Source organism: Streptomyces spororaveus (assembly GCF_016755875.1).
Lineage (GTDB): Bacteria > Actinomycetota > Actinomycetes > Streptomycetales > Streptomycetaceae > Streptomyces > Streptomyces spororaveus.
In genome coordinates, this window is sequence record NZ_BNED01000005.1 from 5,557,031 (window position 1) to 5,614,701 (window position 57,671).

The window sequence follows — 57,671 nt, forward strand, 5'->3', positions numbered from 1 at the left end:
GCTCGGGGCCACCTCGCCCGCCTACTTCGCGGCGAGTGCCACCCATCCGCTGCTGGCGGGGCGGCGTTCGCTGCTGGTCGACCTGCTCGGCCACGGGCACAGCGACCGGCCCGAGGGATTCGGCTACACCCTCGAAGCGCATGCCGACGCGCTGGCGGCCGCCCTCACCGAGGCCGGTGCGGAGGGGGCCGAGCTGATCGCCCACAGCATGGGCGGGGCCGTGGCCATCGTGCTCGCGGACCGGCACCCCCACCTGGTGTCCCGGCTGGTGCTCGTCGACGCCAACCTGGATCCGCAGCGGCCGGTGCCCGTCGCGCCGGGGAGCAGCGGGATCGCCTCCTACACGGAGGAGGAGTTCCTGGCCGGGGGCTGGGCCGAGGTGCGGGACCGGGTCGGCGCGCACTGGTGGTCCACGATGCGGCTGGCCGGCCGGACCGCCCTGTACCGCACGGCCGTCCACCTGGCCGCCGGTACCACGCCCACCATGCGTGAGCTGCTGCTGGAGTCGAAGATCCCGCGCACCTACCTGCTGCCCGAGGCGGACGGTCCGCTCCCGGGCGCCGATGCCCTGGAGGCCTCGGGCGTGGCCGTGGTGCCGGTCCCCGACTGCGGGCACAACATCATGCTCGACAACCCGGACGGCTTCGCCCGGGCCACGGCGGAGGCGCTGGCGCGCGACTGAGCCCCCCGCGCCCGGGCAGCACGTGCCATCCGCGCCGCCCGGGCGCGCACAGTAACCGCGGGGTGCCCGGGGGAGTTGCCGGAAGTGATCCGTCCGCCCCCGGCCCGAGGAATTCCATGCGCTTTCGCCTCCTTCGCCGCTTTTGCCTCCTTCGCCGCCGTCTCGTCCCCGCTCTCGCCACCGCCACCGCCGGTGCGGTGCTCGCCCTCGCCCCGGCGGCCTGGGCCGTCGCACCGCAGGTCCCGGCCGACAAGCCGCAGGTGCTCAGCCGCTGGACGCAGACCAGCGCCGCCAGCTACCAGGCATGGGCCGAGGCGCGCGAACACCGCGCCGCCTGGGTCGCGTACGGCTTCGACTGGTCGACGGACCAGTGCACCTCGTCCCCCGACAACCCCTTCGGCTTCCCCTTCGCGGACGCCTGCGCGCGCCACGACTTCGGCTACCGCAACCACCGCGCGGCAGGGCTGTTCCCGGCCGCCAAGGCCAGGCTGGACCTGGCGTTCCACGCGGACCTGAAGCGGGTCTGCGCGCAGTACTCGGGCTCCCGCAGGAGCTCCTGCGACGGCACCGCGTGGACCTACTACCAGGCGGTCAGGCTTTTCGGCATCTCCTGAGGCCGACGGCCTCCGCTCAGCAGCACAGGACCGGGACGTGCTGGACCAGGTTGTTGCCGAAACCGCCCCGGTTCCAAGGCTGTTCGAGGGGCTGCGTGCCGCCCTCGGTGTCCGTCGCGCGGACGGTGAGCGTGTGGTGCCCCGGCGTCGCCGTCCAGACGCAGGACCAGGCCTGCCACGCCCACGGGTGCCGCCCCGGCGCCGTGACCTCGGCCCGGGCCCAGGAGCGGCCCCCGTCGGCGCTCACCTCCACCCGGTCGACGGCCCCGTGCCCGGACCAGGCCCGCCCCTCCAGCGGTACCGGGCCGGGCCGCACCACACGGGTGCGTGACATGAAGTCGGGGAATCCCGGCGGGACCATCAGGGCGCGCGGCGCGATGAGGGTGACCGGCTCGCCGGGGTCGTCCGGACCGTCGGCGGCCGACCGGTAGCGGTAGGCCACGACCTGCTGGAATCCGGTGAACGGCGCGTCGACGAGGGTGATCTCGCGCAGCCATTTGACGTGCGCCATGCCGTACCAGCCGGGCACGACCAGCCGCAGCGGACACCCGTGCTGCGGGGGCAGGGGCAGGCCGTTCATGGCGTAGGCGATCAGCACCTCGGGGTCGTCCCCGGTGGCGGTCGCCACGGGCAGGCTGCGCCGGTAGTCCTGCTCGACGCCGCGTTCGATCCCGTGGTCGGCGCCGGTGAACACGGCCTCGACGGCGTCCGCCCGCACCCCGGCCTCGGCGAGCACCAGACGCAGCGGTACGCCCGTCCACTCGGCGGTGCCGACCGCCTCGACCAGCCACGGCTGGCTGACCGGACGGGGTGTCAGGCGGGCCCGGCCGTTGCCCGCGCACTCCATGGTGACGCGGTGGGTGACCGCCGGGAAGGCGCGCAGGTCGGCGAGGCCCAGGGCCAGCGGGGTACGGACCCGGCCGCCGACGCCGAGGGACCATCCGGCCGGGTCTGCGGCAGGTATGTCGTAGTGGACCAGGACGTAGTGCAGCCCGGGCGGTGTGACCTCGTAGCGCAGCGCCTCCAGCGGGAGCCCGTGGTTGCGGGCCGCGAGCGCCAGCTCCTGCGGGTCGATGCCCTCGCCGGGTGACGCGATGCGGCCCGGAGCGCTGACATCCTGCGCCGACGGCTGCTCCATCCCCTCATGGTCGCGCGTGCCGTGGGCGCCGGCCACCGCTGCCGCCACCGCTGCAGCGACCGGTCCGGTCTACGAGGGCAGCAGGTGGCGGGTGAACCAGTCGCGGGCCAGGCCGGCCACCTCGTCCAGGGCTCCCGGCTCCTCGAAGAGGTGGGTGGCCCCCGGGACGACCTCCAGCCGGTTCTCGCAGCGCAGCTCGCGCTGGGCCCGGCGGTTGAGGTCGAGCACCGTCGAATCCCGGCCACCCACGATCAGCAGCGTGGGGGCCCGTACAGCGGCGAGCCGGGCGCCGGCCAGGTCCGGCCGGCCGCCGCGGGACACCACGGCGCCGATGTCGGCGCCCGCCTCACCGGCCGCCCACAGCGCGGCCGCGGCCCCGGTGCTCGCCCCGAACCAGCCCGTCGGGAGGGCCTCGCGGCGGCGCAGCCAGGCGGTGGCGTCCGCGAGCCGCCGAGCCAGGGGCCCGATGTCGAAGACGTTGGCCCGGTCGGCCTCCTCGTCGGGCGTGAGCAGGTCGAAGAGCAGGGTGGCGAGGCCGGCCCGGTTGAGGTCCGCCGCCACCGACCGGTTGCGCGGGCTGCGGCGGCTGCTGCCGGAGCCGTGCGCGAAGACCACGACCGCCCCGGCGCCCTCCGGGAGGGCGAGGTCGCCGGCCAGGACGAGGCGGCCGTCGTCGACCTCGACCTCGACCTCGACTGCGGCGGTCGGGCCGGGCGGGCGGGTGCCGGGCCCGGCCGCGGCCCGCGCGAGCAGGAGGACGACCTCCTCGTCGGGGGTCTGGGAGAAGTCCTGGTACCACTCGCCGACGGCGCGGAAGGCGTGCGGCGTGGCGAGGCACACCACCTCGTCGGCCGCGGCGCCCAGCCGGGCGACCGCGTCGGGCGGGGCGACCGGAACGGCCAGCACCACCCGCGCCGCGCCCTGCGCCCGTACGACCTCGCACGCGGCGGCGGCCGTGGCCCCGGTCGCGATCCCGTCGTCCACGACGATCACGGTCCGGCCGTCCAGGGGCACCCGGGGCCGCTCCCCGCGGAACCTCGTGGCCTGCCGGGCGAGCTCCGCCTCCTCGGCGTGCTCCACCGCCGCGATGTCCTGCGGTCCCAGGCGGCTGCCGAGGACGATGTCTTCGCTGATGACACGTACGCCGCCCTCGCCGATGGCGCCGAAGCCCAGTTCGCGGTGGTGGGGGACGCCGAGCTTGCGCACCACGATCACGTCGAGCGGGGCGCCGAGGGCGCGGGCCACCTGGAAGGCGACGGGGACTCCGCCGCGGGGCAGACCCAGTACGACCGGGTCCTTCCCCCGCAGGTGCCGGAGCGCTTCGGCGAGCCGCTCACCGGCGTCCGCGCGATGGGTGAACAGCACGATGGCTCACCCCCTAGCCAGGGGAGACGGAAACCACGTACCCATCTCCTTCGACGCAACCGCATCCCCGGCCTCCCCGCAAGTCGGTACGGGCCCCCGCGACCGCGTGGGCCGCGCCGCCCCCCGGCCCGCCCGCGCGAGGACGTCGCGAGGACTTCGGGCGGACTTCGGCCGGACTTCGGCTGGACTTCGGGCGGACGAACTCGCCGCGGAGCGGTGCGAGATGGACGGCTGTGGCGCCCAGCCCACCCCCGTGGGACTCGGCGCTTTTGAACTGTACAGGTCGGTTCATATGAACTCAACCGGCCAGTTCAGGGGCTGCTAGGCTGGCGTCCGAGACGAGCGGAGCGGTGATGAGAGAGACCCCACGGGTGCCGACGGGCGACCGGGCCGCCCGTAAGCGGCTGGCGATCGTCAGGGCCGCGCGCACCGCCTTCGTACGGGACGGCTTCAAGGTCGGCATGGACACCATCGCCGCGGAGGCCGGGGTCTCCAAGGTGACCGTCTACAACCACTTCGGCAACAAGGACGCGCTCTTCCTGGCCGTCGTCGGGGACGCGCTCGAAGAGGCCCTGGGCGCGGCCATCGAAGGAACCGCCGCCCGCCTGGAGGAGACCGACGACCTCCGCACCGCGCTGGTGTGGACCGCCGAGGCCTGGGTGAAGGGCATGATCCAGCCAGACGTGCTGGCGCTGCGCCACCTGGTGGTCAACGAGACCCACCGCTTCCCCGAACTGGGCCTGGCCTGGAAGCAGTCCGGCCCCGACCGGGCCCGTCCGGCCCTGCTCGACACCTTCGCCCGGCTCATCGCGGACGGCCGCCTCGACATGCCGGACGTCGAGGTCGCCATCATCCAGTTCTACTCGCTGGTGCTCTACCCGCACCTGATCCACAGCGCCTACGGGGTCGCTCTGCCCCGGGAGACCACCACGGCCCTGAGCGAGACCGGCGTGGACATGTTCCTGGCGTACTACAAGTACCGCGGCCCGTCCGCGTAGTCGGCCCGCGCGAAAGCCCTCCCCGAGGGCCGCAATCCGAATCAGCGCGCCCTGCGGAACAGGTACACGCCGACGATCTTCCCCTTGACGGTCACCCGCTCTCCCGACAAGAGCCCGCCGGGTCGGGACTCCTCGCTGAGGTGCACGTGGACGTACTGGGCGGTGTGCAGGGACCAGCCCTCATCCTCGATCCGCGACAGCAGGTCACTCCGCGGCGATGCCCTTCCCGGCCTTGACCGGGCGACCCCGCCCCTCGTGGGAGCCGGCCCACGGAGGTCCACCGCGGCGAGCCCGTAGACCGACCAGCCGCTGGTACCGCGCTGCTCGACCTCGGCTTCGAACCAGCCGTCGCCCCGTCCGAACGCATCTGCCGCCGCCACGATCGCACTCTCCGCGGCCTCGACCACGGCCTCGCGCCGCTGAACGTCTTCGGCATCCCGGGCCTCGTTCTTGGCGGTCAGTTCGCCCTGCCTGCTCTGCCACCGCTCTTGCATGCCCATGTGGTTCCCCCGGCCTCCGGCGTGTACGTGCACCGATGATGCAGGTCGGCTCCCCACCGGCACCGCGGAACGGCGAACGCCGAACAGGGGCCTGCCCTGTCGGGGTGTCAGGGTTTGAACCCACGACCTCTTCGTCCCGAAGCGGCTCGGGCAAGTGGTGGAGCCGCGCGGCCTTCCGGCCCTTATCGCGCGGCTACCGAGACCTCGGTAAGGTGCGCTGACCTGCACGAAAGCCCTCCGCGGAGGGAGGGCTTCGGGCGGTGCAAGCGTGGTGCCCCCGGCAGGACTCGAACCTGCGGCCAAGTGCTTAGAAGGCACCTGCTCTATCCACTGAGCTACGGGGGCCGGAAGGCGGCCTTGGTGGGCCTGGAGCCTCCGGTGGGGGTGGGGCTGAGGTCCGTGCCGGGTCAAGGATAGGGCTCCGGTTGCCTTGTCCCGGTTGCTTCACTCGCGGGCCACGATGTGGAGGTTCGGTGAAGCGGTCCCGATAATCGCAGGCAGGTGCGATTCTCGCATCGCTTTTGCGCCGCGTCGCCCCTGGTGTTGTGCACTCGTTATGCCTGCGCCCCACTCGTCCGTCGTGCCCAGAATGTCCCACTGGAGTCGCGGTCGGCGCGCAGGGGGCGTATAAGCTTCAAAAATGGTCCTAAATTGGGCATTCTTCGCATGTGGTGACCTTGGATGTTCGGCCTCAGCTGCTCGATGCCCTGTCCGCCCTGCGCGACCGGGTCGCGTCCGTGCGTCTGCCGCTGCCCCTGCCCGGCGCTCCGCGCGCCCGCCAGACCAGAGCCGAGCTGCTCGCGCAGCTCGACGACTACCTCGTACCCCGGCTGAAGGCGCCCGAGGCGCCGATGCTCGCCGTCGTCGGCGGGTCCACCGGGGCCGGTAAGTCCACCCTCGTCAACTCCCTCGTCGGCCGGCAGGTCAGCGAAGCCGGGGTGTTGCGCCCGACGACGCGTACACCGGTGCTCGTCTGCCATCCGGACGACCACCACTGGTTCGCCGGCATGCGCGTACTGCCCGACCTGATGCGGGTCTGGGTGCCGCACGAGGAGGAGGAGACGCCCCCTGCCGCCCGATCCCGGGCCCGCGACCGCGGACCGGGCAACACCCACGCGACCCGCGAGATGCGGATCGAGACCGTTTCCAGCCTGCCGCGCGGGCTGGCCATCCTCGACGCCCCCGACATCGACTCCCTGGTGGTCGAGAACCGGACCCTCGCCGCCGAACTCATCTGCGCCGCCGACGTCTGGGTGATGGTCACCACCGCCTCGCGGTACGCCGACGCCGTCCCCTGGCACCTGCTGCGCACCGCCAAGCAGTACAGGGCCACCCTCGTCACCGTCCTCGACCGGGTTCCGCACCAGGTGCTCGCCGAGGTCTCGCGGCAGTACGGGGCCCTGCTCACCAAGGCCGGGCTGGGCGACGTACCGCGGTTCACCGTCCCCGAGCTGCCCGAATCCGCAGGCGGGGGCGGGCTGCTGCCGGCCAGCGCCGTCGCCCCGCTGTACGCCTGGCTCGCCCACCACGCCCAGGACCCCGCCGCCCGGCAGTACGCCGTCGGGCGCACCGCGCTCGGCGCGCTCGACTCCCTGCGGCGCCGGATGCCGGAGCTCGCCTCCGCCGTCGCCGCCCAGCACGCCGCCGCCGTACGGCTGACCTCGGCCGTCGAGGACGCGTACAAACGGGAGGGCAAGCGGGTCCGCAACCGCCTCGACCACGGTGCCGTACTGGCCGGGGACGCGCTGACCCGGTGGCGCGGCTACCCGCTCGACACGAGCGCCGACGAACTGCTGGACTCGCTCGCCGAATCCCTCGCCGCACTCCTCCAGTGCGCCGTCGCCGCCGCCGACGAGCGGATCGCCGAGGCCTGGCGGCGCGAACCGGCCGCCGGCGCGGTCTCGCTGCCCGCGCCCGACCGGGAGGCGGGCGAGCGCATCGGGATGGCCGTACGCCGCTGGCGGCGGGTCCTGGAGGAACTCGCCGAGGAGGAGGTGGGCAAGAGCGACAGGCAGCCCGCACTCGACCCCGACGGCATCGCCGCCCTCCTCGTCGCCGCCCTCCTCGGCGGCAAACGGGCCCGGCCCGCGGGGGAGAAGCTCGCCGAACGGATCGGCGCGCAAGCCGCCCTGCGGCTGCGCGACCGGGGCGGGGAACTGGTCGGCGACCACCTCGACCAGGTGCTGCGCGCCGAACGCGACCGCCGGCTCGCCCCGCTGGAGGCGCTCGAAGTGACCCCGGAACCACAGGCCGAGCTGATCGCCGCGCTGTCCGTACTGCAGAAGGAGAGGTGACGCGGTGACTGCTCTGACCGACCGCACCGACGACCGTTGGGACGACGGACTCATCGCGCGCTCGCGGCCCCGGGCCGTCGACGGGGACCCGGACGACGAGGAGTACGAGGGCGACGCGGGCCAGGGGGGCGGCGGGAGCGACGAGGGCGACGAGGCCCTCGTACGGGCCGTCTCCGGCGCGGGCAGCGACGGCGGCAAGTCGACCGCACCCCCGCTCAGCCCCGAGGGCCAGGCCCTGCGGCTGCGCCTCGACGCGCTGCGCCAACTGGTCGGCCTGTCCAGGACCAGGCTCGACGGAAAGACCCTCGCCGAGGCCGGGCGGGTCCTGGACGAGGCCGCCGCGCGGCGGGGGCTGTCACCCCAGCACACGGTCGTCGCGATCGCCGGAGCCACCGGAAGCGGCAAGTCCACTCTCTTCAATTCACTCGCCGGTGTGCAGATCTCCGAGATGGGGCTGCGCCGTCCGACCACGGCCGCGCCCATCGCGTGCAGCTGGTCGGACGGAGCCGCCGGACTGCTGGACCGGCTGGAGATCCCGGGACGCCTGCGCCGCAGGCCCCGCGAGACCTCGGAGGCGGAGGCACTGCGCGGGATGGTCCTCGTCGACCTGCCCGACCTGGACTCGGCGGTCGGCGCGCACCGGGACCACGTGGACCGCGTACTGGCCCTGGTCGACGCCGTGGTGTGGGTCGTGGACCCGGAGAAGTACGCGGACGCCGTGCTGCACGAGCGGTACCTGAGGCCGCTCGCCGGGCACGCGGAGGTGACCTTCGTCGTCCTGAACCAGGTGGACCGGCTGCCCGGGGAGGCCGCCGACCTCGTACTGGACGACCTGCGCCGGCTCCTCGACGAGGACGGCATCGCCCTCGGCGAGCACGGCGAGCCCGGCGCCACCGTCCTCGGGCTGTCGGCACTCACCGGGGAGGGCGTCGGGGAACTGCGCGAGCTCCTCGGACAGTTCACCCAGGAGAAGGGCGCCGCCACCCGGCGGATCTCCGCCGACGTCGACCGCGCGGCCCTGCGCCTGCGCCCGCTGTACGTGGCCGACGGGCACCCCGGCCCGGAGATCGGGGAAGCGGCGCGCGCCGAGTTCGAGGACCGCCTCGCCGAGGCGGTCGGGGCGTACGCGGCCGGGCTCGCCGCCGAGCGCGCCTGGCGGCGCAACGCCGGAAAGGCGTGCGGGACGCCCTGGCTGCGGCTGTGGCGCTGGTACGAGGGCCGCCGCGCGCCCCGCACCCTGGCGGGTCTGGCCGCCCTCGCGGCGATCGGCGGGCGCGGCACGGCGGCCCCGGAGGCCCCGGTCGAAGAGGAGGTGACCGCGCGTCAGCGGGTGGAGCAGGCCGTACGGGTGGTCGCCGACGAGGCGGTCGCCGGGCTGCCCGACCCGTGGGCGCAGGCGGTCCGGGAGACCGCGGTGCGCGGCGCCGACCGGCTCCCGGAGGCGCTGGACGAGATCGCGGTGACCCTCGGGGCGGCGGTGGCCGTACCGAGTGCCAAACCGCCGCGGCCCACGTGGTGGCCGGCGGCGGTGCTCGGCCAGGCGGCCATGACCCTGCTGCAGATCTACGGCGGGCTGTGGCTGGTCGGGCAGATCGTCGGGGTTCTGGAACCGAGGCTGATGCCGCCGGTCCTGCTGATGGTGGCGGGCATCATCGGCGGGCCGCTCGTGGAATGGTCCTGCTCGATCGCTGCCCGGGGCCCGGCGCGCCGGTACGGGCAGGACGCGGAGCGCAGGCTGCGGCAGGCGGCGGCCGGGTGCGGGCGGGCGCGGGTGCTGGAACCGGTGGCGGCGGAGCTGCTGCGCTACCGGGAGGTGCGGGAGCAGTACGCCACGGTGGCCGCAGGGGGGAGCAAGTTGTCCACAACCCGGCAGTAATCCACAGGCCGGAGCGGGGACTCGGCGACCTGCCCCAGCATGGTTCGTACCTCGTACGGATGGTCCGTACGGCTGGTTCGTGCGCAACCGTACGGACCGCGACCATGGGGGAGGGCGACCGGGATGTACGACACCCAGGTGACGCTGGTGGGCTGTGTGGCGACGCAGATCGACTACAAGGAGACGGCGAACGGTCCGGCGGCGCGGTTCCGCTTCGCGGTGACGCCGAGGTACTTCGACCGCCGCAAGGACGCCTGGACGGACGGGACCACCAGCTTCTACACCGTGTGGGCGCGACGGGGGCTCGCCGTGAACCTCGCCGGTTCCGTGTCGGTCGGCGAGCCGCTGGTGGTGCACGGGCGGCTGAGGGTGCGGGAGGACCCGCCCGACGGCGAGGGCAACCGGTGGTTCTCCGCGGAGATCGACGCGACGGCCATCGGGCACGACCTGAACCGGGGGACCGCAGCCTTCCGGCGCGTGGTCCGGACGGACACTCCGCTGATGGTCACTCAGAAGGCGGCGGTGGTCTGAGTGTTCGAGGCGGATAGGATTCCCCGGTACTCACGGGCACTTGGGTCTTTGGCCCGAAGGGGAAGACTGTGTCGATTGCCGTTCCCGCATCCTCCGCTCCCGACTCCACGCCTGCGCCTGCGCCTGTTCCTGCGCTCGCTGCTGCTCCGGTGCCTGTTCCATCCCCAGCGCCAGCCCCAGCCCCTGCTCCATCCCCAGCCGCTGCTCCTGCTCCTGATGCGGGTTCGACCGAACCTCCGGCCTCGGTACGGGGCTCCGCGCGCCGGCCGCTGGCGGTGGCCCTGCTGGCCGCGGCCCTCGCCACCGCCCCCGCGGCGGTGGCGGCCGCCGACTCCGGCCCGGTGGCACCCAGGTCCCCCGAGGGCGCGAGCGCCGTGCTGGACGGGCTGAAGACGTTCGGGCACGCGGTCCTGCGGTCCGGGGACGGCTCGGTCCGGCAGATCCCGGCCGGGCTCTACGAGATGCGGGTCGACGGCGGTGGGACGCTCCAGACGTACGGGGTCGGCGTGACCGGCAACGCCCAGCCCCAGGCCCGGTACACCGAGAGCGGCTGGAGCGGCAGCCCGCTCGCCGGGAACAGCGAGGCGGGCCGGATCCGCTGGGTCCTGGAGCACTCCTACCCGCAGCTCAACGACCTGGCCGGCCTCGCCAAGGCGGCCGGGGCCGGGGCCCTCACCGCGCAGAGCGCGGCCGCCGGGACCCAGGTGGCGATCTGGCGGCTGGCGGACGGGGCACAGGTCGAGGCCGCGGACCCGGCGGCCGAGAAGCTGGCCGACTACCTGCAGCGGGCCGCCGGGCAGCTCCCGGAGCCGCCGGCCTCGCTCGGGCTGGACCCGGGCAACGTGTCGGGGGCGGTGGGCACCCGGCTCGGCCCGGTGACCGTGCGGACCGGGGCGCGGAGCGTGTCGGTCGTCCCGGACGCGGCGGCCGTCGCGATGGGGGTGCGGGTGGTGGACGCCGAGGGACAGCCGCTGACCACCGCCGTCAACGGGAGCCGGCTGTACTTCGAGGTGCCCGCGGGCACCCCCGACGGGACGGCCTCGGTCACCGTCCAGGGCGCGACCAGGGTGCCGGTCGGCCGGGTCTTCACCGGCGAGCTGCCGGCCCACGCCCAGATCGTGGCCGGCTCCAGCGAGTCCACCGCCGCCGCGACGGCCACGGCGGTCTGGCCGGAGCCCCCGGTGACGGCGGTGGGCGCCGCCCCGGGCGACGACACGGGGACCGGTTCCGGCTCGGCGGCCGAGGTGCTGGGCGCGCAGTCCGGGGCCGCCCTGACGACCTCCCCGGACGACGAGCGGCTGGCGACCAGCGGCAGCTCGGCGGCCACCCCCGTCATCGCCTCCCTGGCGGTGGGCCTGGTGGTGCTGGGCGGCCTGGTGGTGCTGCTGCTCCGCAAGCGCCCGCTGGACGAGGAGGACGGGGCGTAGGACGCCCTGCCCGACCAGGTCACCCGCCCCCAGGGATGGGCCCGATGGGCCGGGTGGCCGCGCGGGCCGATTCGGATCCGCCGGCCGGGGTAAGGGCAGAAGATGGCTGATCAAGAACTGACGTGGTCCGGCACCTTCGGCCGCTGGGACCGTCGGCTGTTCGACGCGGTGGCCCGGCGGCACTGGCCCGGGGCCGACCGGGTGCTGCCGCGGCTCGGCCGGGCCGCGAACCACGGGGTGCTGTGGGGCGGGGCCGCCGCGGCCATCGCGGTCTTCGGATCGGCCGGTGCCCGCAAGGCCGCCGTACGCGGGGTCGCCTCGCTGGCGCTGGCCTCCGCGACCATCAACACCGTCGGCAAGTGGTCCGTACGCCGGCCGCGGCCGCTGCTGGAAGGCGTGCCCCTGGCACGGCAGCTGGCCACGCAGCCGCAGACCACCTCCTTCCCGTCCGGGCACTCGGCATCGGCCTTCGCCTTCGCCACCGGGGTGGCGCTGGCGGCCCCGGGCTGGGGGGCGGTACTGGCCCCGGTCGCCGCGTCCGTGGCGTTCTCCCGGGTCTACACCGGGGTGCACTACCCCTCCGACGTGCTCGTCGGCGCGTCACTGGGGGTGGCGGCGGGGTTCGTCGTACACCGCCTCGCGCGGGACGCGCAGGAGGCCCGGATCGTGCCCGGCGGCGAGCCTCCGGCCGCCGACGCCCCCGCGCTGCCCGACGGGGCCGGGCTCACCGTGGTGGTCAACACCGCGTCGGGCACCGCCGCGGCCGCGGGCCTCGACGTACTGCGCAGCCGCCTCCCCGAGGCCGAGGTGATCGAGTGCGACGGCCCCGAGCTGCCCGTCACCCTCGCGAAGGCGGCCTCGCGCTCCGCCGTGCTCGGGGTCTGCGGCGGCGACGGCACGATCAACGCGGCCGCCACCGCCGCGCTGCGGGCCGGGGTGCCGCTGGCCGTGTTCCCCGGCGGCACGCTCAACCACTTCGCGATGGACCTCGGCCTCCCCGGAACCGAGGCCACCTGCCGGGCCCTGGCCGACGGGCACGCCGTCCGCGTCGGCGTGGGCCGCTTCTCCCCGGGGCCCGACGGCGAGACCGGCTACTTCCTGAACAACTTCAGCATCGGCGCCTATCCGGAGCTCCTGGGCCACCGGCTGCGCTGGGGCCCGCGCATCGGCGGCGGCCCGGCCGCGCTGCTGGCGGCCTGGAAGGTGCTGCGTTCCCAGCGGCCCGTGCGGCTGCGGCTGGCCGGGCGGCCCCGCAGCGCATGGCTGCTCTTCGCGGGCAACGGCACCTACCACGGCACCGGTCCCACCCCCCGCCGCCGCGACAGCCTCGGCGAGGGCCTCCTCGACCTGCGGCTGGTCCACGGCGGCGGCCGGCCCGGCCCCCGGCTCCTGGCCGCCGCCTTCACGGGCCCGCTGAGCCGGTCCCCGGTCCACGTGGCCACCCGCCTGCGCAGCCTGCGCATCGCGGACATCCCGGCGGGCACCCCGCTCGCGTACGACGGCGAGTACGCCGAGGCCCCGGCCGCCCTCGTCCTCGAAGGAGTCCCCGACGCCCTGACCGTCTACCGCCCCCGCTGAGCGGGGGCGCCCCCGGCCCCCCGGCCCCCCGGCCCGGTGGCTCAGCCGGCCAGGAGCCGACCGGCTCCGGAGTTCGCCGTGACGTAGCGGGCCCGCCGCTTCTCCACCCTCCGAAACCGCCGGCGGAGGCCCGCGCCCCCGCGTTCCCCGCCATCCCGCCCGCCCCACCCCGCCGCCCGGCACCTTCCAGGTCAGGGGCGCCCGGCCTACCCATTCGCCCGAGGGTATGGACGTACGGCAAGATGGGGTGTATCTGCCCACCATCGATCTGCCGGACGGTTTCTCTTGGCTGAGTTCATTTACACCATGCGCAAGACGCGCAAGGCACACGGCGACAAGGTCATCCTTGACGACGTCTTCCTGAACTTCCTGCCCGGCGCGAAGATCGGTGTGGTCGGTCCGAACGGTGCCGGTAAGTCCACCGTTCTGAAGATCATGGCGGGCATCGAGCAGCCGTCGAACGGCGACGCCTACCTCTCGCCCGGCTACTCCGTCGGCATCCTCATGCAGGAGCCGAAGCTCGACGAGTCCAAGACCGTCCTGGAGAACGTCGAGGACGGCGTCGGCCCGATCAAGCAGAAGCTCAACCGGTTCAACGCGATCGCCGAGGAAATGGCGACGAACTACACCGACGAGCTGATGGAGGAGATGGGCAAGCTCCAGGACGACCTGGACCACGCCAACGCGTGGGACCTGGACGCCCAGCTGGAGCAGGCCATGGACGCCCTGGGCTGCCCGCCCGGCGACTGGCCCGTCACCAACCTCTCCGGTGGTGAGAAGCGCCGCGTGGCCCTCTGCAAGCTGCTGCTGGAGGCCCCCGACCTGCTGCTCCTCGACGAGCCCACCAACCACCTCGACGCCGAGTCCGTGAACTGGCTGGAGCAGCACCTGGCCCAGTACAAGGGCGCCGTCGTGGCCGTCACCCACGACCGCTACTTCCTCGACAACGTCGCCGAGTGGATCCTCGAACTCGACCGCGGCCGCGCGCACCCCTACGAGGGCAACTACTCCACCTACCTGGAGAAGAAGGCCGAGCGCCTCAAGGTCGAGGGCAAGAAGGACGAGAAGCGCGCCAAGCGCCTCAAGGAAGAGCTGGAGTGGGTCCGCTCCAACGCCAAGGGCCGCCAGGCCAAGTCCAAGGCCCGCCTCGCCCGTTACGAGGAGATGGCGGCCGAGGCCGACAAGATGCGCAAGCTGGACTTCGAGGAGATCCAGATCCCGCCGGGCCCGCGTCTGGGTTCGATCGTGGTCGAGGTCAACAACCTCTCCAAGGCGTTCGGTGACAAGGTCCTCATCGACGACCTGTCCTTCACGCTGCCGCGCAACGGCATCGTCGGCATCATCGGCCCGAACGGCGCCGGCAAGACCACGCTCTTCAAGATGATCCAGGGCCTGGAGAAGCCGGACTCCGGCGAGATCAAGGTCGGCGAGACCGTCAAGATCTCGTACGTCGACCAGGGCCGCGCCAACATCGACCCCAAGAAGACCCTCTGGGCGGTCGTGTCCGACGAGCTGGACTACATCAACGTCGGCAACGTCGAGATGCCGTCCCGCGCGTACGTCAGCGCCTTCGGCTTCAAGGGCCCGGATCAGCAGAAGCCGGCCGGTGTGCTCTCCGGTGGTGAGCGCAACCGCCTGAACCTCGCGCTCACCCTCAAGCAGGGCGGCAACCTGCTGCTCCTCGACGAGCCCACCAACGACCTCGACGTCGAGACCCTGGGTTCGCTGGAGAACGCGCTGCTGGAGTTCCCCGGTGCGGCCGTGGTCGTCTCCCACGACCGCTGGTTCCTGGACCGGGTCGCCACGCACATCCTCGCCTACGAGGGTGACTCGAAGTGGTTCTGGTTCGAGGGCAACTTCGAGTCCTACGAGAAGAACAAGATCGAGCGGCTCGGCCCGGATGCGACCCGTCCGCACCGCGCCACCTACAAGAAGCTGACGCGAGGCTGAGGTCGCAGTCATGGCCAGACACCACTACCGGTGCCCCCTGCGCTGGGCGGACATGGATGCCTTCGGGCACGTCAACAACGTCGTCTTCCTCCGCTACCTGGAGGAGGCGCGGATCGACTTCATGTTCCGCCTCGCGCCGGGGGAGGGCAGTGAGTCCTTCACGGGCGGCTCCGTCGTGGCCCGTCACGAGATCGACTACAAACTGCCCCTCGTGCACCGCCACGAGCCGGTCCTCATCGAGTCCTGGGTGACCCGGATAGGCGCCGCGTCCCTGACCATCCGCTACGAGGTCAAGGACGAGGCGACCGAGGACAGGCCCGAGACGGTCTACGTGCGCGCGGAGACCGTGGTCGTGCCCTACAACCTCGCCGCCGGGCGGCCCCGCCGCATCACGGCCGAGGAGAGGCACTTCCTGGAGGAGTACCTCGACGAGCCGCGTTCCGAGGCCATCGCGGCATGAACGAGCAGCTGCGCTTCGCCGACGCCGGGGAGGCGGCGGACCTCGCCGCCTTCCTCGGCCGGCTGGTGCACTACGACCGCGCCGCCGCCGTACGCCTCCAGGCGGGCGGCGGCGCGCTCGCCGTCTTCGGACGGCCGCCGTCCTTCGACATCCTGGCCATCCGCACGGTGCGGCTCGCCGCTCCCGTCGCGACGCCGCTGGACCTGACGGTGTCCGCCGGGGAGCTGCTGGAGTCCGTGGACGAGGCCTCGGCCGGGGCCGCCGTGCCCGGGCCGGTCACCGGACCGCCCTGGGCCGGGGTGCTCCCGCCCCGCGGCGGCTGGCAGCAGGTGCCGGGGCTGCCCGGCCCCGAGGCGATGGGCGCGGCCGTGGCCGCCGCCGTCGCCGAGTTCCGGGCCCGCGACGAGGCCCTGCCCGTGCAGCACCGGACCCGGTCCGAGCGCGACCGCATCGGCCGCGAGATCTGGTCCCGCACGCTGGGCGACACCGAGCTCCCGCTGCGCGCCGTGCACGCCGCACAGTCCCTGGGCTTCCTGCGTCCGGTACGGGCGGTCGTGCCCGCCTCCGCACCTCAGCCCGGCTCCCCCGCCCCCGTGGCGCTGCTCGCCGCCGGGACCTGGCTGCGGCTGCGCACCCCGTACGGTTCCGTGGCCATGCGCCGCCCCGGCGTCACCGGCGGCCTGGGCGCCCTCCAGGTCCGGCCGGTCTGACCCCCGGGTACCGCGCCGGCCCGCGGGGCCGGCTGCGGTTCTAGCCCGCGGTGTTGATCATCGACGCGGCGGCGTACGTCAGGTACTTCCACAGCTGCGCCTCGTGCTCGGGCGCCAGCCCGAGCTCGTCCAGCGCGACCCGCATGTGCCTCAGCCACGCGTCGTGGGCGGCCGCGTCCACCTGGAACGGCGCGTGCCGCATCCGCAGGCGCGGGTGGCCGCGGTGCTGGCTGTAGGTGGTCGGACCGCCCCAGTACTGCATCAGGAACAGCGCGAACCGCTCCTCGGCGGGGCCCAGGTCCTCCTCCGGGTACATCGGGCGCAGCAGCGGGTCCTGCGCGACCCCCTCGTAGAAGCGCCGCACGAGGCGGCGGAAGGTGTCCTCGCCCCCCACCTGCTCGTAGAAGGTCTGCTCCTGAAGCGTGCCCCGCGGAATCTCGTTCACCCGACCATCGTCTCAGACGCCCGGGTCCAGGACGGAGGTCCTAGGACCATCCCCCGAGGGCCCGCGAAAGCCTCCGGGCCGCTCCCGCGGCCCTCGCGCTCGCACCCGGCGGCCCGGCGCAGGACAGTGGAGGCATGGCCGGACACACCGCGCACACCGAGACACGGGACCTGCGGGAGACCGCGCACGCCGCCCAGGTGCGGGAGCTGACCGCCGCCGGGGTGCTGGAGGACCCACGCTGGCGGGCGGCCTTCGCGGCCGTGCCCCGGCACGTGTTCGTCCCGTACTTCTGGACCGGTCGCGGCGCCGGTCACGAGCGGCTCTGGGCGCAGGACCCCGACCCCGAACGCCGGGCCCGCTGGCTGCGCGGGGTCTACGTCGACACCCCGCTGGCGACCCGGATGCGCGACGGGCAGCAGGTCTCCTCCAGCAGCCAGCCCTCCCTGATGGCGAAGATGCTGGACGCCCTGGACGTGCGCGACGGCGACGACGTCCTGGAGATCGGCGCGGGCACCGGCTACAACGCGGCCCTGCTCTGCCACCGGCTCGGCGAGGAGCACGTCACCACCGTGGACCTGGACGAGGAGATCACCGAGTCCGCCCGGGCGCACCTGGCCGAACTCGGCTACCACCCGGCGGTGGTCACCGGGGACGGGGCGCGCGGCTGCCCCGCCCGGGCCCCGTTCGACCGGATCATGGTGACCTGCACGCTGCCGCTGATCCCGTACACCTGGCTCGGCCAGTGCCGGCCGGGGGCGCGGATCCTGGGGCCGCTGTCCACCGGGCTGATCGCACTGACCGTCCGGGACGCCGGTTTCGCCGAGGGCAACTTCCTCCACACCTCGGCGTACTTCGTCCCGCTGCGCGGGGCCACGGCCGCCCCGCCGCCCGACCCGGCCGCCACGGAGTACGGGCTCCCGTACGAGCTGGTGGAGAACGAGCGCTTCCAGTTCATGCTCGTGCTGACCGCGGGCGTCCTGCACCCCCGCGAGGCCCTGGACCTGTGGCGTCGCGAGGGCCGCCCGGCCCGGGAACGCTTCGGGGTCTCGGTGAGCGCCGAGGGCCAGTGGTCGTGGCTCGACGATCCCCAGGGGCCCTACGTGTGGCCCCTGGGGAAGGGGTGAATCAGCCGCGGCGGATCGTGATCGTCGTCCAGGCGCCCACGTGGACCCGGTCGCCGTCGACGAGGGGGACCGGTACGTAGGGCTGGATCGGCTCCTCGCCGCCGTTGATGGTGGTGCCGTTGGTGGAGTTCTGGTCCACCACCGCCCAGCTGAGGTCGGGCTGCTGGACGAGCACCGCGTGCTGGTGGGAGACGCCCGGGTCCTCCGGGGGCACCGACAGGTCGATGTCGGGGGACTCGCCCGTGGAGGCGCGGCGGCGGCCGATGGTGATCTGGCCGCCGGACAGCGGAAGGTGCTGCTCCGGGGAGTAGGCGGGCAGGTTGAGCCCGGCGGCCTCGGGGCCGCTGCGCTGCATCATCGCCATGAAGTACGAGCGGTCGGGGGCGATCGTCGCGCTCCAGGCGCCACCGCCCTGGGGCGGGAAGGGCTGGTGCTGCGGCGGAGGCTGCTGCTGGTACTGGGGCTGCGGGGGCGGCGGCGGCCCCTGCTGCTGGTACTCCTGCTGGTACTCCCGCTGCTGCTGCGGCGGGGGCTGCTGCTGGTACTGGGGCTGCGGCGCCGGCTGGTACTCCAGCGGCGACTCGTGCGCCGGCGGCGGCAGCAGCCAGTCGTCCTCGCGCTGCAGCGGCTCGGCCGGCCGGTTGACCCGGGACGGCCGCGAGCCCTGGTACTCGAAGTGGTCCTGGGAGTAGCTCCCGGGAGCGGGCACGGGCGGCGGAGGCGTACCGCGACCGCCGGCACCCCCGCCGGCACCGACGCCCGTCGCCTGGGGTCCCGGGTCCTGGGCCGCAGGCGCGTACGAAGTCGGGGTACGGGTGAGGAAGTTGTAGCGGCATTCCTCGCAGAACGGGGCCATGGCCTCGCGCGGGGTCCGGCACTGCGGGCAGAGCTCGGCCTGGGCGGTCGGTTCACCGGCGGTCGGGGGGAAGCCGTAGCCGTAGGAGGGCACCGGGGGCGGTCCCTCCGAGGCAGCCATGCGGTGGCCGCAGACCTCGCACCAGTCGTCGGACGCGGACTGGTGCCCGTTCGGGCAGGTCGGCATGGCGGCGCTTCCCCCTTCTTCTCCCTGCGTCATCACGTCAGGTCTCAGGTCTTCTTCACTCGGACGGTCTGCGTCGAACGCGTGTCAAGAGTCATCTCGTCGGCATCGGCGACCTTCGCTTTCAGCCGCACAGTACCCGCCACCGCGTCCACCACATCCACCACCTTCGACAGGAGTCGTGCCGTGTCGGCGTTTCCTGAGGAACTCGCCAGTTGTACCGCACGCCCCAGCTTGGCCGTGGCACCCCCCACATCGCCCATTTTGCGGGCTTCCAGGCCCTGCTGGATAGCCTCCGCCAGCTCCGCCTGTCCGGTGTAGTGGGCGACCTGCGCGTTGATGGCGGTGGACGCCGCCAGATCGTCCGTCCACACGGCCCGCACCAGGCCCTGGGCCAGGACGGCCGGTTTCCCGTCCGGCCCGCCCGCCGGAACGGGCAGGACCAGCGTGGCGCGGGCGGCGAGCATCTCCTGGCCCACGGTGGCCGTCGGGACGCGGACGCACACGTGGTACTCGCGGGACTCGTCGCCCCACGACCCGGTCGGGTAGTCGCCGGCCCGGGGACCCGCCTCGGTGCGGCGGTCGGTGAGGTCCTGGAGGACGGGGGCCACCTGCTTGACGTACTGGATCTCCACGCCGACCGGGGTCCACAGGCGCAGCGCGACGTCCGCGACCTCCTTGCCCATGACGTTCTCCATCATGCGCGTGAAGTCCTCGGCGAGGTGGGCCGGGTCGGCCACGATGTCGGCGGAGCCGAGCAGCGCGTTCGCGATCCCGGTGACCTCCTTGACGTCCCAGTCGGTGCCCACCCCGCGCGCGTCGCAGGTGAAGCGGCCCGCGCAGGCGTCGAGGGTGGCGCGGAGCACGGCCGGCTCCTCGTGCTCGTTGCGGCCGTCGGTGAGCAGGACGCCGTGCCGGATGGCGGCGGTCGAGCCGCGCAGCAGGCCGTCGGCGAGGCGCAGCCAGGTGCCGATCGCGGTGCCGCCGCCGGAGCTCAGCCCGCGCAGGGCCTCCTTGGCCTGGGCGCGGGTGGTCGCGTCCGCGACCGCGAGGCGCCCCTGGCCGGGGTAGACCTCCTTGGCCACGTGCGTACCGGCGATCACGGCGAAGGCGGTGCCGTCGCGCAGGGTGTCGACGGCGGCCGCCGTGGCCTCACGGGCACCGCGCATCTTCTCCGGCGGGTACTCCATGGATCCCGAGCAGTCGACCATCAGCACCACGGCCGCCGTGCCGTCGGCGACCGGCGCGCGGGTGGCGGCGGCACCGCCGGTGGCGGTGACCGTGACGATGGCGTGGACGTCCCGTCCGCCCTCGGGGAGGAACTCGTTCTGGTACACCTCCACGCTGAAGCGCGGGGCACTCGGCTTGGCGAAATTCGCCATCGATTGGACTCCTAGGGGGCTCGGGCAGGCGGGTCAGACCTGCGGGCGCGCTTCCACTTCCTATTCCGGTCGTGCCGCCGGGCCCGGCTCCGCATCCGGTCCCGGTTCCTGCTCGGGGTGCGTGGCGAACGGCACGACGGCCACGGTGACGTTGTCGTGGCCGCCGCCGTCGAGTGCGTACCCCACCAGTACCTGGGCGCTGTGCAGGGGGCGGGTCGCGGCGTCGGCCGGTACCACCTGGGCCATCTCCCGCGCGGATTCCGCGTAGTTCCACAGTCCGTCGGTGCAGACCACCACCACCCCGGGGTGGTCGGGTTTGAAGGTCGCGGTGTGCGGTTCGAGGTCGTACGCGTCGGCCCCCAGCCAGCCGGTGATGGCGTGCGCGCGGACGTCCGCGTAGGCCTCGGCCTCGCCCATCAGACCGGCGGCGACCATCTGGGCGGCCCAGGAGTCGTCCTCGGTCAGGCGGCGCGGCAGGGCGGCGCGGTCGTCGGGGATCCAGTAGGCGCGGCTGTCGCCCACCCAGCCGATGGTCAGCAGGCCGCCGCCGACGACGGCGCCGACCAGGGTGCAGGCGGGGGCGTTCTGCGCGCCGGGGGTCTCCGGGGCCAGGGCGTTCACCGCTTCGGCGGCGGCCAGGATCGCCTCGTGCATGGCCTCCTGGGGGTGGGCGCCGCGCGGGAGCGCCTCGAGCAGCGTCTCGTTCGCGGCGACGGCCGCGGCGGCCGACGCCTCGTCGGGGCGGCTGGCGGAGGAGACGCCGTCGCAGACGATGGCCACGGTGGCGGCGGAGCCGTCGGGCAGGGCGGTGGCGGACACGGCGAACGAGTCCTCGTTGCGGTGGTGGCGCAGGCCCCGGTCGGTGACGGCGGCGACGCTCCCGAGCTCCTCCTCGATGTGGTCGCGCTCGCGGGGCTGCGCGTGCCCGCAGTGCTCGCAGTACCCGTCGGTGTCGACGCGCCCGGCGCGGCAGGCGACGCAGGTCTTCCCGCCCTCCGGGGCCGCGGGCTGGGGCTGCGGGGCGCCGTACGCCGGTTCCCGGTCGGACTCGGGGCCGTACGGGTTCTCGCCGGCGGGGTGCCCGCTCCCGCCGGGCGCGGTGGCGTCGCCGGGCAGGTCGTACCGGGCCCGCGGGGCGTCCGCGGCGGCGCCGTACGGGTGCTCCGCCGCTCCCCACGGGGTGCCCTCCGGCGGGGTGCCGGTGCCGTACGGGTTGCCGTGGCCGGAGGCGGCGTACGTGGCTCCGGCCGGGCCCTGCCGCGGCTCCGGTTCGGGCTCCGTCTCCGCCGGGCCGGCGGCCCAGGCGGCCGGGTCGTCCACCAGCGTCGGCGCGGCCGAGGCGGCGCTGCCCCAGCCCGGGGCGGGCTCGGCGGCCGCGTGCGGGACACCGGGGGCCGGGCTCGCGTAACCGCCCGCCGGCGCGGCGGACGCGGCGGCGGGCCGGGCCGGCGGCACCGGCGGTGCGGGCGGCGCCGGTGGGATGGGGATGGTCGGGTGGTCCACGGCGGCCGGGGGAGGAGCGCTCACGGCGTAGCCGCAGACGCCGCAGAAACGGTCACCCTCCTCCAGGGGTTCCGCGCAGCTGGGGCAGCCCGACAGCCGATGCATCGACATCACTCACACCCACGTCCGGGGACGGAAACGGTTTGCCCGCTCCACCAGTTCGATCCTCTCCTCGCCACGCCGCGCCAGCCGTGCGAGGACGCGGTACGAGCGCTCCAGTCCGAAGCGCAGGCCCCGCTCGTCCAGTTGACTGCCGAGCAGCGAGGTCCGGCCGGGGTCGGAACCCCGGCTACCCGACAGTACCCAGTCCAGGGCCGCGCCCAGAACCTCCGTCGCGAGCCGCTCCTGCCGCTCCGGGTCCAGTCCGAACCGCCGCAGGGCCTCCACCTGGTCCGCTGCGGCCGCCAGGTCGGCCAGCAGCGGCTCCTGCGGGGACCGGTCGCGCAGACGTGCGCGTACGGCCGCCACCCGCGCGGCGGTGTAGTGGATCGACGACTCCGGTACGGATTCCAGCGTGCGCACGGCTCCGTCCCGGTCCCCGGCGGCCAGTTGGACGCGGGCCAGACCGAAGGCCGCGCTCACGAAGCCGGGGTCGGTGATCCACACGAGGCGGTAGTACTCGGCGGCGTTGTCCAGCTGGCCCAGCACCTCCGCGCACAGCCCGAGGGCCAGCTTCGGCGCGGGCTCGCCCGGGAAGGCGTCGTAGATCGCGTCGAAGGACAGGGCCGCTATCTCGTCGTCACCGGTGGCCAGCGAGGCGATGCCACGGGCCCACACCACCCGCCAGTCGTCCGGATGCCGGGCCTCCAGCTCCGCCAGGGCGCGTCCGGCCTCGGGCAGTTCGCCCAGCTCCAGGCGGGCCCGCAGCTCCCGCAGCCGCAGTTCGGCCGACTCGGCGGGCGCCGCGCTCAGGGCGCCCAGCAGGTCGCCCGGCGCGGAGGCCAGCAGACCGGTCAGGAAACCGGCGTTCGGGTCGGCGGGGTCCACCAGCGGTACGGGCAGGGCCAGCGCGGTGTCGCGCGCGTCCAGCGTGGTCGCTCCAGCGGCGGGCGGCGGGGACACGGGGGCCGGTACCGGCCCCGCACCCGGGACCGGAGCCGGCGCCGTCGCCGGGGCCGTGGGCGCCTGCCGCGGTCCCGGCACCGGCGCCCCCGTCATGTGCGTGCTCGTGCTCCCGAGCGCGGGCAGCGGCGCGCCCCCGGCCGGATTCCCGGGCCGGGCCGTCGCCGCGCCACCGGGCGCCCCGGGGGCGGGCGTTCCGCCCGGCGGCGTGCCGCCGACGTGCTGGTGCGCCCAGGGGCCGGATGCGCCCGCCGGTCCCGGAGCCGGAGCGGCCGGGCCGGACGGCGCCGGGCCGCCCGACGCCCCGGGCGCGTGCGCGCCACCGGGCGCGGGGACCCCGGCCGGTACCCCGCCGCGGCCGCGGGCTCCGAACAGCCCGCCGCCCCGCCGGGAGACGGACGGCCGGGAGGCGATCGGCCGGCAGCCCAGCCGGGAGACGACGGCGTCGGCCGCGTCGGCGAACAGCTGGGTGTCCGGAACCCGCAGCTCCGGGCCGAAGAGGGTCGACAGCTGCGGCCGCGGCCGGCCCGTCTGCAGGGCGACCACCTCCCGCAGCACGCCCGTCAGCTGGTCCGCCATCTCCTGCGCGGACGCGAACCGCCGCCCCGGGTCCGGGTCGGTGGCCCGGACCAGCAGCCGGTAGAAGGACTCGTACCGCCGGAACACCTCGATGTGCTCCGGATCCGGCAGCGAATCCACGAACACGTTGGTGTAGCCCTGGAAGTCGAAGGTCAGCACGGCCAGGGTGCGCGCCACCGTGTAGAGGTCGGAGGCGACCGAGGGGCCCAGCTCCGCGACCTCGGGGGCCTGGTAGCCCACCGTGCCGTAGATGGCCGACTCGGCGTCGTCCATCCGCCGGACCGCGCCCATGTCGATCAGCTTCAGCTGGTCCTGCTGCTGGATCGCGTTGTCGACCTTGAAGTCGCAGTACAGGAGGTTCCGGCTGTGCAGATGGCCGAGCGCCTCCAGCGCCTCGATGCCGTAGGCGCACGCCTGCTCCACCGGCAGCGGGTCGCGCCGCCCGTCCGGCCGGCGCCGCTCGTTCGCGATCTCCTTCAGCGACTTGCCGCCGACGTACTCCATGACGATGTACCCGTCCAGCGAACCGGTCCGCTGGTCCAGGTGCTCCACGAAGTTGTAGATCCGCACGATGTTGGAGTGCTCGATCTCCGCGAGGAAGCGCCGCTCGGAGATCGCGGCCTCCATCGCGTCCTGGTCCCCGGTGTCCAGCAGGCCCTTGAGGACCACCCACCGGTCCGCGACGGCCCGGTCCACCGCCAGGTACACCCAGCCGAGACCGCCGTGCGCCAGGCAGCCCGCCACCTCGTACTGGCCGCGCACCACGTCACCCGAGCGCAGCTTGGGCACGAAGGAGTACGGGTGCCCGCACTTGGTGCAGAACCCTTCCGTCCGGCCCGGCCGGTCGCCCCGGGAGCGGCCCACCGGAGCCCCGCAGTCCGAGCGCGAGCAGAACCGCTTGCGCTCCGGCACCTCCGGGTTCTCCAGGACGGCGGTCGAGGGATTCGGACGCGGCACCTCCGGCACGTTGACCAGGCCGGCGCCCAGCCGGCTGCGGCCCGAGGCCGCCGAGCCCGAACTCCGCACCGACACCGAACGCGTGGATGTCGTCCCCGACACCGAGCGCGAGAGCCGCCCGGACACCGAGCGGCGCGAGGAGGAGGACCGCGAGGACCGGGCCGAGGCCGAGGACCGCGCCGAGCCGTGGGAGCCCTGCGAGCCCATCGACCCGCGGGACCCGCCGGAGCCCAGGGAGCCGCGGGCCGCGCTCGTCATGCCGGTCGGCGGCGACACCAGCTCGTCCGCGCCCGCCGCGACGGAGCCGATCGGCGCCAGCCCGCAGGTGTCGCAGTAGACCTCGCCGCCGCCCATGTCCTCGTACGCCCCCGGGCAGCCGGGGCGAACGCACGCGGTTCCGATCAGGCTCATGCGTCCTCCTCCCCCGGCCCGCCGGGCCGCTGTTCCTCGTGTCGCGGTTGCCCGGGCCGGCCCTGGGGCGCCAGCAGCGACTCCGCCGTCGCGTGCTGGTAGCGCAGGACGGCCTGCTCGGCGGCCCGCAGGTCGCAGGGCGCGCTCCACAGCATCCGCCGGGCGGTGTCGTACCGCTCGATCAGCAACGGGTCCTCCGCCAATCCGTGGCGGGCCACCTTCGCCTTGTAGGCGTCGAGCCGCCCGCGCAGCTCGGCCCGTACCGCCAGCGGCGCCGTCACGGCGGTCAACGATTCACGGGCCCGCCGCAGTTCCTCCTCGGCGCGCTCCTCCAGCGATTCCAGCAGGGGCGAGAGCCGGTGCCAGCGGGCCTGGCGCCGGTGTTCGGCCGCCGCCGCGAGCTGCTCCTGGAGCACCGTGGGCGGGCCGCTCACCGCGGGCACCTCGGACGCGGCGATCTTCGCCAGCACCTCGCCGCGCGCGGTCCGCGCCTCCGCCAGGGTCCGGTCGGCCCGCGAGAGCACGTCCCGCAGGGCGATCAGCCGCTGCTCGGCGTCCTGCCGTACGTCCAGCACCGCCTCGACCTCGCGGCGTACGTCCTCCAGCGCGAGCGCGGCCCGGTCGTAGCGCCCGGTGTCCGGACGGCCGCCGCCGGGAGCCGAGCTGCCCGTCGCCGGGAGCCAGAAGGCCAGTGGGTCCGCGATCACCTGGACACGCAGCTCCGTCAGTTCGGCGGTGATGTCCTCCAGGTCGTCGCCGGAGGGGTGCTCGCCCGGCCGCACGCCCACCGAGTGGGCCAGCGACCGCGTGCGGTGCAGCTCGGCGGAGAGCAGGTCGATCCGTGCGGGCAGCGCCGACCACACGGCGTCGGCGGCGACCACCACGTCCAGCGAGCGCGCGTACAGGGCGTTCATCCGGGTCACCAGCTCGGCCAGCGAGAGCCGCTCGGCCAGCGCGACGCCCTCGGCCGCGGCCCCGGCGATCAGCACCCCCGGTCCGCGCAGCCGCTCGGTCAGCTCGACGAGGTCCTCGCGGTTCGGCCAGCGGCGCCGCTCCCTCACCTCCCGGGCGGCGGTCAGCGCCCCGCTGTAGGCGTCGAAGTACGTCCACAGCCGGGTGATGTCCGCATCGGCGGCCGTCCACCGCTCCTTGGTGGTCCCGGTCAGCGCGGCGCCCTCCAGCAGCCGGCGCCCGGCGTGGTCCTGGAGGGCGAGCAGTGAGGTCTCGACGGCCTCGTGCTCCGCGCCCAGCCGGGACAGGGCGCGGTCGACGCCGTCCCGGTCCATCACTGCCGACCCCGCCTCCACCGACTGTGCCTCCTCTTGCGCCGCCGCCTCCGTGTCCGCCTCCGTGCCCCGCTCCGCACCCGGTCCCGTGTCCGAAACCGTCACCGGCCTCAGCCGTCCCGGTACTTGGGCGCGGGGGGCGCGGTCACGCCGGGCAACACGGGCTGCAGGTGCTTGAGGTACGCCTTCATCCACGGGCTCTCACCGCCGCCCGCGCGGTAGTTCTCCAGCACCTTGTTGACCCGGCGGACCAGGTCGGAGGCGTCCTTGTTCATCGCCACCCCGTAGAACTCGCGGGTGAAGGGCGAGCCCACCAGCCGCACCGAGGGGTCCTGGGCGGCCTGGCCGGCCGCGAGGGCGTTGTCCGTGATGATGCCGTCGACCTCGCCCAGCTGGAGCCGGACGAGGCAGTCGAGCTGGTTGGCGACGGTGACGGGCTCCGAGCCGTACGACTGGGCCTTCAGGGCCGCCTCGGCCGTGGAGCCGGCCGCGATGCAGATCCGCCGGCCCTTCAGCGAGGTGTCGTACCCGGTGATCGGCGAGCTCTTGGGCACCAGCACCTGCTGTCCGGCCTCGAAGTAGGCCGTCGAGAAGGCGACGTCCTCCAGCCGCTTGCAGTTGATGGTCATGGTCCGCACGACGATGTCGACGCGCCCCTCCTGGAGCGCGGGGATGCGCTGGCTGGTGGGGATGGCCCGGTAGATGACCGCGTTCTCGTCGCCCAGGATGTCCTTGGCGATGGCCTTGACCAGGTCGATGTCGAAGCCGTCGAGGTGGCTGCCGTCGGCGGTCTGGTTGCGGTAGCCCCAGCGGAAGCTGTTCTGGTCCACGCCCGCGACGAGCTTGCCCGCGGCCTTGATCCGCGCGATGGTCGCCCCGTCCACGTCGGAGGGGCGCAGGCTGGCCTCGGGATCCTGGCAGGTGTCGGTGAGGGCCCAGGGCGCGGCCGGGGCCGCCGCCATCGAAGCGGGCCGGCGCACCGGGGGACGCCCGGTGTCGGGCGTCGCGTGGGCCAGCGGCAGCAGGACGGCGGCGGCGGTCGTCGCGCAGGCGACGGCCATCGCGCTCACCCCGCCCCAGCCGCGCAGCCGGCGCGCGGCGCGGCGGACGCCGGACGCCGTGCCCGCCGTCGCGGCCCGTCCCGTCCGGCGCTCCCGGCCCTCGGGGTTCTCGTGACCTTCGGCGGCCCGCCTCGCTCGTATCCGCATCGCGCTCACCTGTACTCCGAAAGCCTGCGCCCGATGCCGAGCAGGGTCGCCACCGCGCCGAGGACCACCAGCGCCGCGGCGCCCGTCACCAGACCTCCCAGCGCGCCGAGCCCGTCCTGGGCGGACCGGGTGAACTCCTGCTGCTCGTGGGCGACGGCCTGTTCCAGGGAGGCGTCCACCGTGTCGAAGGCGGCGCCGCTGCTCTCCTTGTGCTGCTCGTCCCCGACGACCTGGGGCAGCGCGGCCTCGTAGTCGCCCTTCAGGTCCGCCTCCCGGGCCGCCGCGTGCCGCTGCTTCCACTGCTTCACACCGTCCGCGGCCCGGCCGACGGGGTCCCGGCCGGCGTCGTCGTCGGCGAGCCGCAGCGCGGTCGCCAGCCCGGCGTCCAGCTGCTTCATGTTGTTCGTGAAGTCCACGTCGTACTTGTCGGACTTCTTGTCCTCGGCGAGTACGGCGCCCCGCGCGATCAGGGTCAGGTTCTCACCGGCCCGCGCCTGCAGGGAGGCGATCCGCGCGTCGTTGAGCACCTTCATCGACTCCTGCCCGTCGGTCCGGGCCTCGCTCAGCGAGGCCCGCGCCACCGTGTGCCCCACGGCCAGCCACAGCAGGACCACCACCGACGCGGCCGTCGCGGCCACCAGCCCGTGGTTGAGCACCCGGTTCGTGTGCCGGTAGTTGCGCCGCTGCGCCCAGACCAGGGCGGCGACGGCGAGCAGTCCCAGGCCGATCGAGGCCAGCGGCCAGGACCGGGCGTCGTCGTCGTCCGTGTAGAGCCGCTTGGTCTCCGACTCGTACAGCCGCTGCGCGGCGGGCAGCAGCTGGGTGGTCATCTGCTCGTTGGCGTAACGGAGGTAGGCGCCGCCCAGCGGCAGGCCCTGCCGGTTGGTGGCCCGGGCCTGCTCGATCAGACCGGTGTAGCGCGGGAGCTGCTCGCTCAGCACGGTGATCTGCCGGCGGGAGTCCTCGTTGCCGCCGGTGTTGGCGGCCGCGCTCACCAGCAGCTTGGAGGCGTTGGCGATGTCCTTCTCGTACCGCTGTCGGACCTCGCGCGGTTCCTGGGCCCCCAGGAGGAACCCGCTGGAGGAGGTCGTGTCGGCGTCCGCCAGGGAACGGTAGATGCTCGCCGCGTCCGCGCTCAGCGGCTGGCTGCGGCCCACCACGTCGTCCGCGGCCGCGGCCCGGTCCGAGATCTCCCACACGCTCACCGCGCCGAACAGCATGATGAGGGCGGCCAGTACCGCGCCGATGATCCGCAGCCGGCCCGGCTCGGTGGTGGCCGCTTCGCGCAGCCGCTCCACGCCCTCGGCCCAGGCGGTGCGCCCGGGCGGCCCGTCGGGCGCCGGCGCCGACGGCCCGGCGGACGGCACGGTGACACCGCCCCCGGGTGCGGGCGCGCGTGATGTGATCGCCACCGTGACCTCCCCCTCGGTCCTGTCGTCCTCCAGCCGACGCTGGGAGGTACCCCCTGCGCAGCAGTATGGCCGTAGTGCCGGTCGACCACAGCACCCGGTGCTGGATCCAGGGCGATCCGTCCCTGAGGGCCCCCTTCGTCGCCCCTTCACCGTCAATACGTCCCTACGGGCGCCACGGTTCCAGACCTGAGGACTTCCGGGGCGGGTTCACCCGAAATGGGCACGGAGTTTTTCATATGCCCCGGGCGGGGAGCCGAGCGCGTCCAGGCCCAGCAGCCCGGCACCCAGCACCGGCGGCGCCGTGATCACGGAGATCCGGGCGCGCGGGGCCCGTTCGGCGAGGCCCGCCGCGATCCGGTCGTTGAGCTGCGGGTGTCCGGCCGCCAGCACACTGCCGCCCAGCACCACCGGTACCTCCTGCTCCAGCAGACCCAGGCGACCCAGCGCCACCGATGCCATGGCCACCACCTCGTCCGCCTGCCGGTGCACCAGCGACAGCGCCACCGGGTCCCCGGCGGCCGCCACCGCGAACAGCACCGGGGCCAGGTCGAGCCGCCGCCCGGCCGGGATCCGGCCCAGGTGCATCGCCTCGATCAGCGAGGCCATCGAGTCGAGGCCCAGGTGCGCGGGAAGCGCCCGGGCCAGTTCGGTCGGCCCGCCCCGCCCGTCCTCGGCCCGGGCCGCGAACCACATCGCCTCGTCGGCCAGTCCGCCCCCGCCGCCCCAGTCGCCGGAGATCCGCCCGATCGCGGGGAAGCGCGCGGTCCGCCCGTCCGGGGTCATCCCGACGCAGTTGATCCCGGCTCCGCACACCACGGCGACGCCGCAGGGCTCTGCGCCCACGGGCAGGCCGGCGCGCAGCAGGGCGAAGGTGTCGTTGTGCACCTCCGTCTCGCGCCCCCAGTTGCGGCGCTCGATCTCGCGCGCCAGCTTCCGTTCCTCGACCGGGAAGTCCGCGTTGGCCAGGCAGGCCGACACGTGCTCGGCCCAGGGACCGCGGCCGCGCCCGTCCCGGTGGTCCAGCCCGACGGAGGCCATCGCCTCGGCGATCACGTCGACGGCCGCGGCCACCCCCGCCCGGGACGGCTGGAACCCCCCGGCCTGCCCGGAGGCCAGGACCGAGCCGTCCGGACCGAGGAGCGCCACGTCCGTCTTGCTGTTGCCCGCGTCGATCGCGAGGACGGAACAGGGGGTCACGCCCATGGCAGGTGCTCCTTGTTGTGCGCGAGGAGCCGGTCGGTCAGTCCCTCGGCCAGGTCGTACTGGCCGACCAGCGGGTGTGCGAGCAGTGCCTTGAAGACCCGCTCGCGCCCGCCGCGCAGCGCCGCGTCCAGGGCGAGGTCCTCGTACGCGCTCACGTGCGAGATCAGCCCGGAGAACAGCGGGTCCAGCCGGGGCACCGCCAGGGGGACGGCGCCGGATCCGTCGACGCGCGCCTGCACCTCGATCACCGCGTCGTCCGGCAGGAAGGGCAGCGTGCCGTTGTTGTACGTGTTGACCACCTGCACGGCCGGGCCGCCGTCGCCCAGCAGGGAGGCGGCCAGGTCCACGGCCGCCTCGGAGTAGAAGGCACCGCCCCGCTTCGCCAGCAGCGCCGGCTTCTCGTCGAGCGCGGGATCGCCGTACAGGGCGAGCAGTTCCCGCTCCATCGCGGCGACCTCGGCGGCCCGCGAGGGCTTGGTGCCCAGCTCCCGTACGACCTCGTCGTGGGCGTAGAAGTAGCGCAGGTAGTACGAGGGCACGACGCCGAGCCGGTCCAGCACCGCCCGCGGCAGCCGCAGGTCCCCGGCGACGGCGTCGCCGTGCGCGGCGAGCAGACCCGGCAGGAGGTCCTCGCCGTCCGGGCCGCCCCGGCGCACGGCCAGCTCCCAGGTGAGGTGGTTGAGGCCCACGTGGTCCAGGTGGATCCCGGCCGGCGCCAGGTCCAGCAGGGCCGCGAACTTCCGCTGGAGGCCGATGGCCACGTTGCACAGCCCCACGGCCTTGTGCCCGGCCCGGAGCAGGGCCCGGGTGACGATGCCGACCGGGTTGGTGAAGTCGATGATCCACGCGTCCGGGGCGGCCCGCCGGACCCGCTCGGCGATGTCGAGGACCACCGGGACCGTACGCAGCGCCTTGGCGAGCCCGCCCGCGCCCGTGGTCTCCTGGCCGACGCAGCCGCACTCCAGCGGCCAGGTCTCGTCCTGCAGCCGGGCGGCCTGGCCGCCGACGCGCAGCTGGAACAGGACCGCGTCGGCGCCTTCGACTCCCGCGTCGAGGTCGGCGGTGGTGGTCACCCGGCCCGGATGTCCCTGCCGGGCGAAGATCCGCCGGGCCAGGCCGCCGATCAGCTCCAGCCGTTCGGCGGCCGGGTCGATCAGTACCAGCTCGCCGACGGGCAGGGTGTCGCGCAGCCGTGCGAACCCGTCGATCAGTTCGGGGGTGTAGGTGGAACCGCCGCCCACCACTGCGAGTTTCATCGTCGTCAGCCTTTCACGCCGGTCAGGGTGACTCCCTCGACGAACGCCTTCTGGGCGAAGAAGAAGAGGACGATCACCGGGGCCATGACCAGCACGGTCGCGGCCATGGTCAGGTTCCAGTTGGTGTGGTGCGCCCCCTTGAAGGACTCCAGTCCGTAACTGAGGGTCCAGGCGGCGGGATTGTCGGAGGCGTAGATCTGCGGGCCGAAGTAGTCGTTCCAGGCGCAGAAGAACTGGAAGAGCGCGACGGCGGCGATCCCGGGCTTGGCCATCGGCAGCACCACGCGCAGCAGGGTGCGCACTTCGCCGCAGCCGTCGACGCGGGCCGCGTCCAGGTACTCGTCGGGGATGGTCAGCAGGAACTGGCGGAGCAGGAAGATGGAGAAGGCGTCACCGAAGGCCATCGGGACGATCAGCGGCCACAGGGTGCCCGACAGGTCGAGCTGCTTCGCCCAGAAGAGGTACATCGGGATGACCACCACCTGCGGCGGCAGCATCATCATGGCGATCACGAGGAGCAGTGCGAGCCGCCGCCCGCGGAAGCGGAACTTGGCGAGCGCGTACGCGACGGGCACGGAGGAGACCACGGTCAACAGGGTGCCGAGTCCGGCGTACAGGAGCGTGTTGCGCCACCAGGTCAGGAAGCCCGGGGTGTGCCACACCTTCGCGTAGTTGCCCCATTCCCAGGTGTCGGGCCACAGGTCGCGGGTGAGCGCCTGCCGGTCGCCCATCAGGGAGGTGAGCAGGAGGAAGACGAAGGGGAGGACGAAGAAGAGGGCGGCGGCCACGCCGAGCGAGTGCACCCCGACCCAGTGCAGGACCGCGCGGGAGGATTTCCGGCCGGTGCGCGCGCCGCTCATTCACCAGCTCCGATCAGACCGCCACGGCGCCGCATCAGGAGCGCGGTGAAGGCCATGGAGAGGGCGAACAGGACGAGCGCGACGACGCACGCGGTGCCGTAGTCGAAGCGCTGGAAGCCGAGGTTGTAGACGAGCTGGGGCAGCGTCAGGGTGGACTTGTCGGGATAGCCCGGCTCGAACTGCTGGCCGGAGCCGCCGATCACCCCGGCCGCGACCTTCCCCGCCACCAGCGGCTGGGCGTAGTACTGCATGGCCTGGATGACGCCGGTGACCACGGCGAACATGATGATCGGGGAGATGTTGGGCAGGGTGATGTGCCGGAACCGCGCCCAGGCGCCGGCCCCGTCCAGCTCCGCGGCCTCGTACTGCTCCTTGGGTACGTCGAGCAGTGCGGCCATGAAGATGACCATCAGGTCGCCCACCCCCCACAGGGCGAGCGCGGTCAGGGCCGGCTTGGACCAGTCGGCGTCGGTGAACCAGCCGGGCGTGGGCAGCCCCACCGCGTCCAGCAGGGTGTTGACGGGTCCGGTGCCGGGGTTGAGCAGGAAGACGAAGGCCAGGGTCGCGGCGACCGGCGGGGCCAGGTACGGCAGGTAGAACAGGGTCCGGAAGATTCCGGTCCCCGTCTTGATCTTCGTGATGAGCAGGCCGATGCCGAGTCCGAAGGCGACCCGGCAGGTCACCATCACCAGGACCAGCCACAGCGTGTTGCGCATCGCTGGCCAGAAGAGCGGATAGTCCGTGAAGACGTAGCTCCAGTTGTCCAGGCCGTTGAAGGCCGGCTGCCGGAAGCCGTCGTAGCGGGTGAAGGAGAAGTACAGCGTGGACAGCAGCGGGTAGACGAAGAAGACCGCGAAGCCGATCAGCCAGGGGGAGAGGAAGGCCGCGGTCCGCAGGGCGGAGCGCCGCCGCTTCGACCGCAGGGGGTGGGCGCCGGTCATCGGGCTACTTCGCCTTCGCGATGTCCGTGTCGATCTGCCGGTCGGTCCTGGCGAGACCGGCCGGGATGTCGGTGACATCGCCTTTCTCGACCCCGTACGCGAAGTCCTCGAAGGTCAGCTGGTAGGTGCCGCCGTCGGCCTTGGCCGGGGTGGTGCTGGACTTCGGGTGCCGGGCGATGTCGAGGAAGGTCTTGAACTCCGGGGTCACCTGCAGGTCCGGGGACTCCAGCGCGGCGAACGTGGACGGGATGTTGTGGATGGCGTTGGCGAAGGCCACCACCGCTTCGGTGTCGGTGGTCATGTACTTGACCAGTTCCCAGGCGGCGTTCTGCTTCTTGCCGCCCGCGGCGATGCCCATGATCGTGCCGGCGAGGTAGCCCTTGCCGTAGTCGGCGGCCTGCTCGTCGGGGACGGGCAGCGGGGCGGTGCCGATCTCGAAGGGGACCCCGGCCTCCTTGGCCATGGAGGCACGCCACTCGCCGTCGATCTGCATGGCCACCTGGCCGGTGTGGAAGGGGTGTTCGGCGCTCCACTCGTCACCGAAGGTGTTGCGGAACCGCTCCAGCTTCTCGTAGCCGCCGAGCTTGTCCACCAGGTCCTTCTGCGCGCTCAGCATCTTGGCGAAGGCCGGGTCCCCGGCCAGGTTGGACCTGCCGTCGGCGCCGAAGTACGTGGCGCCCCACTGCGCCGCGAGCCGCGTCGGCTTGGTCTCGTAGCCGTGGAAGGTGGGCATCAGGCCGACCTGCTCGTACGAGTGGCCCGACGCATCCGCCTTGGTGAGCTTCTGCGCGACCTCGGTGAACTGGCTCCAGGTCTTCGGGGGTTCGGTGATGCCGGCGGCCGCGAAGGCGGTCTTGTTGTAGACGAGGCCGTACGCGTCGTGCAGCAGCGGCAGCGTGCACTGGTTGCCGTCGAACTCCGTGTACGCGAGCAGGGTCTTGGGGAAGACCTTCGTCTTGTCCACCCCGGACTTCGCGAGGAAGGGGTTCAGGTCGGCGAAGGCACGGGAGTTGCAGAACTTGCCCACGCTGTCGGTGGTGAAGGAGGAGACCACGTCGGGGGCCTTGTCCCCGCCCGCCCGCAGCGCCTGGTTGATCTTGTCGTCGGTCATGTTGCCGGTGACCTGGACCTTGATGTTCGGGTGCGCCTTCTCGAACCGGGCGATGTTCTCCTCGATGGCCTTGGCCTCGCTCGGCGCGGACCAGCCGTGCCAGAAGTTGAGGGTGACGTCCGCCTTCGGATCGTCGGAGGCGGTGTCCGCGCCCTGGCCCGTACAGGCCGTGGCGAGGGCGGATATCGCCGCGAGGACGGCGGTCGCGGTGGTCAGGCGTCCGGTTCTGGGCATGGCGGGGCTCGCTCTCTCTGCGGGAGGAACTTCCGTGGGGGGTGCCGGTGGGGGTGGCGGTGGGGCGGGCGGGCGGTTCAGCCCGAGGTGTCGAACACTTCGTCCCGGGTGGCGGCCAGCGCGCTCTCCAGCGCGCCGTGCAGGACCGGCCGCTCCCGTACCTCGCCGGGGACCAGCCGGGGCCGGGAAGGGGCCAGTTCGGCGAGCTCGGCCTCCAGCAGCGCGCGCAGCGGCTCGCCGCCCGCGTCGATCGCCGCCCCGGACAGGACCACGATCTCCGGGTCCAGCACGGCGACGACCGAGGCGAGACCGGTGGCCAGCGCGGTGGCGTACGACCGGAGGAAGCTCAGGTGCGCCCCCTCGGGCGCGGCGGCGGCCCGCGCGAGCAGGGCGACGGCGGTGGCGACCTCCGGGCCGTGCGGGGATCCGGGGGCACCGGGCGCGTCGGGGGTGTCGGGGGTCTCGGGGGTGTCCGGAAGGTCCATGCCCAGTTCCGCGGCGAGCCGGGGCAGCCCCTCCACGCCGGCCAGCTCCTGGTACCCGCCGGAGTTGGCCCGGGTGACCTGCCGGACCAGGGGCCGGCCCGGCACGGGCAGGAAGCCCACCTCGCCGGCGCCGCCGGTCCAGCCTCGGTGCAGGCGGCCGCCCAGTACGAGTGCGGCGCCGAGCCCCTCCTCGTTCCACAGCAGGACGAAGTCCTCGTGGCCGCGCGCCGCGCCGAGCCGTTGTTCGGCGACGGCGGCGAGGTTGACGTCGTTCTCGTACTCGACGGGCATCGGCAGGGCCGCCGCCAGCTCCTCCAGGAGGGTGGGGGAGTGCCAGCCGGGGAGGTGGCTCGCGTAGCGCAGCCGGCCGGTCTGCGGGTCGAAGGCGCCCGGGGTGCCGATGACCACCCGGCGCAGGTCGGTGCGGTGCAGTCCGGCGGCCTTGACGGCTTCGCCGAGGGCCTCGGTCACCTGGTCGACGGCGTTCGCGCCCTCGGTGTAGGGGACCTCGTGGGTGGCGACCACCGTGCCGGTGAGGTCGGCGACGGCCGCCAGCACCCGGTCGGGGGTGACGTCGAGGCCGCCGACGTAGGCGGCGCGCGGGTTGATCGCGTAGAGCTGGGCGCTGGGGCCGGGCCGTCCGCCGTCCGTGCCGGTGGCCACGACGAGCCCGACCGCTTCGAGGCGGGCGAGCAACTGGGAGGCGGTGGGCTTGGACAGCCCGGTCAGGTGCCCGATGCGGGTCCGGGACAGCGGGCCGTGCGTCAGCAGGAGTTCGAGTGCGGCCCGGTCGTTCATGGCGCGCAACAGGCTGGGCGTTCCGGGCGTGGCGGCGGGCATCGAGCGGCTCTCCCTCACCGAGGTGATCTGTTAGGTAAGTTTCCTATCACCTGTTGAAGTGTGTCAATGCCGCTGCCCCGCAGGCTGTGTCATTTCACGAATGACCTGCGGGGCAGCGCGTCTGCTCGGTTACTTCGTGATCCGCGGGCCGGCCGGCGGCGGGATCGGGGCGGTGGCCAGCGACTGCGGGGAAGCCGGGTTCGCCAGCGCGGACGGCGCGGCGACCGAGGCCGACGGATCCGCCGGGGCCTCCTCGTCCTCGTCGGGGGCCGGCACTCCGCCGATGATCCGGATGCCCGCGGCGTCGAAGGCCTCCTTGATCCGCCAGCGCAGCTCCCGCTCCACCGAGAACTGCTGGCCGGGCATGGTCTTGGCGGACACCTTCACCGTCATCGAGGCGAGCAGCACCTCGTCCAGGCCCAGGACCTCCACCGGACCCCACAGGCGCTCGTCCCACGGGGACTCCTTGGCCATGGCGTCGGCGACCTCCTTGACCACCTCGCGGATCCGGGACAGGTTCTCCGAGGGCTTGACCTGGACGTCCACGCCCGCGGTCGCCCAGCCCTGGCTGAGGTTGCCGATCCGCTTGATCTCGCCGTTGCGCACGTACCAGATCTCGCCGTTGTCCCCGCGGAGCTTGGTCACGCGCAGCCCGACCTCGATGACCTCGCCCGAGGCCACACCCGCGTCGATCTTGTCGCCGACGCCGTACTGGTCCTCCATGATCATGAAGACGCCGGACAGGAAGTCCGTCACCAGGTTCCGGGCGCCGAAACCGATGGCCACACCGGCCACACCGGCACTGGCCAGCAGTGGGGCCAGATCGATCTTCAGCGCGGCCAGCACCATGAGCGCGGCCGTACCGAGGATCAGGAACGAGGCCACCGACCGGAGCACCGAGCCGATCGCCTCCGAACGCTGGCGCCGCCGCTCGGCATTGACCAGCAGGCCGCCCAGCGCGGTGCCCTCCACCGCCTCGGCGCTGGTGTTCATCCGGGTTATGAGCTTCGTCAGCGCCTTGCGGACCGCCGAGCGGATCACCGCCGCTATCACGACGATCAGCAGGATCCGCAGGCCGATGCTCAGCCAGGTGGCCCAGTTCTGCTCGATGAAGCTGGCGGCCTCGGTGACGCTTGCCTGCGCCTCCTTGACCGATGCGGGCGCGTCCGGAACGTCGGCTGCCAGCGGCAGCAGAGCGGCGGGCCAGGGCACGACGGGAACCTCCAGGTGTAGCGGTCTGCCCCCGGAACCGGGGGCCCCGGACGGATCCGGGGACATGCGGGGCAGACCAACCACACTAACGGGGCAATCCCTTCACCTTGGTGCCGTGTTCGAGGGAGAGACCAGACTCACCTGGGGATGACTGACTGTGGTTGAAAACACCTCGGACCCGTTACGGGCGAGTGGTGGCGTTTCGACCAGCCCTAAGGAGAGACTGGAGAGCAGATCGTCCCGGCGCGAGCCACGCGCCGCCGGCGTACAAGGAGGCAGTCCGTGCCGCACGTCCTGGTCCTCAACGCGTCGTACGAGCCCCTCGGCGTCGTACCGCTCCGCCGCGCGCTCATCCTCGTCCTGGAGAACAAAGCGGTCTCCCTGGAGGAATCCGGCGCCTATCTGCACAGCGCGACCAGGGTCGTCCCCGCGCCCAGCGTGGTACGGCTCAAGCGCTTCGTGCGGGTCCCCTACCGGGGGCCCGTTCCGCTCACCCGGCGCGCACTGTTCGCGCGGGACGGCGGTCGCTGCATGTACTGCGGCGCCGTCGCCACCAGCGTCGACCACGTCATTCCGCGCAGCCGGGGCGGCCAGCACGCCTGGGACAACGTCGTCGCCGCATGCCGCCGCTGCAACCACGTCAAAGCCGACCGGCACCTGGTCGACCTCGGCTGGCGCCTGCGTCACCAGCCGGCGCCGCCGTCCGGGCTGGCGTGGCGGATCATCGGCACGGGGCACCGGGATCCGCGGTGGATGCCGTATCTCCAGCCGTACGGGGCCGAGGACGCGCTGGACCGCATCGGCATCGGGGTCGCGGCCGGGTAGCTCCGCCGCCGGGCCGCCGATTCCCTGCGGGGTGCGCCCGACGGGGACCTGCGGCCCGGCTTGACGGGGCTCCGCCCCGGGCCCGGCGCCTCACACGCCGGCGGGGCCGGGGGTCACGGCGTGACCGCGTAGGCCTCCGCCGACCAGAGGGAGCAGCCGAACCGCGTCGCGCGTGTGTCGCACGTGACACGGAGGAAGCGGGTGCCCGGGGCGTCCATGCGGAGGGACTCGCGACCGCCCCGGGAGCCGGTCACGGTGGCCGCCGGGCGCCAGGTCACCCCGTCCGCGGAGGTCTCCACCCGGTAGGCCGACGGGTACGCGTCCTGCCAGTGCAGCTCCACGCGGCCCACCCGAGCCGGGGCGGGCAGCTCCGCCTTCCACCACGCGCCGTCCACCGCCGGGGACGACCAGCGGGTGGCCGCCGAGCCGTCCACGGCCGCCGAGGCCGGGAAGCCCGAGGTCTCGTTCGCCGAGGAGCTCGCCCGCGCGGTGCGCAGCAGATCGGGGCCGCCGGTGCGCGGCACCGCACGCACCGTCAGGGTGCGTGACTCCCCGTCGAAGGTCACGGGCACCTGGTAGCTGCCGGGCGGGGTGCCCGCGGCGACGCTGACCTCCAGCGGGATCGTCACCTGGCCGCCCCGCGGAGCCACCGCGGCCTGCGGAAGGCGGACCTCGATGCCCGCCGGCGGCCGCACCGACAGCGGCCCGCGGACCTCGCCCGGCCCCAGCGCGGACAGCTGCGCCGAGACCTGCCGCACGGCGCCGCCGATCTCGGCGTCGGTCGCGGCCCCGTCCGTCAGCTCGAAGCGGGCCCGCGGGCCGTCCCCGAACCACGGCACCACCTGGTGCACCGTGGGCGCGGACTCGGCCCCGGCCCAGGACAGCCGTACCGCGTCCGCGTTCAGCCCCGGCGTCTCCACCTGGGTCCAGCCCGATGCCGCGGCGCCGGCGACCTTGCGCCAGCCCTCGCCCGGTACGTGCGCCTCCACCACGGCGCCCCGCGCCCCGGCCGGGAGCGGGTCGGTCATCACCGTCACCGCCGACACCGGACGCGGGGCGTCCAGCCGTACGGTCCAGGCCTCCGTCTCCTTCGTCACCGTGCCGGTCTTGCGGGCGAGTCCGGTCCAGGCGTCGGCCTCGGCCACCGCCTTCGTCAGGAAGGGCTCCAGGACGGCCTTGTCCACCCGGGCCGAGCCCGGCCGCGCCAGTGCCGCGCGCGCCTCGGTCAGCGCCCGGGAGGCCTGCCAGGCGGCCGCCCCGTCCCCGCGGGCCTGGGCCTGCAGGACGTCCACCGCCAGCTCGCCCGCCGTCCCGTACGCCGCCAGGCGCTCCAGCCAGGGTCCCGCCTCGCCCGCCAGGGCCGGGAGCCGGTTCTGTGCCTCGCGCAGGACCGTGAACGCCTTGCGCAGCTCGGCCCCGGCCGCCGGATCACCCGCCGCGCGGGCCTTCCAGAACTGCTCGACCAGCGGCTTCAGATAGGCGGACTCCTCCTGCTTGAGCCCGGACGACGCGGTGTTCCCGGCGAGCGCCGCCACCGCCTGGCGCGTGCGCGGGTCGGCGCCCGTCAGCTCCCGCACCGCCGCCGCCCAGGACTCGCCCGGCCGGTAGCCGCGCGGATTCCACGCGAAGTCCGCCGCCGTGAAGAGCGGGATCCGCGACAGGGTGCCCTGCGGCATCGCGTTGGCCAGCAGCGCCGCCGAACCGCCCGCCACCGCCGGCTCGCGGCCCGCGTACGGGCCGAGGAAGATCCGGCCCGGATCCCAGTCGTTCACCGGATAGTTGTCCATGGTGATCAGCGGGTGCCCCAGGGCGGTGCGCGCCCCGGCCAGTTCCTTGCCCGTGATCGTGCGCGGCACCACGCCCACGCCCGTCCAGGCGACCTCCACCCGCGGGTCGAGCGCGCCCGCCAGGGCCGTCCGGTAGGTGGTGGCGCCCTCCTGGTAGTACTCCGTCGGCAGCAGCGACAGCGCGGGCGCGCCCGGGTACCGGGCGGCCAGGTGCGCCGCCAGTCCGCCCGCGACCTCCGCGTGCGCCTTCGCGGCCGCCGCCGGGCCCTTCCCGTACCGGTCCCGGTCGGCCCGGCAGCCCCATTCGGTGTAGCTGACGTCCTGGAACTGCACCTGGAAGGCGCGGAAGCCGAGGTCCCACATCGCGTCCAGCTTGCGGGCGAGCGCCGCCCGGTCGGCCTCCGAGGACAGGCACATCGACTGCCCGGGAGTCACCGCCCAGGCCAGGACGACCTGGTTGGCGCGGGCCCGTTCGGCCAGCGCGCGGAATTCCGCCTGCTGCTCCGCCGGGTAGTCCTGGCGCCAGCCCGTCGTGCGGTACGGGTCGTCGCCGGGCGCTATGAGCAGCCGGTTCTGCTTGGTGCGGCCCATGAAGTCCAGTTGGTCGAGGCGCTGTTCCTGGGTCCACGGCTGGCCGTAGAAGCCCTCGGTGATCCCGCGCACCGGGGCGGCCGGCCAGTCCCGGACGACTACTCCGGGCATCTTCCCGCCGCTCGCCGCCAGGAGTTGCCGCAGTGTCTGCGCCGCGTGGAAGAGCCCTTCCCCGCCTATGCCGACCAGCGCGATCGTGTCCCGGCCGGCGTGGTGGCCCGCGGCCAGCCGGTAGCCCCCGGCCGGCAGGTCCGCCGGCGCGGCCGAGCCCAGCGCCCGCAGCGCTTCCTCCGCGTCCGCGCCCTGGAGCCGTACGACGGTGCCCCGTGCGGGCAGCGGAGCACCGGGGGCCGGCTGGTGGACGGTCCGTACGCCCGCTCCGCGCAGGGCGTCCCGCACCACCCGGACGGCGTACGGATCGGCGTCGGCCGCCGCGACGAGTACGGCCTCGGTGCCCAGGTGCAGCTCGCGCGCCGGGTCGGCGGCCATGGACTGCGGCCGGGGCCACACGGCGGGCCCCTCGGTGACCGCGCGGGGGGTGTCGGCTCCCGGGTCGAGCACCGGCCCGGCCACGGCCGCGGCGGGGGTGGCTCCGGAATTGCCTCCGGACGCGGGTCTGTCCGGTGTGGTGGGCGCCGCGAAGACCCCGGGTGGTGCGGAGGACACGGCTCCGCCGAGCAGCGTGCCGATCACCGCCACAGCGGCGGCGGTGTTCCGCCTCCTGCCCCTGAGCTGCACAGAGCCTCCTTGTCCCGAGACGTCCCCCACTCGTACGAATGAGCCTGAGCCCACCATCCGTGCGGCTGGGGTGTCAATGTGGATGGGTGATCTGCCCCGGATATGGCAGGAATGCGGTGCCTCCGAGTGGGTATGGACGCGGTGTTCCCCGGCGGCGTCCCACCCTCGTGAACCACCCTTGTGCCCCAGTCTTCTGACTCATCCTCATGCCCTCATGCCCACCCGCACGAAGGAGCGCCCGCAGATGGACGACCTGGCCCGGCTCGCTGCCCAGTACGGCGTCGCCACCGACTACCGGCCCGCCCCGGACGTCACCGTCCCGGTACCGGCGACCACCGTCAAGGCGGTCCTCGGACTGCTGGGGGCGGTCACCGACGACGCGGCGAGCATCCGGGTCCTCGCCGAGTCCGCCGCCCGGGAGGCGGCCGGGCGGCTGCTGCCGCCCACGGTGGTGCTCTGGCGGGGGGAACGGGTGGCTCCGGAGCCCGTCGGGCTGCCCCCGGGCACCCGGGTGCGCGTGGTGGCGGAGGAGACAGGAGAGGTGCTCGAGTGGGGCCCCGCACTGCCGCTGGGCGTCCACCGGCTCACCGCCGAGGCACCCGACGGGCGCAGCGCCGAGGCCACCCTGGTCGTGGCCCCGGAGCGGGCCCCGGCCGCGCCCGAGCGGGCGCACGGACTGCTCGTCCAGCTCTACTCCCTGCTCTCCGAGCGCTCCTGGGGCATGGGCGACCTCGGCGACCTCGCGGAGCTCGCCCGCTGGGCGGGCCGGACGCACGGCGCCGGGTTCATCCAGGTCAACCCGCTGCACGCGGCGGTGCCCGGGGCCCCGACCGATCCTTCCCCGTACCGGCCGTCCTCGCGGCGCTTCCCGGACCCGGTCCACCTGAGGATCGAGGACGTCCCCGAATACGCCGACTGCCCCGACCGCCGGGCCCTCGACGCGCTCGCCGCCCGCGGCGGGGAACTGCGCCGCCAGGTCCTGGAGAAGGGCGCGCTGATCGACCGTGACGCCGTCTGGGAGCTCAAGCGGGCCGCCCTGGAGCTGCTGTACGCCGTCCCGCGCACGCCCGAACGCGAAGCCGCCTACCGGGCCTTCTGCGCCGAACAGGGCGCTCCGCTGGACGTGCACGCCGTCTGGTGCGCCGGACACGCGGGGGAGGAGGGCCTGGAGGAGCGGGCCGATTTCCACCGCTGGCTGGTCTGGCTGACGGACGGCCAGCTCGCCGCCGCCCAGCGGGCCGCCCGCGAGGCCGGCATGACGGTCGGCATCGTCCACGACCTCGCCGTCGGAGTGCACCCGCAGGGTTCCGACGTCTTCGGATCACCCTGCTACGCCCCGCACATCTCGGTCGGCGCGCCCCCGGACGCCTTCAACGCGCGCGGCCAGGACTGGGGACTGCCGCCGTGGCGCCCGGACGTGCTGGCCGCCACCGGGTACGCCCCCTTCCGGTCCCTGCTGCGCGGGGTGTTCCGCTACGCGGGCGCCCTGCGCATCGACCACGTGATGGGCCTGTTCCGGCTCTGGTGGATCCCGGAGGGGACCCCGCCCGCGGAGGGCGCGTACGTCAGCTACGACGGCGAGGCCATGCTGGCGATCCTGGTCCTGGAGGCCCACCGCGCGGGCGCGCTCGTCATCGGAGAGGACCTCGGGACAGTGGAGCCGCGGGTCCGTCAGGAGCTGGCCCGGCGCGGGGTGCTCGGTACCTCGGTGCTCTGGTTCGAGCGGGACTGGGACGGCAGCGGGGACCCGCTGCCGTCCCAGTCCTGGCGGGCCGACTGCCTGGCCACCGTCACCACGCACGACCTGCCGCCCACGGCCGCCAAACTCGCCGGGGGCCATGTGGAACTGCGCGACCGGCTGGGCCTGCTGACCCGTCCGGCCGAGCTGGAGCGTGCCGAGGACGCCGCCGACACCGCCGAGTGGCTGGAGCTGCTGGACGGGCTGGGTCTGGACACCAAGGGCGAGGAGGCCGCCGTACGGGCCCTGTACACCTTCCTGCTGCGCACCCCCGCGCGGCTGGTCGGCGTATGGCTGCCGGACGCGGTGGGGGACCGGCGGCCGCAGAACCTGCCGGGCACCTGGGACCAGTACCCCAATTGGCGGCTGCCGGTCGCCGATGCCGCGGGGCGGCCGTTGACCCTGGAGGAGCTGGTGTCCTCGCCCCGGGCGAACGCCCTGCTGAGCGCGGTGGGGGAGGGTGCGCGACCCCGTACGGCACCCCCGGGCGCGCGCCCCGTTTAGGTGTTCGCTACGTTTGCACCGTGGACAAGAAGAACGCTCTGCGCGCCGGCGCCGTCACGGCCGGAACCGCGCTGATGATGCTGCTGATGACGTCTCCCGCTCTCGCGCTCACCCGCGACGACGGTGACGACCCGGGCCCGGGCCTGAGCATTGGCGAGACCGTCGGCCTGTACGTGGTCACGCCCCTGGTGATCTTCCTGGTCATCCTGGGTCTCGTGATGGTCCTCGACAAGTCGGACAAGAAGCAGAAGCAGGCCTGATCCGTCCCGACCCCGCGGGGTCGGGAGCAGCAGACCTTCCCGGGCGCCGGGGGTCCGCACCGCCGATTCGATTCGGCCGTGCGACGACCCCCGGCGCCTTGGCGTGTCCTCAGACGCCGGCCAGGAGCCGGCGGAGCAGGCCGGTGAGCACGGCGACCTCGTCGTCGGTCAGCCCGGTGAGCGCGGCGCGCTGTACTTCCAGACCGGCGCCGACGGCCTCGTCGATGAGCGCGAGGCCGCGCTCGGTGATCGTCACCTGGAGCCCCCGCCGATCGTGCGGATCGGGCTTGCGGCAGAGCAGCCCGGCCTTCTCCAGCTTGTCCAGACGCCCGGTCATGCCGCCCGTGGTGAGCATGAGGGTGGCCGACAGCTGCCGGGGCGAGAGCGTGTACGGCTCCCCCGACCGGCGCAGGGTGGCCACGACGTCGAATTCGCCGCGCGAGATACCGAAGCGCGCGTAGCACTGGTCCATCGCGTCGCCCATGGTCCTGGCGATCCGGTAGATGCGCCCGAAGACGGCCATGGGAGCCGTCTCCAGATCGGGGCGCACGGCGAACCACTGGTCCGTGATCGCGTCCACCGCGTCCTTGTCGTCACTCATGTGCGCAGTATCCGGCTTCCCGAAGATCGTTCGCAAGAAAGTTGCTTGACGATAAGTAGCTTAACGGTAAGCTACTTACCAGCTACCGAATCTGGGGGAGAGGTCATGGCGCTGTTCATGAGGAAGACGGCCGTATCAGGGGAAGCGAAGGTCGCGGGGGAGCGGTCGCTGCTCCTCGGAATCGGCATCAGCGCGGTCGGGATCGGTATGTACGTCCCCTTCTCGCTGGTCTTCTTCCACCACGTCACCGGCCTCTCCCTCACCGTCGTCGGCCTGGTCATGACGGTCACCGGGCTCGCCGGACTGGCATTCATGCCGCTCGCCGGCACGGCCGTCGACCGGTTCGGCGCCAAGCGGGTCAACCTGGTGCTCTACGGGACACGGGCGCTCGGCTTCGCCCTCTACCCCTTCGCGAGCTCCCTGCCCGCCTTCGCGGCCGTCGCCCTCGTCACCGCCCTCGCCGACCGGTCCTTCTCCGTCGTCCAGCAGTCCCTGATCGGCGAGGTGGCGCGGGGCGCCGCCCGCGACCGGCTCCAGGCGTCCACCCGGGCCCTGCAGAACGCCGGGATGGGCGCGGGCGCCCTGCTGGTCTCCGGGGTACTGGCCCTGTGGGGCACCGGCGGATTCACCTACACCGCCTGGGGCAACTCCCTCGCCTTCGCCCTCGCCGGACTGCTCGTCAGCCGGGTCCGGGCGGTCCGGGAGGTCCCGGCGGCCGGCGCGGCAGGCGCCACGGCCACCGGATCCGCCGGGTACCGGACGGTCCTGCGCGACCGGCCCTTCCTCGGCCTCACCGCCGCCAACTTCCTCACCGCGCTGGGCTACTCCGCCCTCTCCGTCCTCTTCCCGCTCTACCTCTCCACCTGGCTGGCGGCCCCCGACTCCCTCACCGGAGCCGCCTTCACCGTCAACACCGTGCTGTGCGCGGGGATCGGCGTACTGATCGCGGGCCGGGTCCGCCGCTCCGGCGCCCGCCGCACCCGCTCGGCCGCGCTCGGCGCCCTGCTCTTCGTCGCCGCCTTCGCCGGGCAGATCGTGCTCGGCACGGTGCGCCCCGGCCGGACCGCCACCCTGATCGCCCTGCTGGTCATCGTCGTCGTCTACACCCTCGGCGAGCTCGTCCACAGCCCCTCCGGCGGCGCCCTGTCGGTCTCCGCCGCCCCCGAGGCCGTCCGCGGCCGCTACCTGGCCACCTACCAGCTGTCCTACTCGCTGGCCGGTGCCCTCGCCCCCTCCCTGTTCACCGTCCTGCTCGCCGTCGACGGCCGCCTGCCCTGGGCCGTCCTGGCCGTCGCGGCCCTCGGCGCCGCCCTGGCGCTGCTCCGCCTGGAGCGGCACCTGCCGGCCGGGGCCGTGCACGCCGAGCCCCCGGTGGTCCGCGAGGCCGCCGGTGCGCCGGTCGCCGTGACCGCCGCCGCCTGAGCCCTGCCCGGCCCGCCCCCTGCCTCCGCTTCCTCTTCTCGATCCAGGAGCCACCCGCCATGAAGCGTTTAGCCACCGTCGCCCTGACCGCACTCGCCCCCGTCTCCTGGGGCTCGACCTACGCCGTGGCCACCGAGCTGCTCCCGCCCGACCGGCCGCTGTTCACCGGGGTGATGCGGGCCCTGCCCGCCGGACTGCTGCTGACCGCACTGGCCCGCACCCTCCCCAAGGGCCAGTGGTGGTGGAAGTCCGCCGTCCTCGGCATCCTCAACATCGGCGCCTTCTTCCCGCTGCTGTTCCTCTCCGCCTACCGGCTCCCCGGCGGGGTCGCGGCCGTACTCGGCGCCGCCGGACCGCTGTTCGTCGTAGGACTGGCCGCGCTGGTCCTCGGGGAGCGGGCGAGCCTGCGTACCGTGCTCGCCGCCGTCGTCGGAGCGTTCGGCGTGAGCATGGTCGTCCTGACCGCCGAGGCCCGGCTCGACGCGGTCGGCATCGTCGCCGGTGTGATCTCGTCCGCCTCCATGGCCGCCGGCACCGTGATGACCAAGCGCTGGGGCCGCCCCGAGGGCGTGGGCCCGCTGGCGATGACCGGCTGGCAGCTCACCGCGGGCGGGCTCTTCATCATTCCCGTCGCCGCCCTCGTCGAGGGTGCCCCGCCCGCGCTCGACGGCAAGGCCTTCCTCGGCTACGGCTACATGATGCTGATCAACACCGGGATCGCGTACTGGCTCTGGTTCCGCGGCATCGGCGCCCTCAGCGCCACCTCGGTCACCCTGCTCGGCCCGCTCTCCCCCCTGACCGCCGCCGTCATCGGCTGGGCCGCCCTCGGGCAGGCGCTGTCGCCGGTCCAGCTCGTCGGGATGGCGATCGCCTTCGGGGCCACCGTCGCCGGTCAGCTGGCTGCCGCCCGCAGGCCCCAATCGTTCAGTTCTCCTGAAAAGAACGATCAGAACATTTCGATGGACCTGACGGATGAGGCAGTGCGACGGTAGTCCACACACACCACCAGCCCACTCCGAGGAGCAGACCCACAGTGGCCGTCATGGACCGCGTCCGTACCGTCTCGCAAGCCAAGCCCGGCAGCACGGGGAAGAAGGGTGCCGCCGGGCTCGGCGTACTCCTCGCCCTGCTCGCGACGGTCGTCTGGTCCGGCAGCTTCGTCGCCACCCGGGGCATGGCCGAGACCGTCCCGCCCGTCCAGGCGGTCTTCTGGCGCTGGATCATCGCCCTGCTCGCCGTCGCCCCCTTCGCCGCCCGCCAGGCCTGGCAGCAGCGGGAGCTGATCCGGCGGCACTTCGGCTTCATCGCCCTCGCCTCGCTGTTCGGCGTCGCCCTCTACAACACGCTCGTGCACCAGGCCGGACTGACCACCTCCGCCTCCAACATGGGCATGATCATGGCCGCCTCGCCGGTCATCATGGCGCTCTACGCCCGCCTCGGCGGCGAACGGCTCGGAGCCCGGCGGAGCTTCGGCATCCTCCTCGCCGCCCTCGGGGTGCTGCTGCTGGTCGGAGACGGCTCGATCGGCTTCGACTTCGGCGCCGGGGACCTGTGGATGTTCGCCGCCGCCCTCTCCTTCGCCACGTACAGCGCCCTGCTGCGGCGCAAGCCCGCCGAACTCGGCGGACTCGCCTTCCTGATCACCACCTTCGTGCTCGGCGCGCTGATGCTCGCCCCCGTCTACGCCGTCTCCGTCGCCGTCCAGGGCGGCTTCGAGGTCACCACCGGGACCGTCGGACCGCTGCTGTACGTCGGGGTGTTCTCCTCCGCCGTCGCCTTCTTCGCCTGGAACAAGGCCGTCTCGATGATCGGTGCGGCGCGCGCCGGAGTCGTCTACTACCTCCAGCCGGTCTGCGTGGCCGGGCTCGGCTTCCTACTCCTGGGCGAGCGGACCGGACCGGCGCAGCTGCTCTGCATGGCGCTCATCCTCGGCGGAGTCGGGCTGGGGAGTGCCCGGCGGTAGGTTCGGGCCCATGACCGAGTGGGACATCAAGAAGCTGCGGATCCTGCGGACCCTCGCCGAACAGGGGACCGTGACCAGGGCGGCCGAGGCGCTCCACATGACGCCCTCGGCCGTTTCGCAGCAACTGACGAACCTCGCCCGGCAACTGGGCGTGGTGCTGCTGGAGGCGGAGGGCCGCCGGGTGCGGCTCACCGACGCGGCCCACCTCGTCCTGCGGCACACGGAGGCGGTGTTCGCACAGCTGGAGCGGGCCGACGCGGAACTGGCCGGATACCTCGCCGGGGACACGGGCGAGGTGCGGGTGGGCGCCTTCTCCACGGCCGTACCGGCGCTCGTGGTCCCGGCGGTGGCCGCGCTGCGGCGGACCCACCCCGGGGTGGAGGTCCGGGTCCGGGAGACGGAGGCCGCCGAAGCCTACGAGCTCCTGTCGGCCGGGGGCGTGGACCTGGCGCTGTCCCTCACGGCGCACGCGCCGACCGCGCGCGACCCCCGGTTCACCCGGGTGGCGCTCATGGAGGACCCGCTGGACGTGGCGCTCCCGCCGGGCCATCCGCTGGCGGCCGCGGCCGATCTGCGGCTGGCGGACCTGTCCGGCGAACCGTGGATCTACGGGGGCAGCGGCCCCTGGTCGGAGATCGCCCGCTCCGCGTGCGAGGCGGCCGGCTTCGTCCCGGAACAGGCGCACTCGGCGTCCGGCTGGACCGCGATCCTGGCCATGGTCGAGGCGGGGATGGGGGTGGCGCTGGTCCCCCGGATGGTGTCGAGCCGCGCCTCGGGCGGGACGATCCGGGTCCTCACCCACGACCGTCCGACCCGGCACGTGATCGCGGCGGTCCGCCGGGGCGCCGAGTCCGCGCCCGCGCTGTCCCACGTGCTGACCGCCTTGCGCGCCGTCGCCGCCGGCCGCTGACCGTACGTTCCCGGGGCTCCGCCCGGACCCGGTCCCCAAACGCCGGGCGGGCTGGAAATCCAGCCCCGCCGGCGATTGGGGCGCGGGGTCCGGGGCGCAGCCCCGGCTGCGGTGCGAGCCGTCAGACCTGAGCGGCGGCGGCGTCCGCGGCCTGGGCCTTCAGCGCGCGCTCGACGCCCGCGCGGGACTCCGAGATCAGGCGGCGCAGGGCCGCGTTCGGCTCGGCCGAGGCCAGCCAGGCGTCCGTCGCGTCCAGGGTCTCCTGCGAGACCTGGAGCGCCGGGTAGAGGCCCACCGCGATCTGCTGGGCGATCTCGTGGCTGCGGGTCTCCCAGACGTCCTTGACCGCCGAGAAGAACTTCCCGGTGTACGGGGCCAGCAGCTCGCGCTGGTCGGTCTGGACGAAGCCGCCGATCACCGCCTCCTGGACCGCGTTCGGCAGGTCGCCGGACTCGACCACCGAGGCCCACGCCTCGGCCTTGGCCTCCGCCGTCGGGCGCGCCGCACGGGCGGTCGCCGCGTGGCGCTCGCCCGCCGCGGTGGCGTCCCGCTCCAGCTCCGCCGCGATGGCCGGCTCACCGGCGACGCCCGTCGCGACGAGCCGCTCCAGGAACGTCCAGCGCAGCTCGGTGTCGACGGCCAGGCCCTCGATCTCCGCCGCGCCGTCCAGCAGCGCCGACAGGTAGGTCAGCTGCCCCTCGGTGCGGGCGGTGGCCGCGAAGGCCCGCGCCCACGCCAGCTGGTGGTCGCCCGCCGGCTCGGCGCCGCGCAGGTGCTCCAGGGTGGCCTCGGTCCAGGCCGCCAGGCCCTGCTCCCGCCACGCCGGGTCGGCGTACAGGTCGATGGCCAGCTTCACCTGGCGGTGCAGCGACTGGACCACGCCGATGTCGGACTCCTTGCCGATGCCCGAGAGGACCAGCGAGAGGTAGTCGCGGGTGGCGAGCTCGCCGTCACGCGTCATGTCCCAGGCCGAGGCCCAGCACAGGGCGCGCGGCAGGGACTCCGTGAAGTCGCCGATGTGCGCGGTGACGACGGCCAGGGACTCCTCGTCCAAGCGGACCTTCGCGTACGACAGGTCGTCGTCGTTCAGCAGGAAGACCGCCGGACGGGTGCGGCCGACCAGCTCCGGCACCGTGGTCAGCGCGCCGTCGATGTCCAGCTCGATCCGGTCGGTGCGCACGAGGGCGCCGTCCTGGAGCTCGTACAGGCCGACCGCGATGCGGTGCGGGCGCAGGGTGGACTCGCCCTTGGCGCCGGCGGGCAGCGCGGGCGCCTCCTGGCGGATGCCGAAGGCGGTGATCACGCCGTTCGCGTCGGTGGTGACCTCGGGGCGCAGGACGTTGATGCCGGCCGTCTCCAGCCATGCCTTCGACCAGGCGGTCAGGTCGCGGCCGGAGGTCTCCTCCAGGGCGCCGAGCAGGTCCGACAGGCGCGTGTTCCCGAACGCGTGCGCCTTGAAGTACGCCTGCACGCCCTTGAAGAAGGCGTCCATGCCGACGTAGGCGACGAGCTGCTTGAGGACCGAGGCGCCCTTGGCGTAGGTGATGCCGTCGAAGTTGACCATGACGTCGTCGAGGTCACGGATGTCCGCCATGATCGGGTGCGTGGAAGGCAGCTGGTCCTGCCGGTACGCCCAGGTCTTCATGGAGTTGGCGAAGGTGGTCCACGCGTGCGGCCACTTCGAGCCCTCACCGTAGGCCTGGCAGGCGATCGAGGTGTACGTCGCGAACGACTCGTTCAGCCACAGGTCGTTCCACCACTCCATGGTGACCAGGTCGCCGAACCACATGTGCGCGAGCTCGTGGAGGATGGTCTCCGCGCGCACCTCGTAGGCCGCGTCCGTCACCTTCGAGCGGAAGACGTACTGGTCGCGGATGGTGACCGCGCCCGCGTTCTCCATCGCGCCCGCGTTGAACTCCGGGACGAAGAGCTGGTCGTACTTGGCGAACGGGTAGTCGTAGGCGAACTTCTCCTGGAACCAGTCGAAGCCCTGCCGGGTCACGTCGAAGATCGCGTCCGCGTCGAGGAACTCGGCGAGCGAGGGCCGGCAGTAGATGCCGAGCGGCACGGACTGCCCGTTCGGGCCCTCGTAGGAGCTGTGCACCGCGTGGTACGGACCGACGATCAGCGCGGTGATGTACGAGGAGATGCGCGGGGTCGGCTCGAAGCGCCAGACGTTGTCCTTGACGTCCGCGGCGTCCGGCGTCGGCGAGTTCGAGATGACGGTCCAGCCCTCGGGGGCCGTCACGGTGAACTGGAACGTCGCCTTCAGGTCGGGCTGCTCGAAGCTGGCGAAGACCCGCCGCGCGTCCGGCACCTCGAACTGGGTGTAGAGGTAGGCCTGCTGGTCGACCGGGTCGACGAAGCGGTGGAGGCCCTCACCGGTGTTCGTGTAGGCGCAGTCCGCCACGACGCGGAGCTCGTTGGCCCCGGCCGCCAGGTCGCTCAGGGCGATCCGGGAGTCGTGGAAGACGGCCGCGACGTCGAGCGACCTGCCGTTGAGGACGACCTCGTGCACGGTCGGCGCGACCAGGTCGATGAAAGTCTCGCTCCCGGTCCCGGCCGACTGGAAGCGCACGGTGGTCACGGACGGGTAGGTGCCACCCTCCTGCGCGCCGCTGAGATCGAGTTCGATCTCGTAGGAGTCGACGGACAGCAGCTTGGCCCGCTGCTGAGCCTCTTCACGGGTGAGATTCGTGCCTGGCACGCGTTCATCTCCTTCGATGGTGACGTTGCCCGGCCATCCTGCCATCCGGACACCGCCACCGCCTCGGACTAATCCACAGGCGAACGCGACGTCGCAAACCTGCCGGACAGCGGTGGCCGTCCCCGGCACGCTGGTGGCCATGACCAGCAGATACCGGGCGAGGCCCATCGAGGAGACGGCGCTCCAGGAGCTCCGCGTACGCGACGACGCGGGACGCGACTGCGTCCCCTTCACCGACGGGGAGGGCGGGGCGCCACTGCGGTGCTGCCTGCGGACCAGCGCGGCGGGGGAGCGGATCGCGCTCGTCTCGTACGCGCCGCTGCGCCGCTGGGCGGCGCGGGCCGGGGCCGATCCCGGCGCCTACGACGAGCAGGGCCCCGTCTTCATCCACGCCGGGACCTGCGCCGGGCCGGACACGGCCGGCGGATACCCCTTCGCCCGGGCCGGGGTGCTGCGCACCGCCCGGCGCTACGACGCCCGCGGGCACATCCTCGGAGGGCGGGTCCTGGACCTCGGGGAGGATCCCGAGGGGGTGATCGAGCGGGCCCTGTCCGACGCCTTCGCCGAGCCCGAAGTGGCCCTCGTACACGTCCGCGCCGCCGAGTTCGGCTGCTTCCAGTTCGAGGTGCGCAGGCCCTGACGCGCCGGGAGGGCGGACGCCGTGCGGCGCCCGCCCTCCCGTTCGCGCCGGAGGCGTGATCAGCCGCGCAGCTCCTCGGCCACGAGCTCGGCGATCTGCACCGCGTTCAGGGCCGCGCCCTTGCGGAGGTTGTCGTTCGACAGGAACAGCGCGAGGCCGTTCTCCACGGTCTCGTCGGCGCGGATGCGGCCCACGTACGAGGCGTCCTTGCCCGCCGCCTGCAGGGGGGTCGGGATCTCCGAGAGCTCGACGCCCGGGGCGTCCTTCAGCAGCTCGTAGGCGCGCTCGACGCTGATCGGGTTCGCGAAGCGGGCGTTGACCTGGAGGGAGTGGCCGGAGAAGACCGGCACGCGCACGCAGGTGCCGGAGACCTTGAGCTCCGGGATCTCCAGGATCTTGCGGGACTCGTTGCGGAGCTTCTGCTCCTCGTCGGTCTCGAAGGAGCCGTCGTCGACCAGGTTGCCCGCCAGCGGGACCACGTTGTAGGCGATCGGGCGCTTGTAGACGGCGGGCTCGGGGAAGTCCACCGCGCCGCCGTCGAAGGTCAGCTGGTCGGCGGTCTCGGAGACCGCGCAGGCCTGGCCCTTGAGCTCGGCCACGCCGGCCAGGCCCGAGCCGGAGACGGCCTGGTAGGTGGTGGCGACCATCGCGGTCAGGCCGGCCTCTTCGTGCAGCGGGCGCAGTACCGGCATCGCGGCCATGGTGGTGCAGTTCGGGTTCGCGATGATGCCCTTGGGACGGTTCTTGATCGCGTGCGGGTTGACCTCGGAGACCACGAGGGGGACCTCCGGGTGGCTGCGCCAGGCGGAGGAGTTGTCGATCACGACGGCGCCCTGGGAGGCGACCTTCTCGGCCAGCACCCGGGAGGTGGCGCCGCCCGCGGAGAAGAGCACGATGTCCAGGCCCGCGTAGTCGGCCGTGGAAGCGTCCTCGATGGTGATCTCCCGGCCCTCCCATTCGAGGGTGGAGCCCGCGGAACGGGCCGAGGCGAACAGCCGCAGCTCGTCCACCGGGAACTTCCGCTCGGCGAGGATGCCGCGCATGACTCCGCCGACCTGTCCGGTGGCTCCGACGATTCCGACCCTCACGGTGACTCCTTTGGTACGTACGACGCGGGCGCGCGTGAAGCCATCATGCGTTCGACCCCACGAGCCTTGTCCAATCCATTGTCCGAGGTGCGGACGGTGTCCTGAATGTGAACCCCTGTGGCGAGTTCGTGGCAGGCGCGTTTCCAGGCCTCCGAACACCCGTTTTGCCTGGTCGGAGCCGGTTAGCGTCCGGTCTGTCGTGTCCGCTTTCCGGACACGGCGGACCACAGAACGAACCATCGATCCGGGGAGATCCACCGTGCGCGCCACCCGCCACCGCCGCCGGTCCATACCGGTGCTCGCCGCCCTCGCGGCCGCCACCGTCGCCGCACCCGTCCTGCTGGCCGCCACGCCGGCGGCCGCCCACCCGCGCGAGGGCGGGCTGGCCAAGGAGCTGGTGGAGGAGGTCACCGCCCAGGGCGCCTACCGCCACCTGAAGAAGTTCCAGCAGATCGCCGACGCGAACGGCGGCAACCGCGCCGCCGGCACGCCTGGCCACGCGGCCTCCGCCGCCTACGTGTACGACACGCTGAAGAAGGCCGGGTACCAGGTCTCGTACCAGGACTTCGACATCTACGAGGCGCGGACGAGGACGGAGCGGACCACCGTCCTCGGCCCCGGCTCCCGCGAGCTGACCACCGCCGCCTTCACCTTCACCCCCTCCACGCCGGCCGGCGGGCTGACCGCGCCGCTCGCCCCGGCCAGGGTCGACGAGACCCCCGGCTGCACCGCCGACGACTATCCGGCCGGAGCCTTCGCCGGGAAGATCGCCCTGGTCAAGCGGGGTACGTGCACCTTCGCGGAGAAGCAGCGGGCCGCGGCCGAGGCCGGCGCGCTCGGCGTGATCGTCTACAACCACAGCGGCACCGCCCCGGTACGCGGCACGTTCGCCTCGCCCGCCGAGGGGATCATCCCGAGCGCCGGGATCACGCTGGCCGACGGCGAGGCGCTGGCCGCGGCCGCCGCCGGGGGTGAGGTGAGCGTGCGCCTGGAGCTGGACCAGGAGCACGTGCGGAAGACCACCCGCAATGTGATCGCCGAGACCCGCGGGGGCCGCTCCGACCGCGTGGTCACCGTCGGCGCCCACCTGGACTCGGTGGCCGAGGGCCCGGGCATCAACGACAACGGCTCCGGCTCGGCCGGCCTGCTGGAGGTGGCCCTGAAGCTGGCCGAGGAGGGCGCCAACAAGAAGGGGAAGGGGCCCGCGAACAAGGTCCGCTTCGGCTGGTGGTCGGCGGAGGAGCTGGGCCTGCTGGGTTCGGAGCACTACGTCGCCCAGCTGTCCGAGAAGCAGAAGAAGGACATCGCGCTCTATCTGAACTTCGACATGATCGCCTCGCCGAACCCGGTGCAGTTCGTCTACGACGGGGACGACTCCGACCGGACGGGCGCGGGCGCGGGACCGGCGGGCTCGGACCGGATCGAGGCGCTGATCAACGGCTTCCTCGACAAGAAGGGCAAGCCGCACGAGGGCAGTGACTTCGACGGCCGTTCCGACTACGGGCCGTTCATCGCCAACGGCATCCCGGCGGGCGGCACCTTCACCGGCGCCGAGGGCGTCAAGACCGCCGAGCAGGCCGCGCGCCACGGCGGTACGGCCGGGGCCCCGTACGACCCGAACTACCACGGGGCGGGGGACACCCTGAAGAACGTGGACCTGAAGGTCTTCGACACCAACCTGGACGTGATCGCGTACGCGGTCGGCACGTACGCCGGGTCGCTGCGTTCGCTCGGCAAGCCGTAGGACCGAGGGGGAGGAGCCGGGGGGACGGTCCGGGGGAACGGCCCGAGGGGGCGGTGCTCGTCAGAGCGCCGCCCCCTCGGGTTTCGTTGCGGAAGGTGCTACGGGAGGACCTTCTCGATCTGCACGCTGCCGGTGCCGGCGGCGGTGCCGCGGGCGTTGAGCAGCTGGACCTGGCCGAAGAACTGCCGGCCCTCGGGGGCCGCGCTGTTGACCAGGACGTTCGCCGAGACCTGCGCGGTGGCGCCGGTGGCGAGGTTCACCGCGGCGGCCTCGTCGACCTGGACGGAGCCCAGGGCGGCCGAGAAGAACACGTCGCGGTAGTCGTACGTGGTGGAGCCGGACGGGATCGCGTAGCCGATCACCTTGAAGGTGTAGGTGCCCGCGGCCGGGTTCACCAGGCTCACGGCCTCCTCGGAGTCGCCGTCGGCGGACGAGCCGACCTTGACGCCGTCCTTGTAGACCTCAAGGTCGAGGTCGGCGCCCGTGTCGGACGTCTTGCCGATGGCGATGTCGAGGCGGGAGACGCCCTCGCCGATGGCGACCTCGGTGGTCTGGGTCTCACCGGTGGCGATGGTCGGCTTGGCGACCTTCGCCGAGCCGAGCGGGCCGCCCTTGAGCTTGCCGCCGGAGATGGCCGCGGCGTCGTTCTTGATGCTCCACTGGACCGGCGCCGGGGTGCCCTGCTTGACCTCGGGCAGGACCTTGACCGCGGGGTCGAAGGCCGCGCCGAGCACGGACACGTCCAGCTTGAACGGGTTGTCCAGCAGCGGCGACGTACGGCGCGACTCGACCTCGATCTCCCAGACGCCCGGCTGCGGGTCGGCGTAGGAGCGAAGGTCGGGACGGCAGGTGTTCGCCGGGTTGTTGTAGTTCGGGTAGCACTGCGTCGTCGCGCTGTCCTCGACACCCAGACCGTACGGGTGGATCGAGATGAAGCGGGTCTGGCTGCCCGGCTTCAGACCACCGAGGGCGACCTCAAGGGTCTTGGCGCCCTGCGGGACGGTGACGAAGTACGACTTGTGGCTGTTGCGCTGCACCGAGGAGGTGTCCGACATCGTGAACGAGGGCTTCGCCAGCGGGGTCGAGGCGACGACCGTGGCCAGGATCTGCTTGTCGATGCCCTCGGTGGTCTCGTCGTCCAGTTGCAGGATGCCGCTGTGGACGCCGGCCGACTTGGCGTTGGCCTCGACCTTGATGGTGACGGGCTTGTTCAGCGGCAGGGTGACGTAGTCGTAGCCGCCGACGACCTTGAAGGTGCCGTCGTTGTTGCGCCAGGTCAGGTCGTGCCGGGTGCCGTACTTGACGCCCGTGGTGCGGGTGACGACGACGTCGTAGACCTTCTTCTGGCCGACCTTGAGGCCGCCCTCGCGGTCGTAGAGGCCGGTGCCGAAGCCCGGGGTCTTCAGGAACTGGTCGATCGCGGTGTCGACCGGCGCCTTGACGGTGAACTCGTTCGCCTTGGCGTCGCGCTGGATGGACTCCCACGCAGCGGGGACGTCGATCAGACCGGCGCCCTGGGCGTGCGCCGGGACGTCGGCGATCTTCTTCGCGGAGCTGGTGACCGCGACCCGCAGGGCGGCCGGGGTCAGCTTGATGTTGTGCTGCTTCGCGGCCGAGATCAGCAGGGCGCCGGCGCCCGCCGCCTGCGGCGAGGACATCGAGGTGCCCTGGAGCATGCCGTAACCGGCGGGCAGGGTGTAGCCCGCCTCGGCGACCGGGGCGCCGGGCAGCCAGGTCTGGATGGTGTTGATGGCCGCGCCGGGGGCGGTGATGGTCGGCGTGAACCCGCCGTCCTCACGCGGACCGCGCGAGGAGAAGGGGAACATGTTGTACTTCTTGGTCACTCCGGAGCCGTAGTTGGCGGCCCAGGTCTCCTTGGAGACCGCGGCACCCACGGAGATGACCTTGTCCGCGAGACCGGGGTCGCCGATGGTGTTGACGCCGGGACCCTCGTTGCCCGCCGAGATGACGAGCTGGACACCGTAGGTGTCGATGAGGTTCTTGTAGAGCTCGGAGCGCGCGTTGTTGCCGTCGTTCAGCGCCGGGAGGCCGCCGATCGACATGTTGACGATGTCGACGCCGCGGTTGACGACGAGGTCGATCATGCCCTCGGTCAGCGCGATGTTGGTGCAGCCGCCCGACCAGGAGCAGGCGCGCGAGGAGACGAGCTTGGCGCCGGGCGCCTCGCCGTTCATCGCGCCGCCGAACAGGCCGTGGGCGGCGGTGATGCCCGCGACGTGCGTGCCGTGCTCGGACTCGATGATGCCGACGTTGACGAAGTCGGCCTTCTTGCCGACCCAGTCACCGCCCAGCGGGTCCATCGGGACGTCCTTGCGGATCTCGATCACGAACGGGATGCGCTCGGCGACGTCGGTCGCCGGGTTGTCCGTGCCGAAGTAGCCGATCTGGTAGCCGTCCTTGTACGGCTTCATCGGCTCGTTGTTCGTGAAGTCGCCGTCCTGGTCGGTGTCGACGCGGACGGTGCCGGCCGCCGCGTCGTAGAGCATGCCGAACCGGTCGGTGGTGTCCCCGTCGCGGTTGACGTCGCCCTTCATGTCGCCGGTGGCGGTGATCGACTCGCTGAAGCGGCTCCACTGGAAGCTGCCCTCGGGAGCCTTCCAGCTCTGGCCGCCCGCGGAGAAGGTGCCGCCGGCGGAGGTGACCGGGGTGATCTGGGCGCGCCAGGTGGCGTCGTTGTCCGTGATCGGGTCGGTCGCCGTGACCCAGTCGACGATCTTGCGCTCGCCGGTGGTGGTCTTCTGCAGGGCCGGGTGACCGAGGTCGATGCCCGAGTCCATGATGCCGATGGTGACGCCGCGGCCGTCGGCCTGCGGGTTGTTCTTCACGAAGTCGACCGCACCGGTCTCGAAGGACGGGTTGTACGGGTTCTTCGCGGGGGTGTTCTTGTCCGGCGCCGGGTAGGTCTCGGCGGCGGTCTTCTTGACCGCGCCGGCCGACCGGTCGGCGTCGGGGCGCGGGTCCGGCAGCTGGATCTCGTGCCGCAGGTCGATGCCGTGCACCGAGGACAGCTTGGCGGCCGCCTTCAGCGCGGCGTCCGCCTTGCCGGTGGGCAGGGTGGCGCGGACGTAGCCGAGCTTGTCGTACGTCTGGCCCACCGAGGCGCCCTGTACGGCGCCCAGCTGGTCGGCCACCTGCTTGGTCTGGCCGGGGGCCGTCGCGACCATGACGGTCACGTTCGCGTCGCCCTTGGCCTTGGCCTGCTGAAGCAGTTCGGCGTCGGCCGAACCGAGCTTCTGCTCGGCGGACTTGACCGCGGGCGAGGTGCCCGGGGTGTCCGCGCCGGTCGCCGCGAAGACGGGACCGGCGCCGGTGGCCGCGAGAGCGGCGACCAGACCGGCCGCGGCCGCGACGCGCGCGACGCGTCTGGCCCCGGGTATGGAGCTGGGGGATTCGAGGGTCATCAGCATCCCTGGTAAGTGAAAGATACGGTCCGGATTTCGGTGCCGGATGACCGGTCAG

At 73.3% G+C, this 57,671-nt stretch carries 45 protein-coding genes and 1 tRNA gene (1 of these 46 cut by a window edge); 22 read left to right on the forward strand and 24 right to left on the reverse strand.

The features are described 5' to 3' along the window. Both Sspor_RS27515 and Sspor_RS27520 read left to right on the forward strand, forming a co-directional pair. On the forward strand, positions 1 to 682 hold the 3' portion of the coding sequence (locus Sspor_RS27515) for an alpha/beta fold hydrolase (RefSeq protein ID WP_202201513.1). 89 nt of this gene lie to the left of the window's left edge; the window shows 682 of its 771 coding nt (coding positions 90-771); the start codon falls outside the window, past its left edge; it ends in the stop codon at positions 680 to 682. 116 nt (positions 683 to 798) lie between these two features. Continuing rightward, complete coding sequence (locus Sspor_RS27520; protein WP_202201514.1) at positions 799 to 1,296, forward strand: phospholipase; 498 nt, start codon at positions 799 to 801, stop codon at positions 1,294 to 1,296. Positions 1,297 to 1,312: 16 nt separating this feature from the next. On the opposite strand, the gene Sspor_RS27525 is transcribed toward Sspor_RS27520, so the two are convergent. Continuing rightward, complete coding sequence (locus Sspor_RS27525) at positions 1,313 to 2,434, reverse strand: sulfite oxidase (RefSeq protein WP_202201515.1); 1,122 nt, start codon at positions 2,432 to 2,434, stop codon at positions 1,313 to 1,315. 69 nt (positions 2,435 to 2,503) lie between these two features. Then, positions 2,504 to 3,799, reverse strand: a complete 1,296-nt coding sequence (locus Sspor_RS27530) for a phosphoribosyltransferase family protein (protein WP_202201516.1) — start codon at positions 3,797 to 3,799, stop codon at positions 2,504 to 2,506. A 353-nt stretch (positions 3,800 to 4,152) separates the two neighbouring features. Between Sspor_RS27530 and Sspor_RS27535 the strand changes: the two genes are divergently transcribed. Next, the gene (locus tag Sspor_RS27535) at positions 4,153 to 4,797 is read left to right on the forward strand and encodes a TetR/AcrR family transcriptional regulator (protein ID WP_202201517.1); all 645 of its coding nucleotides are present in this window, start codon (positions 4,153 to 4,155) and stop codon (positions 4,795 to 4,797) included. Between the two features lie 41 nt (positions 4,798 to 4,838). Here Sspor_RS27535 and Sspor_RS27540 read toward each other — a convergent pair whose 3' ends face one another. Both Sspor_RS27540 and Sspor_RS27545 read right to left on the reverse strand, forming a co-directional pair. Continuing rightward, on the reverse strand, positions 4,839 to 5,297 hold the full coding sequence (locus Sspor_RS27540; RefSeq protein ID WP_202201518.1) for a hypothetical protein: 459 nt from the start codon (positions 5,295 to 5,297) through the stop codon (positions 4,839 to 4,841). 269 nt (positions 5,298 to 5,566) lie between these two features. Next, a tRNA-Arg gene (locus Sspor_RS27545) sits at positions 5,567 to 5,642 on the reverse strand. Between the two features lie 332 nt (positions 5,643 to 5,974). Here Sspor_RS27545 and Sspor_RS27550 point away from each other — a divergent pair. From Sspor_RS27550 to Sspor_RS27585, 8 genes are all read left to right on the forward strand, one after another. Next, positions 5,975 to 7,591 carry a dynamin family protein gene (locus Sspor_RS27550; RefSeq protein ID WP_202201519.1) on the forward strand — a complete coding sequence of 539 codons (1,617 nt, stop codon included), beginning with the start codon at positions 5,975 to 5,977 and terminating at the stop codon, positions 7,589 to 7,591. A gap of 4 nt (positions 7,592 to 7,595) precedes the next feature. Beyond that, the gene (locus tag Sspor_RS27555; protein ID WP_202201520.1) at positions 7,596 to 9,467 is read left to right on the forward strand and encodes a GTPase; all 1,872 of its coding nucleotides are present in this window, start codon (positions 7,596 to 7,598) and stop codon (positions 9,465 to 9,467) included. A gap of 123 nt (positions 9,468 to 9,590) precedes the next feature. Beyond that, complete coding sequence (locus Sspor_RS27560) at positions 9,591 to 9,998, forward strand: single-stranded DNA-binding protein (protein ID WP_202201521.1); 408 nt, start codon at positions 9,591 to 9,593, stop codon at positions 9,996 to 9,998. 275 nt (positions 9,999 to 10,273) lie between these two features. Next, a complete protein-coding gene (locus tag Sspor_RS27565) occupies positions 10,274 to 11,425 on the forward strand; it encodes a thioester domain-containing protein (protein ID WP_237404050.1) in 1,152 nt (383 codons plus the stop codon). A 102-nt stretch (positions 11,426 to 11,527) separates the two neighbouring features. Continuing rightward, positions 11,528 to 13,003 carry a bifunctional phosphatase PAP2/diacylglycerol kinase family protein gene (locus Sspor_RS27570; RefSeq protein ID WP_202201523.1) on the forward strand — a complete coding sequence of 492 codons (1,476 nt, stop codon included), beginning with the start codon at positions 11,528 to 11,530 and terminating at the stop codon, positions 13,001 to 13,003. Positions 13,004 to 13,288: 285 nt separating this feature from the next. Next, positions 13,289 to 14,953 carry an energy-dependent translational throttle protein EttA gene (ettA, locus tag Sspor_RS27575; protein WP_202201524.1) on the forward strand — a complete coding sequence of 555 codons (1,665 nt, stop codon included), beginning with the start codon at positions 13,289 to 13,291 and terminating at the stop codon, positions 14,951 to 14,953. A gap of 10 nt (positions 14,954 to 14,963) precedes the next feature. After that, positions 14,964 to 15,413: an acyl-CoA thioesterase gene (locus tag Sspor_RS27580; RefSeq protein WP_030655344.1), complete on the forward strand. Its 450-nt coding sequence runs from the start codon at positions 14,964 to 14,966 to the stop codon at positions 15,411 to 15,413. Further along, positions 15,410 to 16,123 (forward strand): DUF8010 domain-containing protein, encoded by a 714-nt coding sequence (locus Sspor_RS27585; protein WP_202201525.1) that lies wholly within the window; start codon positions 15,410 to 15,412, stop codon positions 16,121 to 16,123. Before Sspor_RS27580 ends, Sspor_RS27585 begins: the two co-directional genes overlap by 4 nt. A gap of 40 nt (positions 16,124 to 16,163) precedes the next feature. Here Sspor_RS27585 and Sspor_RS27590 read toward each other — a convergent pair whose 3' ends face one another. Further along, positions 16,164 to 16,568, reverse strand: coding sequence for a globin (locus Sspor_RS27590; protein ID WP_202201526.1), 405 nt, complete (start codon positions 16,566 to 16,568; stop codon positions 16,164 to 16,166). A 134-nt stretch (positions 16,569 to 16,702) separates the two neighbouring features. Between Sspor_RS27590 and Sspor_RS27595 the strand changes: the two genes are divergently transcribed. Beyond that, the gene (locus tag Sspor_RS27595; RefSeq protein ID WP_202201527.1) at positions 16,703 to 17,692 is read left to right on the forward strand and encodes a methyltransferase domain-containing protein; all 990 of its coding nucleotides are present in this window, start codon (positions 16,703 to 16,705) and stop codon (positions 17,690 to 17,692) included. A 1-nt stretch (position 17,693) separates the two neighbouring features. Here the strand turns inward: Sspor_RS27595 and Sspor_RS27600 are convergent, their stop codons facing one another. Genes Sspor_RS27600 through Sspor_RS27615 form a run of 4 tightly spaced genes read right to left on the reverse strand, consistent with a single transcriptional unit; the run spans position 17,694 to position 24,214 of the window. Further along, the gene (locus Sspor_RS27600) at positions 17,694 to 18,767 is read right to left on the reverse strand and encodes an FHA domain-containing protein (protein ID WP_372499656.1); all 1,074 of its coding nucleotides are present in this window, start codon (positions 18,765 to 18,767) and stop codon (positions 17,694 to 17,696) included. An 11-nt stretch (positions 18,768 to 18,778) separates the two neighbouring features. After that, complete coding sequence (locus tag Sspor_RS27605; protein ID WP_202201528.1) at positions 18,779 to 20,113, reverse strand: VWA domain-containing protein; 1,335 nt, start codon at positions 20,111 to 20,113, stop codon at positions 18,779 to 18,781. Positions 20,114 to 20,173: 60 nt separating this feature from the next. Continuing rightward, a complete protein-coding gene (locus Sspor_RS27610; RefSeq protein ID WP_202201529.1) occupies positions 20,174 to 21,727 on the reverse strand; it encodes a PP2C family protein-serine/threonine phosphatase in 1,554 nt (517 codons plus the stop codon). A 3-nt stretch (positions 21,728 to 21,730) separates the two neighbouring features. Then, complete coding sequence (locus Sspor_RS27615) at positions 21,731 to 24,214, reverse strand: serine/threonine-protein kinase (protein ID WP_425587387.1); 2,484 nt, start codon at positions 24,212 to 24,214, stop codon at positions 21,731 to 21,733. Positions 24,215 to 24,224: 10 nt separating this feature from the next. Between Sspor_RS27615 and Sspor_RS41740 the strand changes: the two genes are divergently transcribed. After that, positions 24,225 to 24,551: a hypothetical protein gene (locus Sspor_RS41740; protein WP_425587386.1), complete on the forward strand. Its 327-nt coding sequence runs from the start codon at positions 24,225 to 24,227 to the stop codon at positions 24,549 to 24,551. Positions 24,552 to 24,621: 70 nt separating this feature from the next. On the opposite strand, the gene Sspor_RS27620 is transcribed toward Sspor_RS41740, so the two are convergent. The 10 genes from Sspor_RS27620 to Sspor_RS27665 all read right to left on the reverse strand — a co-directional run bounded on the left by Sspor_RS27620 (position 24,622) and on the right by Sspor_RS27665 (position 36,673). Then, a complete protein-coding gene (locus tag Sspor_RS27620; protein WP_237404390.1) occupies positions 24,622 to 25,911 on the reverse strand; it encodes a coiled-coil domain-containing protein in 1,290 nt (429 codons plus the stop codon). A 110-nt stretch (positions 25,912 to 26,021) separates the two neighbouring features. Further along, on the reverse strand, positions 26,022 to 26,972 hold the full coding sequence (locus Sspor_RS27625) for a glutamate ABC transporter substrate-binding protein (protein WP_237404391.1): 951 nt from the start codon (positions 26,970 to 26,972) through the stop codon (positions 26,022 to 26,024). Positions 26,973 to 27,124: 152 nt separating this feature from the next. Continuing rightward, positions 27,125 to 28,531: a GlnX family signal transduction membrane protein gene (locus Sspor_RS27630; protein WP_373318835.1), complete on the reverse strand. Its 1,407-nt coding sequence runs from the start codon at positions 28,529 to 28,531 to the stop codon at positions 27,125 to 27,127. 207 nt (positions 28,532 to 28,738) lie between these two features. Further along, positions 28,739 to 29,734, reverse strand: a complete 996-nt coding sequence (locus Sspor_RS27635) for an N-acetylglucosamine kinase (RefSeq protein ID WP_202201531.1) — start codon at positions 29,732 to 29,734, stop codon at positions 28,739 to 28,741. Beyond that, positions 29,725 to 30,990 carry a 6-phospho-beta-glucosidase gene (locus Sspor_RS27640; protein WP_202201532.1) on the reverse strand — a complete coding sequence of 422 codons (1,266 nt, stop codon included), beginning with the start codon at positions 30,988 to 30,990 and terminating at the stop codon, positions 29,725 to 29,727. Before Sspor_RS27640 ends, Sspor_RS27635 begins: the two co-directional genes overlap by 10 nt. A 5-nt stretch (positions 30,991 to 30,995) precedes the next feature. Continuing rightward, positions 30,996 to 31,850, reverse strand: a complete 855-nt coding sequence (locus Sspor_RS27645; RefSeq protein WP_202201533.1) for a carbohydrate ABC transporter permease — start codon at positions 31,848 to 31,850, stop codon at positions 30,996 to 30,998. Beyond that, a complete protein-coding gene (locus Sspor_RS27650) occupies positions 31,847 to 32,791 on the reverse strand; it encodes a carbohydrate ABC transporter permease (protein WP_109783832.1) in 945 nt (314 codons plus the stop codon). Before Sspor_RS27650 ends, Sspor_RS27645 begins: the two co-directional genes overlap by 4 nt. Before the next feature lie 4 nt (positions 32,792 to 32,795). After that, positions 32,796 to 34,136, reverse strand: coding sequence for an extracellular solute-binding protein (locus tag Sspor_RS27655; RefSeq protein WP_202201534.1), 1,341 nt, complete (start codon positions 34,134 to 34,136; stop codon positions 32,796 to 32,798). A gap of 77 nt (positions 34,137 to 34,213) precedes the next feature. Beyond that, positions 34,214 to 35,461, reverse strand: coding sequence for an ROK family transcriptional regulator (locus tag Sspor_RS27660; protein ID WP_202201535.1), 1,248 nt, complete (start codon positions 35,459 to 35,461; stop codon positions 34,214 to 34,216). 129 nt (positions 35,462 to 35,590) lie between these two features. Beyond that, positions 35,591 to 36,673, reverse strand: a complete 1,083-nt coding sequence (locus Sspor_RS27665) for a mechanosensitive ion channel family protein (RefSeq protein WP_372499654.1) — start codon at positions 36,671 to 36,673, stop codon at positions 35,591 to 35,593. 282 nt (positions 36,674 to 36,955) lie between these two features. Between Sspor_RS27665 and Sspor_RS27670 the strand changes: the two genes are divergently transcribed. Beyond that, positions 36,956 to 37,498 (forward strand): HNH endonuclease, encoded by a 543-nt coding sequence (locus Sspor_RS27670; protein ID WP_202201536.1) that lies wholly within the window; start codon positions 36,956 to 36,958, stop codon positions 37,496 to 37,498. A 113-nt stretch (positions 37,499 to 37,611) separates the two neighbouring features. On the opposite strand, the gene Sspor_RS27675 is transcribed toward Sspor_RS27670, so the two are convergent. Next, the gene (locus Sspor_RS27675; protein WP_237404052.1) at positions 37,612 to 40,614 is read right to left on the reverse strand and encodes a glycoside hydrolase family 84 protein; all 3,003 of its coding nucleotides are present in this window, start codon (positions 40,612 to 40,614) and stop codon (positions 37,612 to 37,614) included. A 214-nt stretch (positions 40,615 to 40,828) separates the two neighbouring features. On the opposite strand from Sspor_RS27675, the gene Sspor_RS27680 reads away from it, so the two are divergent. Both Sspor_RS27680 and Sspor_RS27685 read left to right on the forward strand, forming a co-directional pair. Continuing rightward, a complete protein-coding gene (locus Sspor_RS27680) occupies positions 40,829 to 42,856 on the forward strand; it encodes a 4-alpha-glucanotransferase (RefSeq protein WP_202201538.1) in 2,028 nt (675 codons plus the stop codon). Positions 42,857 to 42,876: 20 nt separating this feature from the next. Continuing rightward, positions 42,877 to 43,116: a hypothetical protein gene (locus Sspor_RS27685; protein WP_202201539.1), complete on the forward strand. Its 240-nt coding sequence runs from the start codon at positions 42,877 to 42,879 to the stop codon at positions 43,114 to 43,116. 109 nt (positions 43,117 to 43,225) lie between these two features. Here the strand turns inward: Sspor_RS27685 and Sspor_RS27690 are convergent, their stop codons facing one another. Next, positions 43,226 to 43,717 (reverse strand): MarR family winged helix-turn-helix transcriptional regulator, encoded by a 492-nt coding sequence (locus Sspor_RS27690; RefSeq protein ID WP_202201540.1) that lies wholly within the window; start codon positions 43,715 to 43,717, stop codon positions 43,226 to 43,228. Between the two features lie 105 nt (positions 43,718 to 43,822). Here Sspor_RS27690 and Sspor_RS27695 point away from each other — a divergent pair, with 105 nt between their 5' ends. The 4 genes from Sspor_RS27695 to Sspor_RS27710 are packed head-to-tail and all read left to right on the forward strand — an operon-like array spanning position 43,823 to position 48,012. Next, entirely contained in the window at positions 43,823 to 45,139 is a 1,317-nt protein-coding gene (locus tag Sspor_RS27695; RefSeq protein WP_202201541.1) for an MFS transporter, read from the forward strand. Between the two features lie 59 nt (positions 45,140 to 45,198). Further along, entirely contained in the window at positions 45,199 to 46,131 is a 933-nt protein-coding gene (locus tag Sspor_RS27700; RefSeq protein ID WP_202201542.1) for an EamA family transporter, read from the forward strand. A 50-nt stretch (positions 46,132 to 46,181) separates the two neighbouring features. Continuing rightward, a complete protein-coding gene (locus Sspor_RS27705) occupies positions 46,182 to 47,102 on the forward strand; it encodes a DMT family transporter (RefSeq protein ID WP_202201543.1) in 921 nt (306 codons plus the stop codon). A 10-nt stretch (positions 47,103 to 47,112) separates the two neighbouring features. Continuing rightward, positions 47,113 to 48,012, forward strand: a complete 900-nt coding sequence (locus tag Sspor_RS27710; RefSeq protein ID WP_202201544.1) for a LysR family transcriptional regulator — start codon at positions 47,113 to 47,115, stop codon at positions 48,010 to 48,012. A 121-nt stretch (positions 48,013 to 48,133) separates the two neighbouring features. Here Sspor_RS27710 and pepN read toward each other — a convergent pair whose 3' ends face one another. Then, a complete protein-coding gene (pepN, locus tag Sspor_RS27715) occupies positions 48,134 to 50,719 on the reverse strand; it encodes an aminopeptidase N (protein ID WP_202201545.1) in 2,586 nt (861 codons plus the stop codon). A gap of 139 nt (positions 50,720 to 50,858) precedes the next feature. On the opposite strand from pepN, the gene Sspor_RS27720 reads away from it, so the two are divergent. Beyond that, positions 50,859 to 51,359, forward strand: coding sequence for a DUF1203 domain-containing protein (locus Sspor_RS27720; protein ID WP_202201546.1), 501 nt, complete (start codon positions 50,859 to 50,861; stop codon positions 51,357 to 51,359). Positions 51,360 to 51,418: 59 nt separating this feature from the next. Here Sspor_RS27720 and Sspor_RS27725 read toward each other — a convergent pair whose 3' ends face one another. Then, positions 51,419 to 52,447, reverse strand: a complete 1,029-nt coding sequence (locus Sspor_RS27725) for an aspartate-semialdehyde dehydrogenase (protein WP_202201547.1) — start codon at positions 52,445 to 52,447, stop codon at positions 51,419 to 51,421. 259 nt (positions 52,448 to 52,706) lie between these two features. Here Sspor_RS27725 and Sspor_RS27730 point away from each other — a divergent pair, with 259 nt between their 5' ends. Continuing rightward, positions 52,707 to 54,191, forward strand: coding sequence for a M28 family metallopeptidase (locus tag Sspor_RS27730; protein ID WP_202201548.1), 1,485 nt, complete (start codon positions 52,707 to 52,709; stop codon positions 54,189 to 54,191). A gap of 98 nt (positions 54,192 to 54,289) precedes the next feature. Here Sspor_RS27730 and Sspor_RS27735 read toward each other — a convergent pair whose 3' ends face one another. Further along, a complete protein-coding gene (locus Sspor_RS27735; RefSeq protein WP_202201549.1) occupies positions 54,290 to 57,613 on the reverse strand; it encodes a S8 family serine peptidase in 3,324 nt (1,107 codons plus the stop codon). Positions 57,614 to 57,671 lie beyond the last annotated feature (58 nt).

Bases quoted from the DNA above. Each gene is read 5' to 3' on its own strand.
- Sspor_RS27520 (WP_202201514.1), top strand. From the start codon at position 799: ATGCGCTTTCGCCTCCTTCGCCGCTTTTGCCTCCTTCGCCGCCGTCTC.
- Sspor_RS27525 (WP_202201515.1), bottom strand. From the start codon at position 2,434: ATGGAGCAGCCGTCGGCGCAGGATGTCAGCGCTCCGGGCCGCATCGCG.
- Sspor_RS27535 (WP_202201517.1), top strand. From the start codon at position 4,153: ATGAGAGAGACCCCACGGGTGCCGACGGGCGACCGGGCCGCCCGTAAG.
- Sspor_RS27540 (WP_202201518.1), bottom strand. From the start codon at position 5,297: ATGGGCATGCAAGAGCGGTGGCAGAGCAGGCAGGGCGAACTGACCGCC.
- Sspor_RS27560 (WP_202201521.1), top strand. From the start codon at position 9,591: ATGTACGACACCCAGGTGACGCTGGTGGGCTGTGTGGCGACGCAGATC.
- Sspor_RS27570 (WP_202201523.1), top strand. From the start codon at position 11,528: ATGGCTGATCAAGAACTGACGTGGTCCGGCACCTTCGGCCGCTGGGAC.
- Sspor_RS27580 (WP_030655344.1), top strand. From the start codon at position 14,964: ATGGCCAGACACCACTACCGGTGCCCCCTGCGCTGGGCGGACATGGAT.
- Sspor_RS27585 (WP_202201525.1), top strand. From the start codon at position 15,410: ATGAACGAGCAGCTGCGCTTCGCCGACGCCGGGGAGGCGGCGGACCTC.
- Sspor_RS27595 (WP_202201527.1), top strand. From the start codon at position 16,703: ATGGCCGGACACACCGCGCACACCGAGACACGGGACCTGCGGGAGACC.
- Sspor_RS27600 (WP_372499656.1), bottom strand. From the start codon at position 18,767: ATGACGCAGGGAGAAGAAGGGGGAAGCGCCGCCATGCCGACCTGCCCG.
- Sspor_RS27605 (WP_202201528.1), bottom strand. From the start codon at position 20,113: ATGGCGAATTTCGCCAAGCCGAGTGCCCCGCGCTTCAGCGTGGAGGTG.
- Sspor_RS27610 (WP_202201529.1), bottom strand. From the start codon at position 21,727: ATGTCGATGCATCGGCTGTCGGGCTGCCCCAGCTGCGCGGAACCCCTG.
- Sspor_RS27620 (WP_237404390.1), bottom strand. From the start codon at position 25,911: ATGGACCGGGACGGCGTCGACCGCGCCCTGTCCCGGCTGGGCGCGGAG.
- Sspor_RS27625 (WP_237404391.1), bottom strand. From the start codon at position 26,972: ATGGCCGTCGCCTGCGCGACGACCGCCGCCGCCGTCCTGCTGCCGCTG.
- Sspor_RS27635 (WP_202201531.1), bottom strand. From the start codon at position 29,734: ATGGGCGTGACCCCCTGTTCCGTCCTCGCGATCGACGCGGGCAACAGC.
- Sspor_RS27640 (WP_202201532.1), bottom strand. From the start codon at position 30,990: ATGAAACTCGCAGTGGTGGGCGGCGGTTCCACCTACACCCCCGAACTG.
- Sspor_RS27645 (WP_202201533.1), bottom strand. From the start codon at position 31,850: ATGAGCGGCGCGCGCACCGGCCGGAAATCCTCCCGCGCGGTCCTGCAC.
- Sspor_RS27650 (WP_109783832.1), bottom strand. From the start codon at position 32,791: ATGACCGGCGCCCACCCCCTGCGGTCGAAGCGGCGGCGCTCCGCCCTG.
- Sspor_RS27655 (WP_202201534.1), bottom strand. From the start codon at position 34,136: ATGCCCAGAACCGGACGCCTGACCACCGCGACCGCCGTCCTCGCGGCG.
- Sspor_RS27660 (WP_202201535.1), bottom strand. From the start codon at position 35,461: ATGCCCGCCGCCACGCCCGGAACGCCCAGCCTGTTGCGCGCCATGAAC.
- Sspor_RS27680 (WP_202201538.1), top strand. From the start codon at position 40,829: ATGCCCACCCGCACGAAGGAGCGCCCGCAGATGGACGACCTGGCCCGG.
- Sspor_RS27690 (WP_202201540.1), bottom strand. From the start codon at position 43,717: ATGAGTGACGACAAGGACGCGGTGGACGCGATCACGGACCAGTGGTTC.
- Sspor_RS27695 (WP_202201541.1), top strand. From the start codon at position 43,823: ATGGCGCTGTTCATGAGGAAGACGGCCGTATCAGGGGAAGCGAAGGTC.
- Sspor_RS27700 (WP_202201542.1), top strand. From the start codon at position 45,199: ATGAAGCGTTTAGCCACCGTCGCCCTGACCGCACTCGCCCCCGTCTCC.
- Sspor_RS27705 (WP_202201543.1), top strand. From the start codon at position 46,182: ATGGACCGCGTCCGTACCGTCTCGCAAGCCAAGCCCGGCAGCACGGGG.
- Sspor_RS27710 (WP_202201544.1), top strand. From the start codon at position 47,113: ATGACCGAGTGGGACATCAAGAAGCTGCGGATCCTGCGGACCCTCGCC.
- Sspor_RS27720 (WP_202201546.1), top strand. From the start codon at position 50,859: ATGACCAGCAGATACCGGGCGAGGCCCATCGAGGAGACGGCGCTCCAG.
- Sspor_RS27735 (WP_202201549.1), bottom strand. From the start codon at position 57,613: ATGACCCTCGAATCCCCCAGCTCCATACCCGGGGCCAGACGCGTCGCG.